The sequence below is a fragment of the Kineococcus haloalkalitolerans genome, assembly GCF_050871905.1.
Lineage (GTDB): Bacteria > Actinomycetota > Actinomycetes > Actinomycetales > Kineococcaceae > Kineococcus.
This window is the reverse complement of the sequence record NZ_JBJLSH010000004.1, coordinates 1-56,710: the sequence shown is the minus strand read 5'-3', so window position 1 is coordinate 56,710 and position 56,710 is coordinate 1. Positions and strand designations below refer to the sequence as shown.

56 protein-coding genes (1 of these 56 cut by a window edge) are annotated in these 56,710 nt (G+C 74.9%); 17 read left to right on the top strand and 39 right to left on the bottom strand.

Annotation, left to right across the window (positions count from 1 at the left end; all coding sequences use genetic code 11):
* Both ACRYMY_RS03240 and ACRYMY_RS03235 read left to right on the top strand, forming a co-directional pair.
* Positions 1–217, top strand: partial view of a DUF624 domain-containing protein gene (locus tag ACRYMY_RS03240; RefSeq protein WP_432545835.1) — the end only. The gene continues 386 nt to the left of window position 1, outside the view; the window shows 217 of its 603 coding nt (coding positions 387–603); the start codon falls outside the window, past its left edge; it ends in the stop codon at positions 215–217.
* A 98-nt stretch (positions 218–315) separates the two neighbouring features.
* Positions 316–1,374, top strand: a complete 1,059-nt coding sequence (locus ACRYMY_RS03235) for a LacI family DNA-binding transcriptional regulator (RefSeq protein ID WP_432545834.1) — start codon at positions 316–318, stop codon at positions 1,372–1,374.
* Here ACRYMY_RS03235 and ACRYMY_RS03230 read toward each other — a convergent pair.
* From ACRYMY_RS03230 to ACRYMY_RS03155, 16 genes are all read right to left on the bottom strand, one after another.
* Entirely contained in the window at positions 1,317–2,882 is a 1,566-nt protein-coding gene (locus ACRYMY_RS03230) for a glycoside hydrolase family 43 protein (RefSeq protein ID WP_432545833.1), read from the bottom strand. The two genes, ACRYMY_RS03235 and ACRYMY_RS03230, sit on opposite strands and share 58 nt — an antisense overlap.
* Before the next feature lie 1,251 nt (positions 2,883–4,133).
* Entirely contained in the window at positions 4,134–4,919 is a 786-nt protein-coding gene (tpiA, locus tag ACRYMY_RS03225) for a triose-phosphate isomerase (RefSeq protein WP_432545832.1), read from the bottom strand.
* Positions 4,920–5,148: 229 nt separating this feature from the next.
* Complete coding sequence (ribB, locus tag ACRYMY_RS03220; RefSeq protein WP_432545831.1) at positions 5,149–5,793, bottom strand: 3,4-dihydroxy-2-butanone-4-phosphate synthase; 645 nt, start codon at positions 5,791–5,793, stop codon at positions 5,149–5,151.
* Positions 5,790–6,800 carry a sugar-binding transcriptional regulator gene (locus ACRYMY_RS03215; RefSeq protein ID WP_432545830.1) on the bottom strand — a complete coding sequence of 337 codons (1,011 nt, stop codon included), beginning with the start codon at positions 6,798–6,800 and terminating at the stop codon, positions 5,790–5,792. Before ACRYMY_RS03215 ends, ribB begins: the two co-directional genes overlap by 4 nt.
* 204 nt (positions 6,801–7,004) lie before the next feature.
* Positions 7,005–7,967: a transketolase family protein gene (locus tag ACRYMY_RS03210; protein WP_432545829.1), complete on the bottom strand. Its 963-nt coding sequence runs from the start codon at positions 7,965–7,967 to the stop codon at positions 7,005–7,007.
* Positions 7,964–8,896, bottom strand: a complete 933-nt coding sequence (locus ACRYMY_RS03205) for a transketolase (protein WP_432545828.1) — start codon at positions 8,894–8,896, stop codon at positions 7,964–7,966. Before ACRYMY_RS03205 ends, ACRYMY_RS03210 begins: the two co-directional genes overlap by 4 nt.
* 93 nt (positions 8,897–8,989) lie before the next feature.
* A complete protein-coding gene (locus ACRYMY_RS03200; RefSeq protein WP_432545827.1) occupies positions 8,990–9,757 on the bottom strand; it encodes an SDR family oxidoreductase in 768 nt (255 codons plus the stop codon).
* A 74-nt stretch (positions 9,758–9,831) separates the two neighbouring features.
* Positions 9,832–11,328 carry a sugar ABC transporter ATP-binding protein gene (locus ACRYMY_RS03195; RefSeq protein ID WP_432545826.1) on the bottom strand — a complete coding sequence of 499 codons (1,497 nt, stop codon included), beginning with the start codon at positions 11,326–11,328 and terminating at the stop codon, positions 9,832–9,834.
* Between the two features lie 99 nt (positions 11,329–11,427).
* On the bottom strand, positions 11,428–12,372 hold the full coding sequence (locus ACRYMY_RS03190) for a substrate-binding domain-containing protein (protein ID WP_432545825.1): 945 nt from the start codon (positions 12,370–12,372) through the stop codon (positions 11,428–11,430).
* Between the two features lie 100 nt (positions 12,373–12,472).
* A complete protein-coding gene (locus ACRYMY_RS03185) occupies positions 12,473–13,396 on the bottom strand; it encodes an ABC transporter permease (protein WP_432545824.1) in 924 nt (307 codons plus the stop codon).
* A gap of 136 nt (positions 13,397–13,532) precedes the next feature.
* Complete coding sequence (locus tag ACRYMY_RS03180; protein ID WP_432545823.1) at positions 13,533–14,345, bottom strand: SDR family NAD(P)-dependent oxidoreductase; 813 nt, start codon at positions 14,343–14,345, stop codon at positions 13,533–13,535.
* A 45-nt stretch (positions 14,346–14,390) separates the two neighbouring features.
* Positions 14,391–15,851 carry an FGGY-family carbohydrate kinase gene (locus ACRYMY_RS03175; RefSeq protein WP_432545822.1) on the bottom strand — a complete coding sequence of 487 codons (1,461 nt, stop codon included), beginning with the start codon at positions 15,849–15,851 and terminating at the stop codon, positions 14,391–14,393.
* Positions 15,852–16,079: 228 nt separating this feature from the next.
* Positions 16,080–17,480: a relaxase/mobilization nuclease domain-containing protein gene (locus ACRYMY_RS03170; protein WP_432545821.1), complete on the bottom strand. Its 1,401-nt coding sequence runs from the start codon at positions 17,478–17,480 to the stop codon at positions 16,080–16,082.
* Positions 17,477–18,370, bottom strand: a complete 894-nt coding sequence (locus tag ACRYMY_RS03165; RefSeq protein WP_432545820.1) for a DUF2637 domain-containing protein — start codon at positions 18,368–18,370, stop codon at positions 17,477–17,479. Before ACRYMY_RS03165 ends, ACRYMY_RS03170 begins: the two co-directional genes overlap by 4 nt.
* Positions 18,367–18,882: a plasmid mobilization protein gene (locus tag ACRYMY_RS03160; RefSeq protein WP_432545819.1), complete on the bottom strand. Its 516-nt coding sequence runs from the start codon at positions 18,880–18,882 to the stop codon at positions 18,367–18,369. Before ACRYMY_RS03160 ends, ACRYMY_RS03165 begins: the two co-directional genes overlap by 4 nt.
* 265 nt (positions 18,883–19,147) lie before the next feature.
* The gene (locus ACRYMY_RS03155; RefSeq protein WP_432545818.1) at positions 19,148–20,164 is read right to left on the bottom strand and encodes a helix-turn-helix domain-containing protein; all 1,017 of its coding nucleotides are present in this window, start codon (positions 20,162–20,164) and stop codon (positions 19,148–19,150) included.
* A 588-nt stretch (positions 20,165–20,752) separates the two neighbouring features.
* Here ACRYMY_RS03155 and ACRYMY_RS03150 point away from each other — a divergent pair.
* The 3 genes from ACRYMY_RS03150 to pdxY all read left to right on the top strand — a co-directional run bounded on the left by ACRYMY_RS03150 (position 20,753) and on the right by pdxY (position 22,482).
* On the top strand, positions 20,753–21,031 hold the full coding sequence (locus tag ACRYMY_RS03150) for a hypothetical protein (protein WP_432545817.1): 279 nt from the start codon (positions 20,753–20,755) through the stop codon (positions 21,029–21,031).
* Complete coding sequence (locus tag ACRYMY_RS03145) at positions 21,028–21,504, top strand: hypothetical protein (protein WP_432545816.1); 477 nt, start codon at positions 21,028–21,030, stop codon at positions 21,502–21,504. The genes ACRYMY_RS03150 and ACRYMY_RS03145 overlap by 4 nt, the downstream gene beginning before the upstream one ends.
* A 126-nt stretch (positions 21,505–21,630) precedes the next feature.
* Complete coding sequence (pdxY, locus tag ACRYMY_RS03140; RefSeq protein ID WP_432545815.1) at positions 21,631–22,482, top strand: pyridoxal kinase PdxY; 852 nt, start codon at positions 21,631–21,633, stop codon at positions 22,480–22,482.
* A gap of 21 nt (positions 22,483–22,503) precedes the next feature.
* On the opposite strand, the gene ACRYMY_RS03135 is transcribed toward pdxY, so the two are convergent.
* Together ACRYMY_RS03135 and ACRYMY_RS03130 are read right to left on the bottom strand one after the other, a co-directional pair.
* Positions 22,504–22,809, bottom strand: a complete 306-nt coding sequence (locus tag ACRYMY_RS03135; RefSeq protein ID WP_432545814.1) for a GNAT family N-acetyltransferase — start codon at positions 22,807–22,809, stop codon at positions 22,504–22,506.
* A gap of 99 nt (positions 22,810–22,908) precedes the next feature.
* Positions 22,909–23,781 carry a PhzF family phenazine biosynthesis protein gene (locus ACRYMY_RS03130; protein WP_432545813.1) on the bottom strand — a complete coding sequence of 291 codons (873 nt, stop codon included), beginning with the start codon at positions 23,779–23,781 and terminating at the stop codon, positions 22,909–22,911.
* Between the two features lie 150 nt (positions 23,782–23,931).
* Between ACRYMY_RS03130 and ACRYMY_RS03125 the strand changes: the two genes are divergently transcribed.
* Positions 23,932–24,168, top strand: coding sequence for a hypothetical protein (locus tag ACRYMY_RS03125; protein WP_432545812.1), 237 nt, complete (start codon positions 23,932–23,934; stop codon positions 24,166–24,168).
* A gap of 22 nt (positions 24,169–24,190) precedes the next feature.
* Here ACRYMY_RS03125 and ACRYMY_RS03120 read toward each other — a convergent pair whose 3' ends face one another.
* Positions 24,191–24,778 (bottom strand): TetR/AcrR family transcriptional regulator, encoded by a 588-nt coding sequence (locus ACRYMY_RS03120; protein WP_432545894.1) that lies wholly within the window; start codon positions 24,776–24,778, stop codon positions 24,191–24,193.
* A 130-nt stretch (positions 24,779–24,908) separates the two neighbouring features.
* Here ACRYMY_RS03120 and ACRYMY_RS03115 point away from each other — a divergent pair, with 130 nt between their 5' ends.
* Positions 24,909–26,945: an amidase gene (locus ACRYMY_RS03115; RefSeq protein ID WP_432545811.1), complete on the top strand. Its 2,037-nt coding sequence runs from the start codon at positions 24,909–24,911 to the stop codon at positions 26,943–26,945.
* Between the two features lie 15 nt (positions 26,946–26,960).
* Here the strand turns inward: ACRYMY_RS03115 and ACRYMY_RS03110 are convergent, their stop codons facing one another.
* The 4 genes from ACRYMY_RS03110 to ACRYMY_RS03095 are packed head-to-tail and all read right to left on the bottom strand — an operon-like array spanning position 26,961 to position 30,476.
* Positions 26,961–27,359, bottom strand: a complete 399-nt coding sequence (locus ACRYMY_RS03110) for a universal stress protein (RefSeq protein WP_432545810.1) — start codon at positions 27,357–27,359, stop codon at positions 26,961–26,963.
* Entirely contained in the window at positions 27,356–28,912 is a 1,557-nt protein-coding gene (locus ACRYMY_RS03105) for a tripartite tricarboxylate transporter permease (protein ID WP_432545809.1), read from the bottom strand. Before ACRYMY_RS03105 ends, ACRYMY_RS03110 begins: the two co-directional genes overlap by 4 nt.
* Positions 28,912–29,439 carry a tripartite tricarboxylate transporter TctB family protein gene (locus ACRYMY_RS03100; RefSeq protein WP_432545808.1) on the bottom strand — a complete coding sequence of 176 codons (528 nt, stop codon included), beginning with the start codon at positions 29,437–29,439 and terminating at the stop codon, positions 28,912–28,914. Before ACRYMY_RS03100 ends, ACRYMY_RS03105 begins: the two co-directional genes overlap by 1 nt.
* On the bottom strand, positions 29,436–30,476 hold the full coding sequence (locus ACRYMY_RS03095) for a Bug family tripartite tricarboxylate transporter substrate binding protein (protein ID WP_432545807.1): 1,041 nt from the start codon (positions 30,474–30,476) through the stop codon (positions 29,436–29,438). Before ACRYMY_RS03095 ends, ACRYMY_RS03100 begins: the two co-directional genes overlap by 4 nt.
* Before the next feature lie 189 nt (positions 30,477–30,665).
* On the opposite strand from ACRYMY_RS03095, the gene ACRYMY_RS03090 reads away from it, so the two are divergent.
* From ACRYMY_RS03090 to ACRYMY_RS03080, 3 genes are all read left to right on the top strand, one after another.
* A complete protein-coding gene (locus ACRYMY_RS03090) occupies positions 30,666–32,321 on the top strand; it encodes a sensor histidine kinase (RefSeq protein WP_432545806.1) in 1,656 nt (551 codons plus the stop codon).
* Entirely contained in the window at positions 32,314–33,000 is a 687-nt protein-coding gene (locus tag ACRYMY_RS03085) for a response regulator (RefSeq protein ID WP_432545805.1), read from the top strand. The genes ACRYMY_RS03090 and ACRYMY_RS03085 overlap by 8 nt, the downstream gene beginning before the upstream one ends.
* A gap of 64 nt (positions 33,001–33,064) precedes the next feature.
* Complete coding sequence (locus ACRYMY_RS03080) at positions 33,065–33,376, top strand: hypothetical protein (RefSeq protein ID WP_432545804.1); 312 nt, start codon at positions 33,065–33,067, stop codon at positions 33,374–33,376.
* A gap of 30 nt (positions 33,377–33,406) precedes the next feature.
* On the opposite strand, the gene ACRYMY_RS03075 is transcribed toward ACRYMY_RS03080, so the two are convergent.
* Both ACRYMY_RS03075 and ACRYMY_RS03070 read right to left on the bottom strand, forming a co-directional pair.
* The gene (locus ACRYMY_RS03075; protein ID WP_432545803.1) at positions 33,407–33,877 is read right to left on the bottom strand and encodes an OsmC family protein; all 471 of its coding nucleotides are present in this window, start codon (positions 33,875–33,877) and stop codon (positions 33,407–33,409) included.
* Positions 33,878–33,962: 85 nt separating this feature from the next.
* Positions 33,963–36,125 (bottom strand): glycoside hydrolase family 3 protein, encoded by a 2,163-nt coding sequence (locus tag ACRYMY_RS03070; RefSeq protein ID WP_432545802.1) that lies wholly within the window; start codon positions 36,123–36,125, stop codon positions 33,963–33,965.
* A 93-nt stretch (positions 36,126–36,218) separates the two neighbouring features.
* Between ACRYMY_RS03070 and ACRYMY_RS03065 the strand changes: the two genes are divergently transcribed.
* Complete coding sequence (locus ACRYMY_RS03065; RefSeq protein WP_432545801.1) at positions 36,219–36,860, top strand: TetR/AcrR family transcriptional regulator; 642 nt, start codon at positions 36,219–36,221, stop codon at positions 36,858–36,860.
* 9 nt (positions 36,861–36,869) lie between these two features.
* Positions 36,870–37,661, top strand: a complete 792-nt coding sequence (locus ACRYMY_RS03060; protein WP_432545800.1) for an SDR family NAD(P)-dependent oxidoreductase — start codon at positions 36,870–36,872, stop codon at positions 37,659–37,661.
* 30 nt (positions 37,662–37,691) lie between these two features.
* Here the strand turns inward: ACRYMY_RS03060 and ACRYMY_RS03055 are convergent, their stop codons facing one another.
* Together ACRYMY_RS03055 and ACRYMY_RS03050 are read right to left on the bottom strand one after the other, a co-directional pair.
* Positions 37,692–38,213, bottom strand: coding sequence for a GtrA family protein (locus ACRYMY_RS03055; RefSeq protein WP_432545799.1), 522 nt, complete (start codon positions 38,211–38,213; stop codon positions 37,692–37,694).
* Positions 38,214–38,370: 157 nt separating this feature from the next.
* Positions 38,371–39,177, bottom strand: a complete 807-nt coding sequence (locus ACRYMY_RS03050; protein ID WP_432545798.1) for an SDR family NAD(P)-dependent oxidoreductase — start codon at positions 39,175–39,177, stop codon at positions 38,371–38,373.
* Positions 39,178–39,274: 97 nt separating this feature from the next.
* On the opposite strand from ACRYMY_RS03050, the gene ACRYMY_RS03045 reads away from it, so the two are divergent.
* Together ACRYMY_RS03045 and ACRYMY_RS03040 are read left to right on the top strand one after the other, a co-directional pair.
* Entirely contained in the window at positions 39,275–39,877 is a 603-nt protein-coding gene (locus ACRYMY_RS03045) for a TetR/AcrR family transcriptional regulator (RefSeq protein WP_432545797.1), read from the top strand.
* Positions 39,878–39,958: 81 nt separating this feature from the next.
* On the top strand, positions 39,959–40,300 hold the full coding sequence (locus ACRYMY_RS03040) for an L-rhamnose mutarotase (RefSeq protein ID WP_432545796.1): 342 nt from the start codon (positions 39,959–39,961) through the stop codon (positions 40,298–40,300).
* Positions 40,301–40,318: 18 nt separating this feature from the next.
* Here the strand turns inward: ACRYMY_RS03040 and ACRYMY_RS03035 are convergent, their stop codons facing one another.
* From ACRYMY_RS03035 to ACRYMY_RS02995, 9 genes are all read right to left on the bottom strand, one after another.
* Positions 40,319–41,659 (bottom strand): alpha-L-fucosidase, encoded by a 1,341-nt coding sequence (locus ACRYMY_RS03035; protein WP_432545795.1) that lies wholly within the window; start codon positions 41,657–41,659, stop codon positions 40,319–40,321.
* A gap of 52 nt (positions 41,660–41,711) precedes the next feature.
* Positions 41,712–42,608 (bottom strand): amidohydrolase family protein, encoded by an 897-nt coding sequence (locus ACRYMY_RS03030; RefSeq protein ID WP_432545794.1) that lies wholly within the window; start codon positions 42,606–42,608, stop codon positions 41,712–41,714.
* The gene (locus tag ACRYMY_RS03025) at positions 42,605–43,036 is read right to left on the bottom strand and encodes an RbsD/FucU domain-containing protein (RefSeq protein ID WP_432545793.1); all 432 of its coding nucleotides are present in this window, start codon (positions 43,034–43,036) and stop codon (positions 42,605–42,607) included. The genes ACRYMY_RS03030 and ACRYMY_RS03025 overlap by 4 nt, the downstream gene beginning before the upstream one ends.
* 5 nt (positions 43,037–43,041) lie before the next feature.
* Positions 43,042–44,091 (bottom strand): aldo/keto reductase, encoded by a 1,050-nt coding sequence (locus tag ACRYMY_RS03020; protein WP_432545792.1) that lies wholly within the window; start codon positions 44,089–44,091, stop codon positions 43,042–43,044.
* Position 44,092: 1 nt separating this feature from the next.
* Complete coding sequence (locus ACRYMY_RS03015; RefSeq protein ID WP_432545791.1) at positions 44,093–46,132, bottom strand: alpha-L-fucosidase; 2,040 nt, start codon at positions 46,130–46,132, stop codon at positions 44,093–44,095.
* Between the two features lie 62 nt (positions 46,133–46,194).
* Complete coding sequence (locus tag ACRYMY_RS03010; RefSeq protein ID WP_432545790.1) at positions 46,195–47,100, bottom strand: carbohydrate ABC transporter permease; 906 nt, start codon at positions 47,098–47,100, stop codon at positions 46,195–46,197.
* The gene (locus tag ACRYMY_RS03005) at positions 47,090–48,004 is read right to left on the bottom strand and encodes a carbohydrate ABC transporter permease (protein WP_432545789.1); all 915 of its coding nucleotides are present in this window, start codon (positions 48,002–48,004) and stop codon (positions 47,090–47,092) included. The genes ACRYMY_RS03010 and ACRYMY_RS03005 overlap by 11 nt, the downstream gene beginning before the upstream one ends.
* An 81-nt stretch (positions 48,005–48,085) precedes the next feature.
* Entirely contained in the window at positions 48,086–49,381 is a 1,296-nt protein-coding gene (locus ACRYMY_RS03000) for an ABC transporter substrate-binding protein (RefSeq protein WP_432545788.1), read from the bottom strand.
* 150 nt (positions 49,382–49,531) lie between these two features.
* The gene (locus tag ACRYMY_RS02995; protein WP_432545787.1) at positions 49,532–50,542 is read right to left on the bottom strand and encodes a LacI family DNA-binding transcriptional regulator; all 1,011 of its coding nucleotides are present in this window, start codon (positions 50,540–50,542) and stop codon (positions 49,532–49,534) included.
* A 136-nt stretch (positions 50,543–50,678) separates the two neighbouring features.
* Between ACRYMY_RS02995 and ACRYMY_RS02990 the strand changes: the two genes are divergently transcribed.
* Together ACRYMY_RS02990 and ACRYMY_RS02985 are read left to right on the top strand one after the other, a co-directional pair.
* Positions 50,679–51,389, top strand: a complete 711-nt coding sequence (locus ACRYMY_RS02990; protein ID WP_432545786.1) for a GAF domain-containing protein — start codon at positions 50,679–50,681, stop codon at positions 51,387–51,389.
* Complete coding sequence (locus ACRYMY_RS02985; RefSeq protein ID WP_432545785.1) at positions 51,386–51,814, top strand: diguanylate cyclase domain-containing protein; 429 nt, start codon at positions 51,386–51,388, stop codon at positions 51,812–51,814. Before ACRYMY_RS02990 ends, ACRYMY_RS02985 begins: the two co-directional genes overlap by 4 nt.
* Here ACRYMY_RS02985 and ACRYMY_RS02980 read toward each other — a convergent pair.
* Entirely contained in the window at positions 51,811–52,956 is a 1,146-nt protein-coding gene (locus tag ACRYMY_RS02980; RefSeq protein WP_432545784.1) for an MFS transporter, read from the bottom strand. The genes ACRYMY_RS02985 and ACRYMY_RS02980 overlap by 4 nt on opposite strands.
* Positions 52,957–53,240: 284 nt before the next feature.
* Here ACRYMY_RS02980 and ACRYMY_RS02975 point away from each other — a divergent pair, with 284 nt between their 5' ends.
* Positions 53,241–54,494 carry an MFS transporter gene (locus tag ACRYMY_RS02975; protein WP_432545783.1) on the top strand — a complete coding sequence of 418 codons (1,254 nt, stop codon included), beginning with the start codon at positions 53,241–53,243 and terminating at the stop codon, positions 54,492–54,494.
* Here ACRYMY_RS02975 and ACRYMY_RS02970 read toward each other — a convergent pair.
* Complete coding sequence (locus tag ACRYMY_RS02970) at positions 54,460–55,389, bottom strand: DUF808 domain-containing protein (protein ID WP_432545782.1); 930 nt, start codon at positions 55,387–55,389, stop codon at positions 54,460–54,462. The genes ACRYMY_RS02975 and ACRYMY_RS02970 overlap by 35 nt on opposite strands.
* Positions 55,390–55,444: 55 nt before the next feature.
* The gene (locus ACRYMY_RS02965) at positions 55,445–56,641 is read right to left on the bottom strand and encodes an FAD-dependent oxidoreductase (RefSeq protein WP_432545781.1); all 1,197 of its coding nucleotides are present in this window, start codon (positions 56,639–56,641) and stop codon (positions 55,445–55,447) included.
* Between the last annotated feature and the right edge of the window lie 69 nt (positions 56,642–56,710).

The following is a 56,710-nucleotide window of genomic DNA, read 5'->3' as shown; positions in this document are numbered from 1 at the left end:
CGCCGGCCATGGGGTGAGGCGGACCGTGCGCAACGCCCTGCTGCTGCCCGGAGCCGAGCCCTTGCGCACCGGCGGGCTCCTCCTCGTCCCGGCGACGCTGGTGAGCACGGTCGTGGTCCTCCCCCCGGCCCTAGTGCTGCTGGGCACCGTCGGCTTCTCGGTCTCCGCCTACGTCGTCGCGCTCGTCGTCCGGTCCGCGTTCGACCGGCACACCTGACGGTGGGTGTGGACCGGGGGCCGGTGGTGCCGCCGCCGCGCGGTGGGAGGATGCGCTGGCCGACGACGTCCGCGCGGCCGAGGGGAGGGGGGGCACGGGTGGGCAGACCGCCGAGCATGGTCGACGTCGCGCGCGAGGCCGGCGTCGCGCACGTGACGGTCAGCCGCGTGCTCAACGCCCCGGACTCGGTGCGTCCGGAGACCCGTCAGCGCGTGCTCGCGGCGATCGACCGCCTCGGGTACCGACGCAACGACGTCGCCCGCGCCCTGAAGAGCGGGCAGACGATGACCCTCGGGGTGGTGCTCGCCGGGGCGGAGCTGTTCGAACTGGCACGCATGCTCTTCGGGCTGGAGACGACCGCTTCCGGAGCCGGGTACGGCATCTCGCTCGCCCGCTGGCAGGGGACCGAGCAGGGCGCTCTGGCCGACGTGATCGGCAGGCTCACCGACCGCGGCGCCGACGGGGTGGTGGCCTTCGCCGACCGGCCCGTAGCAGCGGAAGCCCTCGACGAGGTGCACGTCGGCGTCCCCCTGTCGGTGGTCATGTCGGGTCGGTTGAGCAACCCCGCCGTCAGCACCGTCGAGATCGACCAGGACCTGGGTGCGCGCCTGGCGACGCGCCACTTGCTCTCACTGGGGCACCGGCACATCGCCCACCTGGCCGGCAGCTCCGCGACCTTCGACGCCGCCGCCCGGCTCGAGGGGTGGCGTGCGGAGGTGCTGGCCGCCGGCCTGGACGCCACGGGGGTGCTGCACGGTGACCTCAGCGCGCGGTCGGGGTACGAGCTGGGCCTGCGGCTCGCGCGCACTCGCCCGCGGCCCACGGCGGTCTTCGCGGCCAACGACGCGATGGCCACCGGACTGTTGGCCGCGTGCGCCGAGGTGGGTCTGCGCGTGCCGCAGGACCTGTCGGTGGTGGGGTTCGACGACCTGAGCGCCTCCGCCTACCTGGTCCCGGCCTTGACGACGGTGCGTCAGGACCACTTCGAGCTGGGTCGCCGGGCGGCGGACGTCGTCCTGGGCCTGATGGCCGGCGAGCCGGCCCGCCACCACAGCATCGCGCCGGACCTGGTGGAGCGGCGGAGCACCTGCCCGCCGCTTCACCCCGAGACCCGGGACGACGCGCAGGCGCACTCCTCCTCCCCCACCGCGTCGTAGGACACGCGCCCGAAGGCAACGGGCCGCTCGGTGGCCGCGCCCTGGGCGTGCAGCGCGAGCAGCACCCCGAGAAAGCCTCCGACGCGCTCGGTCGCCAGCTCGTGGTGCGCCACGCTGCCGAGCTCGCTCCGGGCGCCGTCCTCGAGCTGCACGCTCGCGGTGTAGCTGCGCTCGTCACCGCGCAGCTCGAGCAGGGCTCTGTCACCCCTGCTGAGGGGCCCGTGAGCGCGGTGGGCGAGGACGCGACGCCCGGCCGGGGACTGCAGCACGAGCTCGAAGCCGACAGCGCCGTCTTCGGTGACCACGTCCAGCGCCAGGAAGGCGCGCTCATGCTGGTGGGCGACGATGCCGCAGCGGGCTGCACGCGGAAGAGACCCCAGCTCCAGTTCTGCGCTGAAGGAGAACCGGTGGGCGTCCTGGTGGCGCCCGACGAGAGCCGGCGTGCCGCGTCCGGTCAGGGGGTCCGGGCGAGGTGCGAGGACGTGCGTCCGGCCGGCTGCGGTGCTGTGCACCGCGTGCTCGACCGGTCCCCGCAACGAGACCCAGCGGTCCGCGGGCTTCCGGTGCGGCTCCGCCAGCAGATCGAGGCGCTCGGGCAGCCGCCCGTGCCCGGGTGCGAAGACGGGACCACCCGCGTCCCACCGGACGGGAACGAGGAAGACTTCGCGCCCCATGACGTGCGAGCCGTCGACCGGTCGGGTTCCCAGCACGACGGCCCAGCTGGTGCCGTCCACGGCGTCGACGACGTCGGCGTGACCCACGTTCTGCACACCGCTCTCGGTCCCGAGGTGCCGGTGTGTGAGGAGCGGGCTGCGCGGGTCGGTGCGCCACGGACCGGTGACGTGGTCGGCGACGGCGGCGGTCACGGCGTGGTGGCGCTCGGTGCCACCCTCAGCTGCGATGAGGTGGTAGCGCCCGTCACGCTCGAAGACGTGCGGCGCCTCCACCCACGCGCCGTGCACGGCTCCGTGCCAGAGCACGTGCTCCGGGCCGACGACCTCCAGGGGGTCCAGCTTCAGCTCGCGCATCCACAGTTCGCCCGGGCCGCTGGCCGCCGGATCGGTCGCGTCGCGACAGGCTGTCAGCCAGCACCGGTCGCCGTCGAAGAACAGTGAGGGGTCGATCCCAGGTGCGTCGACGGCCACCGGGTCAGACCAGGGTCCCTCCGGCGCCTGGGCCGTGCACACGAACGTGCCGGCGCCGCGCCGATCACGAGCGGTGCTGAAGACGACGTAGAAGGTGCCGCGGTGGTGGCGCACCGTCGGGGCCCACACGCCGTCGGACAGGTCGAGGTCGTCCAGGGCCAAGGCATCGAGGGCAGCACGGCTGCTGAGGACGTGACCGGCCAGCTCCCAGTGCACCAGGTCGGTGCTGCGGTGCACCGGCAAGCCGGGCCACAGCGCGAACGACGACGTGACCATCACGTACTCCTCGCCCGCCCGGCACACCGACGGATCCGGGTGGCAGCCCGGCAGGACGGGGACGGGCCCGCTCGGCCGTGCGGTCACCGGTGAGGGCCGGGTACCCGGTGACAGGACCGGGGACGCGGGAACGTCGTGGACCTCGGAGGGTGTGGTGAGCAGAGCAGCTGCGGGTGGCAGCACGGTGGTCCTTCCCGTCGTGATCGCCTCGGTCAACGCCGGGAGGCTGGCTGGCGCGAGCACCGGACATGTGATGGCAACGTTTCCATGAAGAGGCTGCGTTCGTCCAGCACCGTCGTCGATGTGGGTGGCAGCCCTTCGCCCCGCAGGTGCGAGCTCTGCGCGACGCGGTGCCCCGTGACGGCGCTCCGGACGGAGCGCACGGCGCGTTCGCGTCCTCGTCGCTCAGGGTGCCGGTGCACCACCCACCCGTGGCAGACCGGCACCCGGCCGTCCTGGCGGTCGGTCAGCGGCCGGCTGAACAGCCGAGTGACCGCCTCGACGGCGCGCCGCGCTGGAGCGGGCGTGGACGAGGAGGTCCGGGGCATGCGCCGGAGCGATGACCGCGGTGGTCCCGACCTGGCTGAACGCCCCGTCCGTTCGAAGGCGCTGCTCCGCCGTGCTCACCGGGTGCTCCTCCGCCGCAGCCTCAGCTCACGCGCCAGGTCTCACCGGGACTCTCGGTGGCGCCGCACGGCCATCGCCCCGTCGAGCGCGAGATGCCCAGGACAGCGTCGGAGGTGACGTGCACGACGTTGGCCCAGTGGCGGTTGGCTTCGAGGACGATCGGCCTCCACAGCCTGCGCTCCCGCCGTCACTGTGACGTGACGCCGGGGGCGACGGGTCGCGCAGCGCGCCCGAAGGCACGCGCGAGGGCGACCGCGGTCGCCCCCTCCAGCGCCCAGGCGGCGGTGTGGCGGGTGTCCAGGTCGAGGAGGACGCCGATTCCTCTGGACCTGCGGATCCGGGTGGTTGGCGCGGACCACGGATGCGCAGCACAGGGCAGCACAGACCCGGTGCCGAGCACCACGGCGGGCGGGTCGGCTTCGACCCGATCGCACAAGCGCTGCTCGGCCGCGGCGAAGAGGCCGTACCCGGTGCTGACACCACGACGTCCAGCGTGCTGAACTCGTCGGTCGCCGCCTCGACCGGGCGAAGGCGGCGCCACGGTCGGTGACGCCCGACGGCAGGACGTTCGCGGCGGACTGCTCGCCCAGGCTGCGCCCAGCGCCGTTGCTGGACCGGGCCCGTCTCACGGTTTCGCGTCGCCCTCAGCAGCAGGGCAGCGTCGCTGCGAGGCCGGTGAACCGTTGCCCCGCCGCCGGTCCGCGCTGAGCGTCAGGACGGGTGCTCGCGGTAGCGCACGATCGCGGCGAAGTCCCCCGCGTCGGTGCTCGCACCCCCGACCAGGGCACCGTCCACGTCCGGCTGGGCCATGATCGAGGCGATGTTGGCGGGCTTGACGCTGCCGCCGTACAGGACCCGCACCGCCGCGGCGGTCTCGGCGTCGAACTGCCCGGCGACCGCGGCGCGCAGCGCCTCGCAGACCTCCTGCGCGTCCTCGGGGGTGGCGACCTCACCGGTGCCGATGGCCCACACCGGCTCGTACGCCAGGACCAGCCCGGCCACCTGCGCGGCCTGCAAGCCCTCCAGCGCCGCGGTCACCTGCCCGACGGTGTGCCCGACGTGCTCGCCGGCCCGGCGGACCTCCAGCGGCTCGCCCACGCACACGATCGGCACGAGCCCGTGCTCGAGGGCCTTGGCGGTCTTGGCGCGCACCAGCGCGTCGTCCTCGCCGTGGTCCTGGCGGCGCTCGGAGTGCCCGACCGCCACGTAGCGCACGCCCAGCTTGGTGAGCATGGCCGCGGACACCTCGCCGGTGTGGGCGCCGGACTCGTGCGCGGAGACGTCCTGCGCGCCCAGCGCGATGGGCAGCTTGTCGCCCTCGATGAGCGTCTGCACGGTGCGCAGGCTGGTGAAGGGCGGCAGCACGGCGACCTCGACGGCCGCGTGGTCGTGCTTGGCGTCCTTCAGCGTCCAGTCCAGCTTCTGCACCAGCAGGGTGCCCTGCTGGTGGTCCAGGACCATCTTCCAGTTCCCGGCGATCAGCGGGGTGCGGGTCATCGACGTCTCCATCCTTCAGGAGTTGAGGTTCTTCAGGGGCACGAGGACGTGAGGGAGCGAGTTTCCGGCCGGTGGCAGCACCGGGGTGCTGGAGATCTGGAGCGCGGGCGACCAGGGGCCCGGCCGTCGGGGACCTCGGACAAGCTGGCGCGGCGGTGACGACGAGCCCCTGGAGCCCGTGGGACACGTCGTCGCGCACCGGTCGCGACTCACGCAGCGTCAGGCGGTTCTAGCGGACTGCAGCAGCGAGCTCGTCGATGCTCAGGAGCGGCATGTCGTGCTCGTGGGCGAAAGCGTGCAGAGCCTCGCCGCGCAGCATGGTCCCGTCGGCGGCGGCGATCTCACAGATGACACCAGCTGCGGGCAGACCCGCCAGAGCGGTCAAGGTGGCGGCGGCCTCGGTGTGCCCGCGCCGAGCCAGGACTCCACCGGGATGGGCGCGCAGGGGGAACAGGTGCCCCGGCATGACCAGGTCGTGCGGGTGGGTCCCTGGTGCGGCGAGCATTCGAGCGGTCAGGGCCCGGTCGGCTGCGGAGATGCCTGTGCTGATGCCCTCGCGGGCATCCACGGAGACGGTGAAGGCGGTGCGGTGCGCCTCGGTGTTGTGCCGGACCATGAGCGGGACGTCCAAGCGGTCCAGCAGGTCACCCTCCATCGCCACGCAGATCAGACCGCGGCAGTGCGTCATGAGGAAGGCGACCTGCTCCGAGGTGATCGACGCGGCGGCGAAGACGACGTCCCCCTCGTCCTCGCGGTCGTGGTCGTCGACCACGACGACACCACGTCCGGCCGCCAGGGCCTCGACGGCGGTCTCGGTGGCCGCACGCGCCCGCTCCAGCCACACCTGCGTCCCGCTGCCCTCTCCCCGGTTCACGACTTCCCGTCCTCGCTGGCGGCCAGGAGGTGCTCGGCCGTCGCCACGTCGGTGATCAGGACGTTGACCCAGCCGCCGGCGACAGCGGCCTGCAGCGCGGCGTGCTTGCGCGCACCGCCGGCGACGGCGATCCGGCGGGGCACGCTGCGCAGCTGGTCGGCTGAGATGCCGATGATGCGGTCGTCGACGTCGGAGGTCACGTGCTTGCCCTCGGCGTCGAAGAAGCGGTGGCAGATGTCCCCGACCGCTCCAGCCCGCCGCAGCAGCTCCTGCTCCGCCTCCGGCAGCGCGTTGCCGGACTCCCGCAACAGAGGTGATGGCTCCAGGGAGCCGATGCCGACCAGCACCATGCTCAAGCGGGGCCACAGCTGCATGACCGACTCCAGGGTCGGGTCGCGTACGAGGGAGTCGCGGGCGGCGGCCGAGCCCAGCAAGCCGGGCGCGGACAGGAACACGGGATCCGCTCCGGTGTCCTGGGCGAAAGCGGCCATGAGCCGGTTGGCTTGCACCTGCACGCGGGGATCTCCGATGCCACCGACCAGCTGCACGACGGTCTGCACCAAGCGGACGCGCGCGGGCCGCATGGCTTCGACCGCGGCCAGCAGGGTGGCCGACCAGGAGGAGATGCCGACGACCTCGCTGCCGCCGAGGGTGTTCTCCAGGTAGACGGCCGCCGCCGCACCCAGAGCAGGTGTCATCGTCTCGTCGGAGCCCGCGGCGTCGACCACCACGGCTTCGTCGAGCCCGAAGCGACGCTCGAGCGCCTCCTCGAGGTCGGTGTGCACTCCGCCGGGCAGCGCGACGATGGTGCGCACGATGCCGACCTCACCGGCGCGCTTGAGCAGGCGGGAGACCCGCGCCTGGGACACGCGCAGCTCTTCGGCGATCTGCGCCTGACGCATGCCCCGCTCGTGGTACATGCGAGCGATCTTCGCCATGAGCCGCAACTGGTCGTCGGCGTGGGCGAGGTGAGGCGCCGCCGCCGGCGTGGTCCCTTCGCGCTTCATGCACCGGATCCCTTCGAACGGGTGAGCGACCGTGCACGCTGGTCGCGCCCACTCCCGCATGGACATGCGTGAGTGGATGAGCAGTCAGCCGACGGTACCGCGGTGGCCGGCTCCGCCGACGCCCGCTGGACCGCTCGGACCTCGCCGCCTCCAGGCGGGCCGGCACCGGGGCGTCCCCCGCTACCGGCCCGCTCCCCGAGCGGATCAGCGTCCGAGCAGCTCGTGCGCGGCGGCGACGACGCCAGCCGCCGAGATCCCGAAGTGGTCCATCAGCCAGCCGGCCGACCCGGTGGGGGCGAACGCGTCCGGAACGCCGATCATCCGCATGGGCACGGGGTGGTGGCGCACGACGACCTCGGCCACGGCCCCGCCCAGCCCGGAGGTGAGGGCCTCCTCGACCGTGATCAGCGCACCGGTGCTGCGGGCGGCGGCGACGAGGGCGTCCACGTCGAGCGGCTTGACCGTAGGCATCGACAGCACCGCGGCGGAGACGCCCTCGTCGGCCAGCTGGTCCGCGCCGGCCAGGGCGCGGGTCACCGCCGTGCCGTTGGCGATGATCGTCACGTCGCTGCCCTCGCGGAGGGTGACCGCCTTGCCAGGGACGAAGGTGTAGTCGGCGACGTTCACGTCCGGCACGCCCATGCGACTGATGCGCAGGAAGACCGGGCCGTCGTGCCCGGCAGCCCAGCGCACCGCCTGAGCGGTCTCGGCCGGGTCGGCCGGAGAGACGACGGTCAGCCCCGGGATGGCGCGCAGCCAGGCGATGTCCTCGATCGAGTGGTGCGTCGGCCCGAGCTCGCCGTAGGCCATGCCCGGGCTCATCCCGCACAGCACGACGTGGTGCTGGGAGTAGGCCGCGTCGACCTTGATCTGCTCCATCGCGCGGGCGGTGAGGAAGCAGGAGGCAGCCGAGACGAACGGGACCTTGCCGCCGTTGGCCAGGCCGGCGGCGACTCCGACCATGTCCTGCTCGGCGATGCCGACGTTGATCAGACGGTCGCCGAACCTCTTGGCGAAGGGGGCCAGCTTGCTGGAGCCGACGGAGTCGTTGACGACCGCCACGATGCGCGGGTCGGCGTCGGCAGCGGCGATCAGGGCCTCGACGTAGGCGTCGCGGCAGTCGTGCAGGGCGGCCGGGGCGGCCGGCGGCGTGGTCGTGGTGCTCACGATGCCTCCAGTTCGGACAGCGCGGTGGCCACCTGCTCCTTCGAGGGCACCTTGTGGTGCCAGGCGACGTCATCGGACATGAAGGAGATCGGGTGGCCCTTGTGGGTGTGGGCGATGATCGCGGTGGGCTTGCCGGAGGGGGCTGGCACCGCGGCGAAGGCGTCGATGAGAGCGCCGTAGTCGTGCCCGTCGACCTCGACGACCTCCATGCCGAAAGCGCTCAGCTTCTCGGGCAGCGGCTCGAGGTCGTTCGTGTCGGCGACCTGCGCCCCCTGCTGCAGGCGGTTGCGGTCGACGACCAGGCACAGGTTGGCCAGCTGGTGGTTACCAGCGGTCATGAGGGCCTCCCAGTTCGAGCCCTCCTGCATCTCCCCGTCGCCGGTGACGACGAACGTGCGGCGGCTCGAGCCGTCGATCTTGCCGGCCAGCGCGGTACCGACGGCGATGGGCAACCCGTGCCCGAGGGGGCCGGTGCTCGCCTCGACAGCTTCGATCTTGGTGCGGGCCGGGTGGCCGTTCAGCTGCGAGAGCGGCTGCATGAAGGTGCCGAGGTCCTCGGCCGGCAAGTGCCCGGCCACCGCGAGCGTGGTGTAGAGCGCAGCCGCGGCGTGCCCCTTGGACAGGATGAACCGATCGCGCTCGGGGTCGTCGAGACGGCCGGCTTCCAGGTCCAGCGCCTGCAGGTACAGGGTCACCAGGATGTCGATGACCGAGTACTCGCCGCCGATGTGGCCCAGGCCGGCGGCGGAGATCATCTCGATGTCGCGGCGGCGCACGCGGCGGGCGGCCTCGGCGAGGTGTGCGACCACCTCCTCGCGGCCGGCGCCGGCCGGCACCCTGCCCATCGCCTGGAACGCGCCGTGGGGCAAGTCCTCGGCGTGGACGTCTGGAACGGTGTCCTCTTCGACGGTCTCGTGGTCGACGGTCATCTCACCCTCCTCAATGTTGCATATCTATTCAGCACTGCTTGATGATGCTCAGTCTAGCTGCCGGAACCCGCAGCGGTCCAGGTCCGCTCGCGCTCACCAGCAGGTGAAACCGCCGTCGACCAGCAGGTCCACGCCCGTGCAGAAGCTGGCCGCGGTGGACAGCAGGAAGACCGTCGGCCCGGCGATCTCCCACGGCTCGGCCATGCGCTGCATCGGCGTTTCGGCGGCGAACTGCTTGACCGCTTCGGCGACCTCGGGGCGCACGTTCATCGGGGTGGCCGTGTAGCCGGGACTGATGCTGTTCACCCGCACCCCGCCGTCGGCCCACTCCATCGCCAACGACTTGCTCAGGTGCTGCACGGCGGCTTTGGCGCTGTTGTAGTGCGCTTGCAGGAGGCCGCGGTTGACGATCGTGCCGGACATCGAGGCGATGTTGACGATCGAACCGCGCCCGTGCCGAAGCATGGCGCGCCCCTGGGCACGAGCGGACAGGAAGACGCCGGTGACGTCGATGTCGTAGACCTTCTGCCACTGCGCGAGCGGCATGTCCACAGCCGGGGCCGCGTTGGCGATGCCGGCGGAGTTCACAGCGAGCGACAACGCCCCCAGCTCCTCCTCCACCCGGGCGACGGCTGCGTCGACCTGCTCCTCATCGGTGACGTCGCAGGTGATGGGCAGCGCCGTACCGCCGCCTCGCTCGATGAGGCGCAGGGTCTCGCTCGTGTTGGCCCCGGCGAGGTCGGCGCACCCGACGGACGCACCGGCTTCGGCGATGGCCACGGCGATGGCACGGCCGATGCCGCTGGCGGCACCGGTCACCAGGGCCACCTCGCCGTCGAGACGGAAGGTGAAGTCGGACAAGGTCTCCTCCTGAGGTTCGTGTCGGCATCCGGGCCGCTCAGCGGCCGGTGCCCTGGTGGCGGTTCGACCCGGGGTCAGACGGTCGCGAGGGCGATCACCCGCGACGGATCGGCCTCCTCGTGCTCGAGGATCCCCTGGGCCTGCCCACGGCTGAGCACCATGACGCGGTGGGACAGACCGAGCACCTCGTCCAGGTCGGAACTCACCACGACGATCGCCACGCCGGCAGCGGACAGCTCGGCGACGATGTCGTAGATGGAGGCGCGCGCACCCACGTCGATGCCACGCGTAGGCTCGTCGAGGATGACCACCGACGGTTGCTTCTGCAGCCACTTGCCGATGACCACCTTCTGCTGGTTCCCACCGGACAGGGCACCGATCCGGTCCCCGGGACGCCCCTTGACCCCGAGGCGGGAGATCACCCCGTCGGCTGCCTGCCGCAGGCGCCGGCGGCCGAGCCAGCCGCCGGTGGTCAGCGCCTTCAGGTGCGGCAGGGCGACGTTGTCGTCGATGCGGTCGGCGACGATGACGCCCTGAGCCTTGCGGTCTTCCGGGACCAGCACGACACCGGCGTCGATGGCGTCACCGATGGAGTGCGGACGGAGCCGGCGGCCCTTGACGTGCACCGTGCCGGCGCTGACCGCGTCGACACCCGCCACGGCACGGACCAGTTCGGTGCGTCCCGCACCGACGATGCCCGCCACGCCGAACACCTCACCCGCACGCACGCTGAAGCTGACGTCCTGGAAGCGCCCCTGGGCCGAGGTGAGACCTTCGACCGCGAGGACGACCTCCTCGCGGGGTGGGAGCAGTTCGGGGAAGAGCCGCTCCACGGACCGGCCGACCATCTCCTGCACGAGCTGGTCCGGGTGCACGTCGCCGCGGTCGTGCTCGGCGACGCGCGCCCCGTCGCGCAGGACGACGATGCGGTCGGCGATCCTGCGGATCTCGGCCAGGCGGTGACTGACGTAGATGAAGGAGACACCCTCCTCCTTCAAGCGCCCGACGCACTCGAAGAGCGCGTCGGTCTCGTTGCCGCCGAGAGCAGCCGTGGGCTCGTCGAGGATGAGAAGCCTGGCGTCCAGGGCCAGCGCCTTGGCGATCTCGACCTGCTGCTGCCCGGCGACGGACAGGTCACGCACGAGAGTGTCCATGCTCTGGGAGAACCCGAGCTGGTCCAGCTTCTCCTTGGCCCGGCGGCGCATCTCACGACGGCTGATGAAACCTCCGGATGCAGACGGCCAGCGGCCGACCAGGACGTTCTCAGCCACGGTCAGCTCCGGCAGCAGACGCATCTCCTGGTGGATCATCCCGATGCCGGCCGCGATGGCGTCGGCCGGAGAGGTCGGCGCGTACGGACGCCCGCGCCAGGTCATCGACCCCGCCGTGGGGGTCGTGGCCCCGGCGATGATGCCGCTGAGAGTCGACTTGCCCGCTCCGTTCTCCCCGAGCAGGGCGACCAGCTCCCCGGGACCCACCCGCAGGTCCACCCCGTCGAGGGCACGGGTGCCCGGGTACTCCTTCACCGCACCGGTGACGACCAGGTCACCGGCGCCGAGATCCGTTGCCATGCGCTCGCTCCATCGTGGTCGGGACGGTCCGTGCAGGTCGATTCGTGCGGGTCGGCCCGCCGGTTCGTCCGGTGGACCGGGTGAGGAGTCCGCGATGGGTCACGGGTGCTCGGCGATGAACTGCTCGACGTTCTCCGGGGTGGTCACCACACCCTCCTGCAGCTGCTCAGCGGGCAGCGTCTCGCCCTCGCTCAGCGCGATCGCCGACTCGACGGCCAGCCGTCCCATCGCCTGGGTCGGCTGGGTGACGGTGGCGGAGATGACGCCGTCACGCACCGCTTCCAGCCCGGCCACGTCACCGTCGAACCCGACGATCGTCATGTCGGTGCGCCCCGCGGCTCGAGCCGCCTGGGCGGCACCCAGCGCGAGAGCGTCGGCGCGGCCGAAGAAGATGTTGATGTCCGGGTTCGCCTGCAGCATGTCCTGCGCGATCTGGAACCCCTCGTCCTGCGCCCAGGCGTCGGAGGACTGGCGCGCGACCTCCTGGATGTCAGAACCGGCGATGCCGGCCTTGAACCCCTCGTCGCGCGCGATCTCGGGGGTCGTGCCGATCTGACCCTGGATGACCCCTAGGGTCCCGGTGCCGCCGGTCTCCTGCACCACCCACTCGCCCAGTGCCTGAGCGGCGGCGACGCTGTCGGTGGCGATGAAGGTGTCGCCGGGAGCGCCGTCGGGGTTGCGGTCGACCGTGACCACGGGGATGTCGGCGGACTGAGCCGCCCGGACGGGCACCGTGGCGGCGGTGGCACCAGCGGGGATGTAGATGATCGCGTCGACCTGCTGAGTGATCATGTCCTGGATCTGGCTGACCTGGCGCTCAGCGTCACCGCCGGCGTCGGCGACGGTGACCTCGATGCCCTGCTCCTGGGCCGCCGCTTCCACCGACTGGCGGATCTGGTTGAAGAAGTCGGCCTGCAGGTTGGCGACGGCCAGACCGATGGTGACCTGCCCGTCGTCGCCCTGGGCGGCATCGCCGCCACTGCAAGCGGTCAGGGTCAGGGCGATCGCCGCGACGGGAGCGATCGCGACACGGGGGATGCGCATGGGTTCTCCTTCGAACTGGGATGGACGTGCGAGGTGGGCGAGGAGGGCCGACGCGGCCGGTGGTTCGAGTCGCGTCACCCGGGGACGGGGCGCGAGCGGATCAGGACCGGCGGCGCAGGACGTCGGCCATCACGGCGACGGCGATGACAGTGCCGATGACGATCTGCTGGATGAAGGGCGAGACGCCCAGCAGGTTGAGGCCGTTGCGGAGCACACCGATGAGCAGAACACCGATGATGGTTCCGGTCACGCGCCCGACCCCGCCGGTCAGGCTGGCACCGCCGATGACGACGGCGGCGATGACGTCCAGCTCGTAGCCCGTGCCCGCGGTGGGCTGGGAGGAGTCGAGCCGCGTGGCCAGCACGATGCCACCGACGCCCGCCAGGGCACCAGCAGCGACGTACACCGAAGCGGTGACGCGCTTGACCTTGATACCGGCCAACCGGGCGACCTCCGCCCCGCCCCCGATGGCGTACAGAGCACGGCCGCTGGCGCGGTAGCGCAGGAAGAGGCCGCCGAGGACGTACAGCGCGATGAGCAGCAGCGTCGTGACGGACAGGAAACCGGCCAGGCGGTCGGAGGAGAGGAGGAAGAACCACTCCGGGTAGCCCACGATCTGCTGGCCGTCGGTGATGAGGTTGGCCAGACCGCGGGCGATGGACAGCATGGCCAGGGTGGCGATGAAGGGCGGCAGCTTGGCGACCGTCACCCCGATGCCGTTGAGTGCACCGGCCGCTGCTCCGACGGCGACAGCGGCGATCATGGAGGCCCACATGGGCCAGCCGCCCTGGTGGGACAACCAGCCGAGGACCATCGTGGAAAGCCCCAGCACCGCGCCGACCGACAGGTCGATGCCCCCGGTGATGATGACGGCGGTGGCGCCCAGGGCGAGAATGCCCAGCACCGTGATCTGGTCGACGATGTTGAGCATGTTGCGGCCGGTGAGGAAGTTCGGCGCGATGAACGAGAGCACCACGACCAGCGCGATCAGGCCGAGCAGCGCCCCGCCGGAGCCGGAGGTCATCGCCTTGAGCTGGCCCCGCCAGCCAGCGTCACCGTCCGCCGCAGCAGGAGCGCGGCCAGTCGGTGTGTTCAACGTTCCGTGACTCATGGGGTCTCCTGGAGTAAGGGGTCGTCCGGGGAGTAGCTTTCGAGAACCGTCAGTTCATGAACATTCCGCCGTCGATGTTCAGCGCCTGACCCGTGATGTAGCCGGCTGCGTCCGAGGCGAGGAAGAGGAGCGCGTTGGCGATGTCCGACTCCTGCGCCGCCCGGCCCATGGGGATGGCATCGATCCACTCGCGCATGAGCTCGCCCGGGGCGTAGTCACCCAAGCGCTTGCCCCACTCGCGGTCGTTGTAGTCCCACATCTCGGTGGCGACGATCCCGGGGCAGTAGGCGTTGACGCGGATGGCGTCCTTCGCCAGTTCCTTGGCCAGCGACTGGGTCAGCCCGAGGACGCCGAACTTGGAGGCGGCGTAACCCGGGGTGTAGATGAATCCCTGTCGCGCCTGTCCGGAGGCAGCGTTCAGGATGACCCCGCCCCCGTTCGCCTTCAGCAGCGGGTACGCCTCACGGGCAGTGAGGAATTGTCCGGTGGTGTTGACCGCCAGCACGCGCTCGAAATCCGCCAGCGAGGTGGAGCGAAGGTCGTCGATGGTGATGACGCCTGCGTTGTTGACCAGCACGTCCAGCCGATCCCACTCTTGGACGAGGTCAGCGAAGAGGGCTCGAACTTCGTCCTCACGGGTGACGTCGGCGGTGACGCTGGTGACGTCCAGCCGTTGGTCGCGCAGCTCGGCAGCGGTGGTGTGCACCGCGTCGGTGACGTCGACCAGACGGACGGTGGCTCCCGCTCGCGCGAACGCCGCGCCGATGGCGCGCCCGATGCCGCGAGCGGCACCGACGACGACGACGCGGCGGCCGCGGTAGTGGCCGGCGAACAGCGCGGAGGCGGTGGTGGGGTCGGTCACGGGGTGTTCCTCCTCGAGCACTGCGGTTCTGCGAGTGACTGCGGGTCAGACAGCGGCACGGGCACGGCGGACGGCGGCGCGCCACTGCCGGTGCACGTGAGGCGTCCCGGGCACCGCCGAAGGGCTGAAGGTGGTGCGCTGGCGCGGCAACTGCTGGACCGCGAGTTCGTCCCACAACCCGGACGCGAGTCCGGCCAAGTGCGCGGCGCCCGTCACGGACAGGGCCGTTGCGTCAGCGCGCAGGACCTGCCGGTCGCTGAGATCCGCTTGCAGTTGCACCAGCCAGTCGTTGCGGGTCGGCCCGCCGTCGGCCAGCACGGTGTGCACCCGCTCGGAGGAGACGGCGTCGGCTCGCTCGAGGACGTCCTCGACCTGCAGTGCGATCGACTCGAACGCGGCACGCGCCAGGTGCTGGCGCCGCGTACCGAGGCCGAAACCGGTGATGACGGAGCGGGCGGTCTCGTCCCACCAGGGTGCGCCCAGACCGGCGAAAGCGGGCACGAGAACGACCTCACCGCTGTCGGGGGTCGAGGCGGCCAGCTCGGCCAGCTCGGCGGTGCTGCAACCGAGCACTCCGGCCAGCCACTGCAAGGTTGCCCCGGTGGAGAGGATGTTGCCCTCGAACGCGCGGACGATCTCGCCGCGGTGCTGCCAGGCGATCGTCTCCACCAGTCCGGTGTCAGGACTGACCGGTCCAGAGCTCAGTCCCATGACGGACGATCCTGTGCCGTAGGTGGCTTTGACCCTTCCCTCTCCTCGCACACCGTGCGCGAACAGCGCCGCGTGCGAGTCGCCGAGCACGGCGCCGATGCGCAGCCCGTCGAGGGCACCGTGGTGCTCGACAGGTGCGGTCGGGAGGTCGGAGGGCACTGGGTCCGGCAGTGAAGCCGGCGGGATGCCGAAGATGTCCATGAGCTCGTCGTCCCACCCACCGGTGCGCACGTTGAGGAGCTGGGTGCGACTGGCGTTGCCCAGCTCGATGCGCCGCTCCCCCGTCAGGCGCTGGACCAGCCAGGCGTCGAGGGTCCCCACGGTGATGTCACCGTTCCTGGCCTGGCTCCGGTCAGGATCGACCTCGTCGAGCAGTCGTGCGAACTTCAGCGCTGAGAACATCGGATCCACCGGCAGTCCCGAGAGCTCGCGGATCCGCGGCCCAGCGAGGGTCTCGAGGTAGCGCGCGTGGTCACGGGTGCGCCGATCCTGCCAACCGAGCACCGGCCCCAGCGGCTTGCCGGTGCGCGTCTCCCACACCAGAGCCGACTCGCGCTGGTTGCTCAGACCGACTGAGACCACCGGGCCGGGCAGGTCGACGACGAGCCGCTCGGCGGCCGTCACGAGGCTCACGAGCAGTTCCTCGGGGTCCTGCTCGACCCATCCCGGCTGCGGCACGTGCTGGGCGACCGGGACGACGTGCGAGGCGATGATGGCACCGGTCTCGTCGACGGCCACGGCCTTGGTGGAGCTCGTGCCCTGGTCCAGCGCGACGACGACACCTGGCTTGGACATCAGTTCCCCTCTCGACTGTCGGGCGACCGTGCGCGGCAGTGCAGAAGTCCGTCCCGGAAGTTCCCGGGTGAGCGGTGAGTGCGACCCCGTCGTCAGCTGCAAATATCTATTCAGGACCGCATCATCCTTCAGGAAGGATGCACGGACGCCGACTCGCGTGTCAAGCGAAACCGCGCCACGCCCTGGTGCAGGGCACCCCGGGCGGGCGAGGCGCGTGCCGGACCGGTGTCAGCGCGGTGGCGCGCCCGGTGCACGCGTCGGCTTGCGGTGGTCGATCGTGTGAGCGAAGGGCGGTGTCGGGACCGACGATCGACGAAGCGGCTCGTGCGGTCCTCCCCCGCGACCGCCCCGACGCACCACAGCGACCAGGAGTTCGCAGGCGCGGACGACAACCACCGCAGCCTCGGGTGCGAGGCTTCGGTCAGACAGCGCGACTACACGAGCTGCTCGCTCCAGAGAAGCGGCCACGAGCCCATCGCTGCGGGTCCGCGGACGTCCACGCCCGCAGGCGCGGTCCCACGCATCGGCCGCCGTGGTCAGAGGGCCGCCACGCACGCCCTCGAGGACGCGCGCTGCGCTCAGCAACACGTCTGCTGCGGCCCGAGCAACAGCTGCGAGCTCGTGCGATGACACAGTGCTCGTGTCGACCCGCGCCTGCGCCACGTCGAGTGAGCGCACTGCGACTCGCCAGGAGGACTCGACCCCTTGCACACCTGCAGCTCTGGTGGCCTGTGACCGTCGTCGTGCGGGCGTGACCCTGCTTGTGCCGTCACTGGCACCGCGCCACGAGACGAGCGGGTTGGACATGCTCAGGTCTCCGGCCAGCCGGCTGCCGCTGAACCAGATCGGCCGGCCGTCGCCGTCGTGATCGCCGGGCCAGGCCACCGCGTAGCCGCTCACCCGGGTCGGGTCCTGGCTGCTGTGACGCAGCTTGACCAGCAGCCCGCGGCTTCGCAGGTCCGCCACGAAGCTCTCGGGGCCGTCGCTGGCCAGCGCTGCCAGGCGCACCTCGCGGCGCAGCGTCTCGCGACTGGACTCGCCTCTACCCAGACGCCTCGCCTTCTCGCTCTCCGCGCGGGTGGGCCGGCGGGTGGCCGTGCCGTCGCGCGCCGGGGTGCGGTGCAGCCCGTAGCGCTCCTCGAGGTCGCGGCACGCCTGGCCCAGCCGACGGTAGTCGTGGGAGGTCCGCGCGCTCTTGCCGTCCTGGCGAGCAAGGGTGACCAGCAGGTGCACGTGGTCCTCCGCGTGGCGCACCGCCACCCACCGGCAGGCGCCGTCATCGCCAGCGGGTGCGAGCCCGACGCGGTCCAGGGCGTGGCGGGCGGCCTCAGCCCACTCCTCGTCGCTGAGCCGGCGGTCGTCCGGGGCGGCGCGCAGCGAGGCGTGCCACACGGTCTTGCTCGGCTGGCGCAGCAGCGCGGCCAGCGGCTGCTCCAGCACGGCGGTCAGTGCGCGGACGTCGTGGCGCCGGCCGTCGTGGGTGGGCTGCCAGCCGGCGAGCGCCTGCGGGTCGTCCCCGTCCCACGTGGCCACCAGGTGCGGATCGGTGTGCTCGTTGGCGCGCCCGGGGCCGAAGAGGTACCGGAGCAACCCGGCGGTGTCGTTGCCGCGGCTGACCTTGCCGATCACGAGGGAGCCTCGGTGAGGATGCGCTCGGCATCAGATCGGACGCGCTGCGCGGTGCGGACAGAGACCTCATGCCCGGCGGCGCGCAGCACGTCGGCCAGAGCGACGGCCGTGGTGCGCGGCCGTCGGCGCAGCTCAGCGACGGCGACGTCGAGCCGCGCACCGTGCGGAGCGCGCCCGGGGCGAAGAGGCGCAGCTGGGACAGTGCCGGCCGGAGCGCGTTCGCGGCACCTCCTGCGGTCGTCCGTGACCTCGTCCTCGACCTCGGCGCCGGTTGCGACCCCGCGCGGAGGCCGGTCGGCCGTTGCAGCCTGCTCGTGCGGCCCGCGGGCAGGAGCGGCGACGGGACCGGCGAGGACACGCGCGCGCCACAGGTGCCACGTCTCGCGCGGGGCGAGCAGCCAGCGCGCCAGCGGCAGCTCCGGTTCGTGGGCCCGTTGCGCGAACTGGTCCGTGGCGGTGCGCCGGGCACCGGCGGCCACGGTCTCGAAGCAGATGACGAACATCGCCGGCGGGACCGCGTGCAGCAGCCGGCCGGACCACGTGGGTGAGGCGGCGCCGTTGGCCAGGACGGTCAGCGCGGAGAGGGTGATGACCAGGGTGCGCAGCAGACGGGCCCGCCGTCCGGCGCGGGCGGCGAGGACGACCTTGAGGCTGAGCACGACGATGCCGACGTCGAAGGAGAGCGGGACGACCGGCGCCAGCCACGGCGGGAAACCGCCGACCACGGCGGCCAGGTCGCGCAGCGTGGTGTAGCTGGCGGTGAAGCCGATGGCGATGAGCACGGCCACGCCCAGCGCCGCGACGCGCTCGACCGCCTGGTCGAAGCGACTCGTCCTCCCACCGGCTCCCACTGCGGGCTCGGTCGACCAGCGCTCGGACACCGCGCTCACCGCGGTCCCTGCTCACCCTCGGCCACGGAGGCTGGGGTGGGTGTCCGTGCATCAGTCCGCAGGTCCGCTGCGATCGCGAGCGCGGTCGTCGCCGCTCGGGCGGACGCCGGCCGTCGGGTGGCCACGGCCAGCTGCGCGGCCACCTCGTCCAGCCGTGCAACCGCTCGGGTGGTCAGCGCGACGGCGTCGGCCAGCCACTCCGGCGGCTGGCCGGTCGCGTTGAGGGCGGCCACAGCCTGGTTGACGTTGACCGCGAAGCGGCGCACCTGGCTGCGGGCGGCCATCACCTCCACCAGCGCGGTGCGCAGCGGCGCCGTCGAGGGCGCCTGTGCACCGCGCGCCGCCGCAATCGCCGCCTCGGCGGCGTAGCCGCTGACCGTCAGCCCCGCCAGTCGCGCCGCGGCCGCCAGCGCGGTGAACTCCTCCTCGCTGCAGCGCAGCTTGACCTGTCGGTTGCGGCCCGGAGAGACGTGCAGTCGATCCCTGCCCGGGGTGCGCACCCGGGCGCTCACGCCGCTCCCCCAGCGCCGCCGACGTCCCTGTGCGCGGCGCCACTGGCACCCGCTCGCGTCGGACCGCGCCCGGTCCCGCTGGCCTCGCGCTCGAGGCCAGCGCCGCACGCACCGGCCGGAGGCCGGGTGCGCGGGCGCATCTGGGGACCAGATGCATATCTTGCTCCCGCCCTTCCTGCACTCAGCCGCGTTGCGGCCCGACAGGTGCCGGCGACGGCTCCCAGGAACTGGGCAGGCGCGGCGCCCACCACGGTCGCCAGCCGGTTCACCCGCCGGCCCGCCCGTCCAGCAGTTCGCACGCCCGGCGCAGCACGGTGGTGCGCGTCACCGGCATACCCTCACCGGCCAGCTGGGTCCGTGCTCTGGCCTGCAGTCCCACGCGCTGCCCACCGAGCTCGGCCAGGCGCCGTTCCATGGCAGCCAGCTCCTCGACGTCCAGCGCGCCGCCACCGGTCTGGCTGTCTGCGCCGGCCACCTGGTCCCACCAGGGGCCGGCCTCGGCCAGGCGCATCGGCGACAGGCTGGCCGGGTCGGCGGCCACGGCCAGCAGCGCGGGGACAGCCAACTCGGCCGGCCAGCCACGGCCACGCACCGCCAGGTGCAGCGCGGCGGCCACGCAGTGCGAGGCCCAGCGGGTGGCCGACAGTCCCAACGAGCGGCGAGCCGCCATGCAGCGGGCGGCCAGCTGACCGACGTCCTCCACGCCGCACCGGCGCAACAGTTCGGCATCCACCTCCTCCACCCGACGACCCGGACCGCTGGATGCCGCAGGCGGTGCGCCAGGAGGAGGGGGTGTGCTCTCGGTAGGAACCTCTGGGTCGTGCCGCACTCCTGCGGCCACCCTGCCCGCGCCCGTGCGGCCAGGGACCGCCGCAGAAGTGCGGTCAGGGGTGGCCGCGTCCGTGCGGCTACCCGTGGCCGCGCCCGCGCGGCCACCACTCGCCCCGGCCGCGGCGATGGCCGGGGTGGCCGCAGGAGTGCGGCTACCTGCTGCGGGCGGCCGCGCGAGCGGTTGCTCCACGGGCAGCGGGCCGGAGGTGCGCACGTGGTAGCGGTTGGACAGGTACTGCTGGCCGCTGCGCCGGTGCTCCACGCGCACGATGCCCGCGGCCACCAGCTCGCGCATGGCCCGGTCGACGGCGTCCACCGAGCGGTGCATGCGCCGGGCCAGCGTGGTGCGCGAAGGCATGCGCTGACCGGAGGTGCCGCCGTAGCGCAGCAGCAGCGAGTACAGCCGGAAGGAGGAGTCCGGGACGGCGGCGTCGATCACCCACTCCGGCACCAAGGCGAAGCGGGGCTCTTCAACGATCAGCGACACGTCATCACCCGCACCGGACGGGCCGTCGGCCGGGGCACTCGCGCGGGGCAGGTCGGTGGGGCGGGACTCGGACGAGGAGGGCGCCTGCTGGTCAGGCGCGGGGATGGGTGGGCGCGTGCTCATGGGTCTCTCCGCAGCATCTCGAGGGCAGCCGCGGGCGGCGCACGTCCCGGCACGAGGCGGACGCGCGCTCACACCGCGCTAACGGATGCGCCGGTACCGCCCGGTCCAGCAGGACCGGGCGGCACCGGCGTGGAAGAGAAGTCACAGGTCACAGGGCCAAAGAGCCTCAGTCGGCACCGTCCGGACGAGAGCCGGGTTGCCTATTAATCCGCGGGTTCAGGGTTCGAGCCCCTGGGGGCCCACCGTCCTGGCCTACGCCGCCGACACGATCCCGCCTCTCCGGCTCGTGAGGCGTCACGTCCACGGCACCACCGACGACCCCGACCTGGCCGGCGGTCCTCGCGGGTGGCGGGGTCCCCGGCGCGCGGCCACACTCGGCTCAGCGCCCGCGGGGACGCAGGGCGACCGATCCGCGACGAAGGGCAGGACGTGACCACCTCCGCCGACACCAGCAGCGCCGCCAGCGCCGACTCCCTCCGCACGACCTCGGGAACCTCCGACGTCACCGGGCAGGACGCCACCAGCTTCTCCGACCTGTTCCGCGAGATGTGGAGCTACCTCACCGGCCGCGGCGCGGCCATCAACTACGAGTTCGTGGACATGCAGGTCGAGGTCCCCCGCGAGACGGGCCCGGAGGCGCCGCGCGCGACGTGGAAGCTGAACGGGGTCCTGCGCATCACGACCGCCGAGGACGCGAGCCGCGGGTGAGCGCTGCCCCACCGCCCGCCGGGTCGCTCCCGGCGGGCCTGCGGGTCAGCGCGGACCTGTCGCTGCAGCTCGACGACCTGGACGTGCGCGTCGAGGCCGACGGGACGCAGCTGCTGGTGCGCACCGCGGACGCCGGGGCGCTCGCCGAGAGGGTCCAGGAGGCGGCTGCCGCGGCGGGGCTGCGCGGCGGTCGCTCCCGCGCGGCGGCGCTGGCCCGCGTCTCCGAGGAGCTGGCCTCCGCGGGCCTGTCGGCCCGCGTGCTCACACCCGAGGGGCCCGTGCTGGACGTCGGCGCGGGTGTCGAGTCGCGCTTCGGTCGCGTGGTGCTCGGGAGTCCACGGGTGCGCCTGCACCGGGCCGGTGCCGTGCGGGCTGCCGGCGCGCGCGGTGCGGCGCTCACCGGCGGCGCCGCGCTGATCCTCCTCACCGCCGTCGTCGCCGCGACGCGGTGGGGGCTGCGGCGCCGGCGCTGACGCTGCCCACCCGCACAGCACGCGCCGCCGCGGGTCCGTGGGTAGGCTCCCCCGGGCCCGCGGCGGCAGCGTGCGGCCGGTCGCGGGCCCGTGCAGCACGTCCCGCGCCGTCGAAGGGCTGAACCCGTGATCGTCCTGTCCGTCCAGTCGGCGGTGGCCCACGGCCACGTCGGGAACTCCGCCGCCGTGTTCCCCCTGCAGCGCATCGGTGTGGAGGTCGTCCCCGTCCACACCGTGAACTTCTCCAACCACACCGGGTACGGCGCGTGGCGGGGTCCCGTCATGGCCGCCGAGGACGTGCGGGACGTCATCACCGGCGTCGAGGAGCGGGGCGTGTTCCCGAAGATCGACGTCGTCCTGTCCGGCTACCAAGGTGGCACCGGCATCGGTGACGTCATCGTCGACGCCGTCCGCCGGGTGAAGGCCGCGAACCCCTCGGCCGTGTACGCGTGCGACCCCGTGATGGGCAACGCGAAGTCGGGCTGCTTCGTCGCCCCGGAGATCCCGCACCTGCTGCGCGACCGCGTGGTTCCCGTCGCGGACATCATCACCCCGAACCAGTTCGAGCTCGGGTTCCTCACCGGGACGGAGCCGACGACGCTGGAGTCCACGCTCGCCTCCGTGGACGCAGCCCGCGCGATGGGCCCGTCCACGGTGCTGGTGACGAGCGTCGAGCGGCCCGAGACGGGCGAGGACGTCCTGGAGATGCTCGCCGTGGACGACGCCGGCGGGTGGATCGTGAGCACCCCGCGGTTGCCGTTCAAGGCGAACGGTTCCGGGGACGTCACCGCGGCGCTGTTCGCGGCGCACTACCGCTCCACCGGCGACGCGAAGACCGCGCTGGAGCGCACCACCTCCAGCGTCTTCGACCTCATCGAGCTGACGTACCGCTCCGGGGAGCGGGAGCTGCAGATCGTCCAGGCGCAGGACGCCTTCGCCGCCCCGCGGATGCAGTTCACCGCCGAGCGCGTGCGCTGACGTCCCCGCCGCGTCACCGCCTCAGTCGGTGACGCGGCTGGGAGGCGCGTTGAACTGCAGGTCCGCGTACTCCGGGTGGCGCTGGATCCAGCCCTTGATGAAGGGGCACAGCGGCATCACCTCCAGCCCGCGGGCCCGTGCGTCGTCCAGCCCCGCCCGCGCGAGGCTGCCTCCCACCCCGCGACCCTCGTAGGCGGGGTCGACCTCGGTGTGGGTGAACACGATCAGGTCACCGGCCAGCGCGTACGCCGCGAAACCCACCCGCGTCCCGTCGTCGTACGCCTCGTAGCGCTTCGCGGCCGGGTCGTGGGTGACGTCCACGCTCATCGGTCGTCCTCTCGGGTCGTCGCGGGTGGGGACGGTCGGCACCGACAGGCTACGAGGACCGGGGTTCCCCGTCCCCGGTGAGCGGCCGGGCCGCGGGGCTCAGGAACCGGGCACGGGCAGTGCCACGGCGGTGCCGGTGACGGCGATCCCCGCAGCCGGGTCAGCCGGGATCGTCACCTCCAGCACGCTGGGACGGCCCATGTCCTGCCCCTGCAGGACGGTGACGGTCGCGGGGACGTCGACGTGCCCGCCCTCGCGCAGGTACCCGCCCAGCGCCGCCGCGGCCGCCCCGGTGGCGGGGTCCTCGACGACACCGCCGGGCGGGAACGGGTTGCGCGCGTGGAAGGTGCGGGCGTCCTGGCGGTGGACGAGGTCGACGGTCGTCCAGCCCCGCTCGGCCATCAGCCGCCCCAGCACCGCCACGTCGTAGTCCAGCGCGGCCAGCCGTTCCCGCGTGCGGGCGGCCAGCACCGGGTGCCACGCCCCGGCGTAGGCGGTGCGCGGCGGCAGGTCCGGGTCGAGGTCGTCGGGCGACCAGCCCAGGACGTCGAGCAACGTCCGCAGGTCGTCCGCGCTCAGCTCGATCGTGCGGGGGACGACGCTGGTCAGCGTCGCCCGCCAGGAGCCGTCGGGTGCCCGCCTGGTGCTCACCCGCACCGGCCCGGCGGCCGTGCGGTAGGTCAGGTCCCCGCCGCCGTGGCGCTCGGCGTGGGCGACGGCCGAGGCGATGGTCGCGTGCCCGCAGAAGCTGACCTCGGCCAGCGGGCTGAAGTAGCGCACGTCCAGCCCGTCCGCGCCGGGGACGAGGAAGGCGGTCTCGGAGTACCCGACGTCCGCGGCGATCGCGAGCATCCGCTCCTCGTCCAGGCCGGTCGCGTCGAGGACGACACCGGCGGGGTTGCCGCCGGCCGGGTCGGCGCTGAACGCCGTGTAGCGCAGGACCTCCGGTCCGCCGGTGGGCGTGGTCGTCATCCGCTCCTCCTGGGGTCGTCGTCCGGACCGCGGCAGGAGTACCACGAGCAGCTCCCGCGCCGCACGGCGTTGCGCAGGACTCGCGCGGGCGGCGGGCGCCCCGCCCGTCCGGCGGTCGCCGCCGCCGTGGGCGGGTGCGACGGTGACCGGGTGCGCCGCCTCCCGGACGACTCCCTCGCCGTGCGCCACCCGCGGCTGGTGGCCGTCCTCGCCGGCTGCTGGCTGCTCCTCGTCGCCCTCGGCGCCGTGCAGCTGGCGCTGGGCACGTTCACCGGGTGGTGGCTCCTGGTGCCGGGGAGCCAGGTCGTCCTGGGACTGGCGCTGAGCGTGGGCTACGGGCTCGCGTGGCGGCGCGCCCGGCGTCAGCGCCGCGAGCAGCGGCCGTGAGCGCGCGCCGGGCCCGCGCCGGTCAGCGCGGCGCGGGCCGCGCGGAGGCGACGAGCATCCGCAGGCCCGTCTCGAACGCGCGCGTGGCGACCGGGTCGTCCGGGTCCTCCCCGGCGAGGGTGGCGTAGGCGGCGGCGAACCGCGGGAACTCCTCCTCCTGACCGGTGGGGTCGAACACGACGGCCGGCCCGGACATGTCGAGGACGCTGCCGAGGACGAACGACTCGAAGGCGGTGAGCAGGGGCAGCACGTCGCGGCTGTCCCACCCGACGGCCTCCGCCGCGACCGCGAAGTCCTCGTACTGGGCCAGCAGCACGGGCGCCGAGGCCCGGGTGCTCATCAGCAGCGGGATCGCCCGGTGGTGCCGCGCGAACGCCGCGCGGTAGGAGCGCGCCCAGGCGGTCAGGCCCTCCTCCCACGCCGTCGTCCGCAGGGGCCGGGAGTCGATGCGGGCGGACACCAGGGCGCGCACGTCCTCGACGAGGGCGGCGCGGTCCGGGACGTGGTTGTAGAGCGAGGCGGGGTTGACGCCGAGGTGGGCGGCGACCCGGCGCATGCTCGCGCCGTCGGGGCCGTGGCGGTCGACCAGCGCGAGCGCCGTGCGGGCGATGAGCGCGCGGTCGAGCAGCGGCTGCTTCGGTCTGGCGATGGGGACCTCCTCCGGACGCCGGGGAGTCTAGGCGCGCCCCCTCCCGCAGGACGGACCGGCGGAACCCTGGCCGGCGATAAACCAACGGTGTATGTTTCCGGTCGTGGACACCGGGGCCCTCACCGTCGTCGAGGCGGACGTCGAGCAGCTGCACGCCGCGCTGGAGGCGGGCGAGGTCACCAGCGTCGAGCTGGTGGCGCGCTACCTGCAGCGGATCGGCCGCTACGACCGCTCCGGCCCGCGCCTGAACTCCGTGCCGGTGCTCGACCCGACCGCCTTCGAGCAGGCGCGCGCCGCGGACCTGCGGCGCGCGCGCGGCGAGCAGCGCGGGGTCCTCGACGGCATCCCGTTCACCGTCAAGGACAGCTACTGCGTGCGGGGCCTGACCGTCGCTGCCGGCTCCCCCGCCTTCGTCGACCTCGTCGCCGGCGCCGACGCGTTCGCGGTGGAGCGGCTGCGCGCGGCCGGCGCGGTGGTCCTGGGCCTGACCACCATGCCGCCGATGGCGGCCGGCGGGATGCAGCGGGGCGTGCACGGGCGCGCGGAGTCCCCCTACAGCGCCTCCTACCTGACCTCCGCGTTCGGCTCGGGGTCCTCGAACGGTTCCGGCACCGCGACCGCCGCCTCGTTCGCGGCGTTCGGGCTCGCGGAGGAGACGTGGTCGTCGGGGCGTGCGCCCGCCTCGAACAACGCCCTCGTCGCGTACACCCCCTCGCGCGGGGTGATCTCGGTGCGCGGCAACTGGCCGCTCGTGCCGACGATGGACGTCGTCGTGCCCCACACGCGATCGGTGCGGGACCTGCTGCACGTGCTGGACGTCGTGGTCGCCGACGACCCCGACACCGGCGGCGACCTCTGGCGCACGCAGCCGTGGGTCGAGCTGCCGGCGCCGTCCGAGGTGCGCCCGCCGTCCTTCGCCGACCTGGAGGGACTGCCGCTGGCGGGGTTGCGGCTGGCTGTCCCCCGCCTGTACGTCGACGCCGACCCCACGAGCGCGCACCCGATCGCCACGCGCGCCAGCGTCGTGGACCTGTGGGCCCACCTGCGCGCCGACCTGGAGGCGGCGGGCGCCGAGGTGGTCGAGACCGCCTTCCCCGTCGTCGAGAACTACGAGAAGCTGCACCGGGGCGCCCGCGACCACGTCGACCGCGGCTTCGTCAGCCGGGAGTTCCTGCACGACGAGGTCGGCGACCTGTCGGTGTGGGCGATGGACGACTTCCTGCGCCGCAACGGCGATCCGGCCCTGCACCGGCTCGCCGACGCCGACCCCGCGCGCGTGTTCCCCGCCCCGCGCGGGGCGCTGCCGGACCGCTACGGCCGCTACCCCTTCGACATCGCCTACGACCTCGCCGACTACGTCGTCCGCGCCCGGGAGGAGGTCCGCCACTGGCGGGACATCGCCAGCCTGCCCGACGGCCTGCGCGGCCTGGAGCGCACGCGGCGGGTCGACTTCGAGGACTGGCTGGCCGCCGAGGGGTTCGACGCGGTCGTCTTCCCCGCGGCCGCCGACGTGGCGCCCGCCGACGCCGACGTCGCGGAGGCGTCGGCCGACGTCGCCTGGCGCAACGGCGTGTGGGTCTCCAACGGCAACCTCGTGCCCCGGCACCTGGGCATCCCGACCGTCACCGTGCCGATGGGCACGATGGCCGACACCGGGATGCCCGTCGGCCTCACCGTCGCCGGTCCCGCGCACAGCGACACCCGGCTCGTGCAGCTCGCCGCGGCCGTCGCCGGCCTGCGCGAGCGCCGCACGGCGCCGCCGCGCACCCCGCCGCTGCCCGACGAGGCGGTCTTCACCCGGCCCCTGCCCGCCGCCGAGGGCGCCCTCGCCGTCACCGTGGACGAGGTGAGCCTCACCGTCGAGGGGGACGAGGCCGTCGTGCGCTTCAGCGCGACCGTCCGGGGCGGGACCCCGCAGGAGCACGTCGCCCACGTCGACGGGGTGCGCGTGCCGACGACCCTGGACGGCGACCGCCTGCGCGGGACCGCGCGGGTGCCCGCCGACGCGCACACCGTCCCCGTCAGCGAGTGGCTGCCGCCCTTCGGCCCGCTCGTGGTCGTGCTCGTGCGCGATGCGGCGGGGGCCGTCGCCGGCGTCTTGGCGACGACCCCCGGTTCACCGCTGTGAGCGGTCCCCGCCGGCTCAGCGCTCCAGCGGTTTGACCGTCACCACCGGGCAGGGCGCGTCGAGGATGATCCGCTGCGCGACGCTGCCCATGATGAGCTTGCCGACCGGGGTGCGGCGGCGGTGGCCGACGACGACGGCCGAGGCCGACAGCTCGTGCAGCGCGTCCACGACGACGTCGGCCGCGTCGCCCTCGCCCATCCGCTGCGCGACCTGCGCGCGCACCGGCCCCGCGGCCAGCCGCTCGCGCACCGCCTCCAGCTGCTGCGGCGAGGCGTACGTCCGGTCGGCCAGCGACGTGCCGGCGGGGGCGTTGAGGACGAACAGGTCCTCCCCCCGCCGGCCGGCCTCGGCGAGGCCGGCGTCCAGGGCGGCCTCGCCCTCGGGGGTGGGGGCGTAGGCGACGACGACGGTCACCGGCGGGCCTCCTCGTGCTCGGGACGCCCCTCGCGGGCGTCGGTGGTGGGGGTGCCCGCAGCGCGCCCGTCGAGGCGCGCGGGCAGGAGGCGGCGCAGCAGCGGGAAGGCCAGGACGAGGGCGACGACGACGTAGACGGCCACCGAGAACGGGTCGGCGACCAGGCCGGTCCAGCTGCCCTGGGAGATGGTCAGGGCGGTGCGCATCCGCTCCTCGGCCAGCGGCCCGATGATGACGCCGATGATGAGCGGGAGCACCGGCAGGCCGAAGCGGCGCATGACGAACCCGAGGACCCCGAAGGCCAGCAGCAGCCACAGGTCGAACGTCTGCAGGTTCGCCGCGAACGCGCCGAGGGTGGCGAAGAACAGGATGCCCGCGTACAGGTACGGGCGCGGGATGCGCAGCAGCTTGGCCCACACGGGTGCCAGCGGCAGGTTCAGCACCAGCAGCAGCGCGTTGCCGACGAACAGGCTCGCGATGAGCGCCCACACCAGGTCCGGTTCGCGCTCGAACAGCAGCGGGCCGGGCTGGAACCCGTAGGAGATGAGCGCGGCGAGCAGCACCGCGGCGGTGGCGTTCGTCGGGATGCCCAGCGCCAGCGTGGGCACGAGCGTCCCGGCGGCCGAGGCGTTGTTCGCGGCCTCGGGGCCGGCGACGCCCTCGATGGCGCCGTGGCCGAACTCCTCGGGGTGCTTGGACAGCTTGCGCTCGGTGACGTACGACAGGAACGTCGGCAGTTCCGCGCCGCCGGCGGGCACGGCACCGAACGGGAACCCGAACGCGGTGCCGCGCAGCCACGGCTTCCACGAGCGCTTCCAGTCCTCCCGGCCCATCCACGGCCGGCCGACGGGGATGACCTCCACCGCGGTGCGGCGCATCCTCGAGGCCACCCACAGCGCCTCGCCGACGGCGAAGATCGCGACGGCGATGACGACGATGTCGATCCCGTCCACCAGCTGCAGGACGCCGAACGTCAGCCGCGCCTGCCCGCTGATGGCGTCCAGGCCGACCAGGCCGATCGCCAGGCCCAGGAACAGGGACGCGAAACCCCGCACCCGCGAGGACCCCAGCACGGCGGTCACCGCGAGCAGCGCCAGGACCATGAGGGCGAAGTAGTCGCCCTCGCTGAGGTTCACCGCCAGGCCCACCATGAGCGGGGCGGCGGCCACCAGGAGGACCGAGCCGATGGTCCCGGCGACGAACGAGCCGATCGCCGCGGTGGACAGCGCCTGCGCCGCCCGCCCCCGCCGCGCCATCTCGTTCCCCTCCAGCGCGGTCACCACCGAGGAGGACTCACCGGGGGTGTTGAGCAGGATGGCCGTGGTGGAACCGCCGTACATGCCGCCGTAGTAGATGCCCGCGAACATGATGAGGGCGCTGGTCGGTTCCAGCGCGTACGTCAGCGGCAGCAGCAGCGCCACGGTCATCGCCGGGCCGATGCCGGGCAGCACGCCGACGGCCGTGCCGAGCACGACGCCCACGGCGGCGAAGGCGAGGTTGGCGAGGCTCAGCGCGTCGCCGAAACCCCCGATCAGCAGGCCGATGTCGCCCATCACAGCACCCCGTCCAGGACGCCGGGCGGCAGCTGGATCCCCAGCACCACCCAGAAGAAGTAGAAGGTGAGCAGGGACAGCACCGCGCCCACGGCGACGGCGCGCAGCAGGCTGCGGCCGCCGAGGACCTTCGCGGTCGCCCCGAAGAACAGCGCCGCGGACACGACCCAGCCCAGGCGCTCCACGAGCAGGACGTTGGCGGTGAACACCAGCGCCAGCAGGCCCAGGCGCGCCCAGTCGGTGCCGGCGCCGAGGTCGACGTCCTCGCCGTCCTCGGCCTCGCCGCGCCCGCCGCGCAGCACGTCCACGGCCAGGACGGCGGCGGTGACGACCAGGCCGGCGGCCACGACGTACGGCACGGGGCGGGGCCCGACGACGCCCTCGTCGACCAGGCCCTGCGACAGCGTCGCGGCGTCGGCGGCGACGAGGACGCCCAGACCGAGCAGCAGTGCGCACACCCCCAGCTGGGACAGGTCGCGCCGGGGCGCGCGGTCGGCGGCGCGCACGGGCGCCGCGGTCGCGCTCACACCAGCCCCAGGCGGGTGAGGACGTCGCGGACCCGGGCGGCCTGCTCGTCGAGGAACGCGGCGAACTCGTCGCCGGTCCTGAACGCGTCGGTCCAGGCGTTGTCGGTGAGGACCTGCCGCCACTGGGGCGAGTCGTGCATGCGGGTGAGGGCGTCCACGAGCCGCGCCACCTCCGTCTCGTCGAGGTCGGGCGGGGCCACCAGGCCGCGCCAGTTGGTGAAGGTGAGGTCGACGTCCTGCTCGCGCAGCGTCGGCACGTCCAGGACGGGCACGCGCTCGTCGCTGGACACGGCCAGCGCGCGCACGCCCCCGGTGGTGATCTGGTCCAGCAGCTCGCCGTACCCGCTGGTGGCGAAGGCGATCTGCCCGCCCAGCAGCGCCGGCAGCAGGTCGCCGCCGCCGTCGTAGACGACGTAGTTCACCTCGGTGGGGTCCACGCCGACGGCCTCGGCCAGCTGCATCGGCAGCAGGAAGTCCGGGCCGCCGGGCGAGGAACCCCCGCCGACGGCGAGCGCGCCCGGGTCGGCGCGCCAGGCGTCGACGAGGTCGACGAGGGTCTGGAACGGGGACGCCGCGGGCACGAGGACGACACCGGCCTCCTCGATGAGCTGCGCGATCGGGGTCGTCTGCTCCAGCGTGACGTCCACGTCGTTGGTGTAGGAGGCGCCGACGACGCCCAGGCCCATCGACATGAGGTACTGCGGGTTCCCGCTCTCGCTGACGCAGCGCGCCAGGCCGACGGTCCCGCCGGCGCCGGAGAGGTTCGTGACCTCCACGCCCTCGGCGGCGCCCACCTCCTCCATGACGCGCACGGCGGAGCGGCCGGTGGTGTCGTACCCGCCGCCCGGGGAGTTCGGCACCAGCAGCTGCAGGCGGGTGAGGGTGCCGCTGGTGGCGGCGGCCTGCCGGGTGACCCCGCAGCCGGCGGTCAGCGCGGGCAGTCCCGCGAGCGCGGCCAGCCCGGCCAGCACGGCCCGCCGCGGCGGTCCCGCCCGGCCGGCGGCCGCCGGCCGCGCGAGGGTCGTGGTGTTCGTCATGGCGTCCCCGTCGACGTCCCGCACCGGCGCCGGTCGGCCCCGGTGGACGGGCGCGGCCGCGGCCGGCCCGTCGGGCAGAATGCTGCGCGGCCCGAGGGACCGGCGTCACCCTTGCGGTGGCACTGGTCGTTGCGGTCGTTGTGGTCGCGCTCACCGCCGAGCGCGGGTTCCGGCACGGGGAGGTGCGGGGTGGGCAGGTCCTTCCGGCGCAGCAGCCTGGCCGGGCAGATCCTGCTCGTGCAGGTGCTGCTGTTCGCGGTGGTGCTCGTGGGGGTGGGCGCGGTGTCGGTGGCCCAGTCGCGCCAGGCGTCCACCGACGCGCAGGAGCGCCGGGTGCGCCAGGTCGCCGAGCACGTGGCCTCCCTGCCGCTGCTGCGCGACCAGCTCGGCGCGGTGGCGCAGGCCCGCGGATCGGCGCTGGCGCTGACGGCCACCGCCGAGCAGCTGCGCACCACCTCCGACGTGGCGGTGGTGCTGGTGGCCGACCCGGGCGGGCGGGTGGTGGCCTCGCCCGCGGACCCGCGGCTGGTGGGTTCCCGGCTGCCCGAGCCGCCGGGCGGCGAGCGGGACGACCCGTCGTGGCTCGGCGAGGTGTCCCTGGGCGAGCGGCGCACCGTCGTCGCGCGCGTCCCGGTCCTCGCCGACGACGGGCCCGGCGCGGGGCCGGCGCCCGGCAGCGTCGTGGGCGCCGTCCTCGTCGGGCAGGAGCGACCGACGTGGGGCGCGGAGCTGCGCACCGCGCTGCCGGACCTGGCCACGTACCTGGGCATGTCGGCGCTGGTGGGCGTGCTGGGGGCGTGGCTGCTGGCGCGGCGGGTCAAGTCGCAGACGCTGGGGCTGGAACCGGGTGAGATCGCCTCCCTGGCCACCCACCGCGAGGCGGTGCTGCGCGGCATCCGCGAGGGCGTCGTCGCGCTGGACGTCGACGGGGTCGTCACGGTCGCCAACGACGCCGCGCGCGAGCTGCTGGACCTGCCCGCGGACGTGGTCGGCCGGCGCGTGGACGGGCTGGGGCTGCCGGGCGAGGTGGTGGACCAGCTGACCCGGGGCCCGGCGCCGCTGGACCGCCCCGTCGTCAGCGGCGAGCGGCTGCTCGTGCTGAACCGGACCCTGCTGCGCCGGGCGGGCGCCGCCGAACCGGTGGGCTCGGTGACGACCATGCGCGACCGCACGGAACTGGTGGCGCTGCAGCACGAGCTGGGTGCCAGCCGCACCACCACACAGGCGCTGCGGGCGCAGACCCACGAGTTCGCCAACCGCCTGCACACGATCTCCGGGCTGGTGCAGCTGGGCCGGTACGAGGAGGTCGTCGGTTTCATCGACCGGGTCAGCCGCGGGCACGCCGAGCTGGGCGGCGCGATCGCCGCGCGGGTGGGCGACCCGGCGCTGGCGGCGCTGCTGGTGGCGGGCACCAGCGTGGCCGACGAGCGGGACGTGGACCTCGTCCTGGCGCCGGGCACGCACCTGCCCGCGGTGAGCGAGGACCTGTCCGACGACCTGGTGACGGTCGTGGGCAACCTCGTCGACAACGCGGTGGACGCGGCGGCCGGGGCGGGCGGCGGGACGGTGGAGGTCGAGGTGCGCGACGACGGGGCGGGCGGTGCGGTGGTGGTGGTGCGCGACGACGGGCCGGGCGTGGACCCGGACCTGCTGCCGGAGCTGGTGCGGCGCGGGACGACGACGAAGGAGTCCTCCCACCCCGGTGGCCGGGGCGTCGGGCTGGCGCTGGTGCAGCTGGTGTGCCACCGCCGCGGCGGATCCCTGACCCTGGACCGCGGGCAGGACGGCGGGGCAGCCTTCACCGCCGCGCTGCCGGCGCGCGAGCGGGCCGGTACCCGTGGCTGAGCTGCGGGTGCTCGTCGTCGACGACGACCCGATGGTCGCCTCGGTGCACGGGGGTTTCGTGGCCGCCGTGCCGGGGTGCCGGGTGGTGGGGACCGCGGGCACGGGCGCGCAGGCGCTGGAGCTGGTCGCCCGGCTGCGCCCGGACGTGGTGCTGCTGGACCTGTACCTGCCGGACGTGCCGGGGCTGGAGGTGCTGGCCCGGCTGCGCGGCGGGGGCGCCGACGTGGACGTGGTGGTCATCAGCGCCGCGCGCGAGGCGGCCACGGTGCGCCAGGCGCTGCGCGGCGGGGTGGCCGGGTACCTCATCAAACCGTTCGGGGCCGCGCAGCTGCGCGAGCGCCTGGAGCACGTGCGGGCCGCGCGCGGTGCCCTGGCCCCGGGGGTGCTGGAGCAGGCGGACGTGGACCGCGCCCTCGGGGTGCGCGCCGGCGCGCCGCGACCGGGACCGGCCGGCGGGCGGCTGCCCAAGGGGCTGAGCGCGGAGACCGCCGCGCTCGTGGCGGGCGCTCTGGCGGAGGCGGACGACCCGTCGTCGGCCAGCGAGTTCGCCGAGCGGCTGGGCCTGTCGCGGGTGGCCGTGCGCCGGTACCTGGAGCACTTCGTGGAGGAGGGCGCCGCCCGGGTGCGGCTGCGCTACGGCACGGGGCGCCCGGAGCGGCTTTACGAGCGGGTGCGCTGAGCGGTCCCAGATGACCCCCCGGAGGGGGTCAGCGGAGAGCGTCCTCGTGAGTCACAGTGCCCCCATGGCGTTCGACGACGCGGACACCGCGCTGCCCGCTGAGAGCGCTCGCACGGCTCGTCTGGTCGAGGACCTGCGGGCCGTCTGGGGCGACGAGCTCCCGCCCGGGCGCGACCCCGTCGCCACGGTCGTCACCGACGCGGTGGTCTTCGACGACGCCAACGGCCGGGCCCGCGGCGTCGTCGTCCAGGGCGACCAGCTCGGCCTCGACGTCCTGGCGGTGCTGCTGGAGAGCGACGGCTCGCGCACCGACCGCCTGGCCCTGCTGCCCGCCGCCCTGCGCGAGCGCCTGTTCGGGCGGCGCGGCGCCGCCTGACGCGGTGCCGCGCCGCCCGGTCGCGTCCGCTCAGGCCGCCTCGAGCGGGACCGCCCGCCACTCGCTGACGAACTCCAGCCCGCTGCGCTTGACCATCTGCGTCACCGGGCAGCGCCGCGCGGTCTCGGCGCTGAGGCGCTCGAACTGCTCGGGAGTGGCGTCGGTCTGCACCTGCACGTCGATGCTCACCCGGTCGAAGTTCGCGTTGCCCTCCGCGCCGCGGGAGATGACCGAGGGGTCCAGGTCGCCCTGCACGCGGAACGTCCACCGGCCCAGCTGCACACCGAGGTCCCCCGCCACGAGGCTGCCGGTGACCTGGTGGCAGGAGGTGAGCGCGCCCAGGACGTAGCTCAGCGGGCTGGGCGCCGCGTCCTGCCCGCCGAAGGACGGGTAGGTGTCGGCGTGGAACACGTGCTGGCGGTCACCGAGCACGGTGACCTCCTGCGCCACGCCGGTGCCGGCGGCCTCCACCACGAACGGGACGGTCTTCTTCTCTGCCACGCGGGCCTCCGGTGTCCTGGGCGCGCTCTCGTGCACGCCTCGCGGGGAGGCTAGGTGCTGGTGCCTCCCCGCGCGCGTGGACCGCTCAACCGCCCAGCGGCAGGACGTGCGCGGCCCGGTCGTGGGCGTGCGCGCCGACCTCCACGACGACGTCGGCCGCGGCCGGTTCCACGAGGCGCCGCGCGTCGGCGTCCCACGCGCCCAGCGCCCGCAGCGAGACGGGCACCTCCACCTCGACGGCGGAGGCGGCGGGCACGGCGACGGGCGCGAACCCCACGAGCAGGGTCTCCCCCGCCCGGGCGCCGTCGGTGCGCCGGCCGTAGACCTGCACGACGTGCCGGCCGTCGCGCGAACCGGTGTTGCGCACCGTCGCCCGCACGCGCGGGGTCCCGTCCGCACCCGTGCCAGCGGTGACGTCCTCCAGGGCGAACGTCGTGTACGACAGCCCGAAGCCGTGCGGGAAGGCGGCTTCGACGCCGAGGCGGTCGAGCAGGCGCTGCCCGTGCCAGCGGTCGTAGGTGACCGCGTGCGCGTCCTTGTCGAACGGCGGCAGGTGCCCCTCGCTGGTGGGCACCGAGTACGGCAGGCGCCCGGTGGGTTCCGCGGCACCGGTGAGGACGTCGGCCAGGGCGTGCCCGCCCTCCATGCCCGCGTACCACATGAGCAGGAGCGCGGGGACGTCGTGGCGCCAGGACTCGGTGACGACGGCACCGGCGGCGACGACCGCGACGACGGTGCGCGGGTTCGCGGCGGCCACCGCCCGCACGAGGTCCTCGTCCACGGGACGCAGCCGCAGCGACGTGCGGTCGCCGCCGAAACCGGCCGTCATCACGGCGTCCTGCGGGGCGTCGGCGTCCGCACCGCCGGGGCGCGGCGGGAACAGCGCCGTCAGCGTCGGGTCGGCCATGGTGTCGCCGCCGACGTACTCGCCCTCGTCCTTCTCGTCGAAACCCGCGACGACGACCGCGACGTCCGCGGCGCGCGCGGCCTCGGCCGCGGCGGCCGGGTCGTCGTCGGTGACGAGCAGGACCTCGGCGTCGGGGAACGCCGCTCGGATCCCGTCCAGCGGGGTGGCCACGCTCGGCGGGCGCACGTTCGACGAGCCGAGGTCGCCGGTGTTCGGGGCCGTCACCAGCCGGCCGACGAGCGCGATGCGCCGCACCGCCGCCGGGTCCAGCGGCAGGACGGGCGTCCCGTCGACGGGCTCGTTCTGCAGCAGCGTCATCGCGCGGGCGGCGACCTCGCGGGCCAGCGCGCGGTGCCCGGCGCCGGCCACCACCTCCGGGCCGGGGTCGGGTTCGCTGCGGACGGCGTACGAGCGCAGCTGCGCGGCCAGCAGGCGGACCCCCGCGCGCTCGACGGCGGCCCAGGACGTCTCGCCGGCCGCGATCTGGTCGCGCAGGTGCAGCGCGCGCTGCTGCACGAACGGCTCCTCCAGGTCCAGCCCGGCCTCCAGGCTGGCGGCGGCGTCGCGCAGGCCCCAGATGAAGTCGCTGACGGTGACGCCGTCCCAGCCCCACTGCTCGCGCAGCACCTCGGTGAGCAGGTAGCGGTTCTGCCCGGCCCACTCGCCGTTGACGGAGTTGTAGGCGCTCATCACCGCGGCCACGCCCTCCTCGGCGGCGCGCCGGAAGTGCGGCAGGTACACCTCGTGCAGGGTCGCCTCGTCGATCGTCACGTCGACGTGGAACCGGGCGTTCTCCATGGAGTTCAGGGCGTAGTGCTTCACGCACGCCATCGCGTGCCGCTGCACGCCGCGGGTCAGGGCGGCGCCGAACTCCCCGAGGTGGTGCGGGTCGTCGCCGTAGGTCTCCTGCACGCGCCCCCACGCGGGGTGGCGGGGCAGGTTCACGCACACCCCGCCGAAGAAGTTCCCGCCCTGCGCGCGCAGCTCGCGGCCGATCGCGTCGCCGACGCGCTCCTCCAGCTCGACGTCCCAGGTGGCGCCGCGCGCCATGGAGACGGGGAACGCGGTTCCGTGCCCTGACACGCACCCGCGCGGGCCGTCGACGAACCGGGTGCCGGGGACGCCGAGGCGCGGCACGGCGCCGTGCGGCAGGGGGCTGGTGTTGTAGCCGCCGTCGAGCATCTCCTCGATGCCCTCCCAGAACGGCGTGTCGCCGTCCAGGAGCCACAGCCGCTCGTCCTCGGTCATCAGGGCGTGCAGCGCGCGCGCCCGCTCGACCGGGTCCGCGCCCGCGCGCACGGCCTCGACCGCCTCGCCGAAGGCGTCCGTCCGCTCCTCCACCGACCCCACCCCGTCCCGTCCCGTCGCTCCTACTGACGACCTCGTCAGTAACTGGCGCGGACAGTAGCGCACGGCGGGTGGTAGGAACGGCCCGTGCCCGCCGACCCGTCCCGCCCGCGCGTGCGGATGAGCGCGGACCAGCGGCGCCGCCAGGTCCTGGAGGCGGCCACGGCGCTCATCGCCGAGCACGGCTACCGCGGCCTGGCCGTGCAGGACGTGGCCGACGCCTGCGGCCTGACCCTCGGCGGGCTGCTGCACCACTTCGGCTCCAAGAGCGGGCTGCTGACCGCCGTCCTGGCGCACCGCGACGAGCAGGACCAGCGGTCCCTGGCCGAGCACCTCGGCGCGGCCGCGCACCCGGAACCCCCGGCCGACGCCGACGCGCGCGACGACCTGCCCGAGCCGACCCTGGCGCAGCTGTGCGAGGCGATCGTGCGCCGCAACGCCGGGCAGCGGGAGATCGTGCGCCTGTACGCGGTGCTGGAGGTGGAGTCCCTGGCGCCCGAGCACCCGGCGCACCGGTTCTTCGCCGAGCGCCAGCGCCGCACCCTGGACCACCTGACGCGGCTGGCGCCGCCCGGCCCGGACGGGCGGGACCTGGCCCGGCACGTGCTGGCCCTCATGGACGGCCTGCAGGTGCAGTGGCTGCGCGACCCCGACGTGGACCTGGTGACCGCCTGGCGTCGCACCGCGCAGCAGGTGCCGCACCTGGCAGGAGGGCGGGACGGCGGGTAGACAGGCGCCGTGCGCATCGACCTGACCGGCCGGACCGCCCTGGTGACCGGCTCCTCGCAGGGCATCGGACTGGCCGTGGCCCGCGGCCTGGCGTCCGCCGGCGCCGCCGTCGTCCTCTGCGCCCGCTCCGAGGACCGGCTGCGCGCGGCGGCCGAGGGGATCGACGGCGAGGTGGGGGGCGGGGTCCGCTGGGTGGCCGCCGACATCACCACCGCCGACGGGACGGCGCGGCTGGTGCAGGAGGTGCCCGAGGTCGACGTCCTCGTCAACAACCTCGGGATCTTCGGCGCCGCCGACCCCTTCGCGATCGACGACGACGAGTGGCGCCGCTACTTCGAGACGAACGTCCTGACCGCAGTGCGCCTGACCCGCCACTACCTGCCCGGCATGGCCGAGCGCGGGTGGGGGCGGGTGCAGTACGTCTCCAGCGACTCCGCCGTCGTCACCCCCGCCGAGATGATCCACTACGGCGTCACCAAGACCGCCCTGCTCGGCGTGCACCGGGGTTTCGCCAAGGCCGTCGCCGGCACCGGCGTCACCGTCAACAGCGTGCTGGCGGGGCCCACGCACACCGGCGGGGTGGAGGAGTTCGTGCGTCAGCTGGTGCCCGGCGACCTGCCCTGGGAGGAGGCGCAGCGGCGGTTCGTGCGCGAGCACCGGCCGCAGTCGCTGCTGCAGCGGCTCATCGAGCCCGAGGAGATCGCCAACATGTGCTGCTACCTGGCCTCGCCGCTGGCCTCGGCGACGACCGGTGCCGCGGTGCGCGTCGACGGCGGGTACGTCGACGCGATCGTGCCCTGAGCGGCCCCTGAGCGGCCCTGAGCGGCGCCGTCAGGACCGCGCGGTCGCCGGCGCGCGCAGCACCCGGCGCAGGACGAGGAAGTTCACCAGCCCGACCGTCCCGGTCACGCCGTAGACGACCACGAGGCCGCTGGCGCCGCTCGCGCCCGGCACGAGGTGGTGCCACAGCGTCAGCGCCGTCGTGCTCAGCACCAACCCGGTCAGGGCCGCGGCTCCCCCGACCCCGTGGCCCTTGAACCAGGCGGTGCTCGCGCCGCCGCGGAAGGTGAACCGGCGGTGCAGCTCGTTGGTCACCGCGGTGGACAGCACGACGGCCACGACGTTGACCGCGGCCACCGGCACCGGGACGAACCGGACCAGCAGCAGGAACACCAGCGCGTGGGTGGCGTTGCCCGTCAGGCCCGCGCCGACGAACCGCAGCGGGGTCCCCAGCCGCGCGGCGCGCCCGCGCAGGACCGGCGGGACGGTCAGGGCGCGGGGCCGCGGCAGCGCCACCCTGGCCGACGTCGTCCACGGGGCGGTGGTCGCGGCGGCGCGCGTGGCGGTGGTCACGGCAGCAGCCTGGCCCGGCGCGGGTGCGCACCGCGTCCGGCGGCGGGACGGTCCGCGCCCGCTGCCGTGGCCGTACCCGGCGCGGCGCCGGGTCCTCCCCAGGTCGTAGGCGGGGGTCGCCCGGCGGTCGCCGCGGGCGGGCGGCTCAGCCGGCGGCTCAGCGACCGGTGGGGGCGCCGACCCGGTCGGCGATGCGCGGGCCGGCCAGGCGCAGGAACGGCCCGCGCGGCACGAGCCTGCTCGCCGCGGCGACGACCTCGTTGGCGCGGCCGTCGACGACGACGGGGCGGTCGGCGTCCAGCGCGTCGAGGAAGGTGGCGACGACCTGCTCGACGCTGCGCCGGCGCACCCCCGCCCCGGCGCTCTCGCCGGAGACGTCGAAGAACCCGGTGTCGGTCGCGGTCGGGCACAGCGCGGTGACCAGGACCCCGGTGCCGCGCGTCTCGGCCCACAGCGCCTGCGACAGCGACAGGACGAACGCCTTGGTGGCGGCGTAGACGGCGAAGCCGGGCAGGGGCGCGAAGGAGGCCATGCTGGCGACGTTCACCACGGCGCCGCGGCCCCGTCCGACCATGCCCGGCAGGAACCGGGCGGTGAGCTCGGTGAGGGCCGTGCAGTTCACGGTGACCATCGCGGCGAGCCGCGCGGGGTCGTCGGCCTGCGCCAGCCGGCCGGTCAGCCCGAACCCGGCGTTGTTGACGAGCACGTCGACGGCCCTGCCGCCCCACGCCTCCACGGCCTCCTGGACGCGGGCGGCGGCGCCGGGCTCGGACAGGTCGGCCGGGACGGCGAGCGCCTCGACGCCGTGCCGGGCGCGCAGCTCGGCGGCCAGCGCCTCGAGCCGGTCGGCGCGGCGGGCGACGAGCACCACGTGGGCGCCGCGGGCGGCCAGGGCGCGGGCGACGCCCTCACCGATGCCGCCGGATGCTCCGGTGACCAGGGCGGTGGAACCGGTGACGTCCACGGGATCTCCTGTCGATCGGTCTGACTCACAATGTCGTAGTGGCAGACTGTGTCACCACGACTCGCGATGTCAAGATGTCCTGTGCTGAGATGACGGCGTGGACCGACCCACCCCCCGCGAGCGGCGCCAGGCCGCGGCCCGGCGCGCGCTGGCCGAGCAGGCCCTGCGGCTGTTCGCCGAGCAGGGGTACGAGGCCACGACGGTCGCCGAGATCGCCGACGCCGCCGACATGTCCCCCCGCACGTTCTTCCGCCACGTGCGCGACAAGGACGAGGCGGTGTTCGCCGCCGACGAGGACCTGTTCACCGAGGTGGTCGACGCGGCCGCCCTGGCCGGTCCCGGCGTCCCGCCGCTGGCGCGGCTGCTGCACGGGGTGCGGGCGCTGGCCGGGTCGACCGGCCAGGACGGGGCCGCCAAGTGCGCCCGCGAGCGGGTCCTGGCGGAGAACCCGGTGCTGCGGGCGCGCGAGCTGGCCCAGCAGCTGCGCTGGCAGCAGCGGGCGGAGGAGTTCCTGCGCGAGCAGGGCGTCCCCGCCGGCGACGCCGCCCTGGCCGCCGGGCTCGTGCTGACGCTGTGGCGCGAGGCGTACCGGCGCTGGATCGCCGACGGCGGCGATCCGGGGGCGCTCGCGGGGTTCCTGGACGAGGTCACCGCCGAACTCCCCGGGCACGTGCGGGCGCTGGGCGCCGGCCGGGGCTGACCGGCCGCGGTCCCGCTCCGGCCACCGGTCCCCGGCGTACGCTCGCGGCAGCTCCGGCACCGGCTCCGAGAGGACGACGACGTGGTCGAGAAGGCCCTGCACACCCGCCTGCACGCCGATGCCGTGGAGGCGTACGACGCCCTGCACGCGGCGGTCCCCGACGACCTGCTGCGGGCGCTGGCCGAGGCGGGCGTGCGCGACTGGCGGATCTGGCGCAGCGGCCGGGACGTGTTCCACCTCGTCGACGTGGACGACTACGCCGCCATGCGCGAGCACCTGCGCGAGCACCCGGCGAACGTGGCCTGGCAGGCGCGTGTCACGCCCCTGCAGTCGACGCCGGACGACTACTCCGGCGACGGGGACGGCCTGCCCCCGGTGTGGAGCTTCGCCGCCCAGCGGGACGGGCGGGCCGGGCCCGGTTGACCCGCCCGCCCGACCCGCTCAGGCGAGGTCGACGGCCACCACCTGCGGGCCGGCCACCCGGCGCGGCGGCACCTGGACCTCCAGACCGCCGTCGGCGGCCCGCGCGGCGACCGCCGTGCCGTCCAGCAGGCGCGCGCCGGCGGGGTCCAGGGAACCGGCGCGCACCGGCAGCAGCACCCGTCCCTCCGCCTCCACCACGGCGTGCGCGGTGCGCCCGCGCAGGGTCCAGCGCACCCAGGGCTCCTCGGACGCCCCGCCGTCGGCGAAGACCTCCGCGCCGTGCACCGCGTCGGCGTGGAGCTCCATCCAGTCGCCGACCTGCTCCAGGCAGCGCCGCTGCAGCTCGGGGACCCGGCCCGCGGCGTCCGGGCCCACGTTGAGCAGGAGGTTGCCCCCGCGCGAGACGACGTCGAGCAGGTGGCGCACCGCTGCGGGCCCGTCCAGGTGGTGCTCGGGACCCTCGGCCCGGTTGTGGCCGAACGACAGCCCGATGCCGCGGCAGTTCTCCCACGCCCCGCCCGTCTCCACCGACCGGCCCTGCTGGTACTCGCTGGTGCGGAAGTCCCAGTGCGTCAGGCCCCAGCGGTCGTTGACGACGCCGTCGGGCGCGGCTGCGTAGAAGCGGTCCAGCAGGTGGGCGAAGCTGCGCGGCCCCGCGGGCTTGCCGGCGTCGGGCCACTCGATGTCGCCCCACAGCACGTCGGGGGCGTAGCGGTCGACCAGGTCGGCGACGTGGGCGGAGGCGTACTCGGTGTACGCCTCGTCGACGGGCCGCACCGCGGAGAAGTCCATGCCCGTGATGGGCGGGAAGTCGGTGAACCACCAGTCCAGGCCGCCGGAGTAGTAGGTGCCGAACCGCAGGCCCGCCGCGCGCGTGGCGGCGGCGAACTCGCCGACCAGGTCGCGGCGCGGGCCGCGGCGCACCGTGTTGCGGTCCCCGGTGCCCGGCGCGTCCCACAGGGCGATCCCGTCGTGGTGCTTGGTGGTGGGCACCACGTACCGCGCGCCGGCGCGGCGGAACAGGTCGACCAGCGCGGTGGCGTCGAACTCCTCGGCGCTCCAGCGGTCGAGGAAGTCGTCGTAGGGCGCTCCGCCGTGCACGTCGCGGTGGTGCTGCTGGGCGGGGCTGCCGTCGATGCGGATGGTGTTGGCGTACCACTCGGCGTACGGGTTGTGGGCGAACCACGTCCGCTCGTCGACGGTGCCCAGCTCACCGGTCGGCTCGGCCCAGGCCGGCACCGAGTACGCCCCCCAGTGCACGAAGATCCCGAACTTCGCGTCGCGGTACCACTGCGGCACCTCGCGCTCGAACCTGCGGTACGGCTCCGGGCGCTGCGGGGCGCCGTCGAACATCGCCACGGGGGTGTCTCCTCTGTCGGGGTCGGGCGGGGTCGGGCGGGGTCGGGCGGGGTCAGGTGGGCGTGGGGGCGGGGGCGGCGAGCCCGTAGACGGTGGCAGCGCCGCCGCCGAGCACGGCGGCGCGCTCACCGGGAGCCAGCCCGGCCAGCAGCGCGCGGGTGCGGGTGACGACGTCGGCGTAGCCGGCGGCCAGGGTGCTCACCGGCCAGTCGGTGCCGAACAGCAGGCGCCCGGGTCCGAACACCGCCAGCAGGTGCTCGACGGTGGGCCGCAGCACGTCGTCGGACGTCCCCGCCGGGACGAGGGTGAACAGCCCGGACAGCTTGCAGCGCACCTGCGGCCGCTGCGCCAGGCGGGTGACGGCGGCGGCCCACGCCGCCCAGCCGTCCCCGCCGACCGGAGGTTTCGCCCCGTGGTCGAGCACGAACGAGGCGCCGGGGGCCGCGGCGTCCACGGCGTCGACGAGGGCGCTCGCGGCGTCGAGCTGGTCGGCGCGCACGAGGAGGTCGTGCACCAGACCGGCCCGCGCGGCCGCCACCGCTCCGCGCAGGACCTCGGGGCGCTCCAGCCAGGCCGTCCCCGGTTCGTCCTCCGCCTGGTGCCGCACCCCGGCCAGCAGCGCGCCGCCGGGCGCCCGCCGCAGCTCCGCGACCCGGGCCGGCACGTCGCCGGCCAGGTCCACCCAGCCGACGACCGCGGCGACGAGGCCGTCGCTCCCGTCGGCCACCCGCAGGAACTCCCGCGTCTCCTCGTGGGCGGAGACGGTCTGCACGAGGACCGTGCGCTCCACCCCGGCTGCGCTCGTCGCGGCACGCAGGTCGTCGAGGTCGAACGGGCGGCGCAGCGGTTCCCGGCCGGGCACCTCCATCCACGGGTAGCGGCGGCGGGCCGGGTCCCACAGGTGGTGGTGGGCGTCGACGACGGGGTCTTCGGGCGGCGCGGCGCTCACCCCGGCCCGCCCGCGCGCACCCCCACCGTGAGGACCAGGTTGGCGCACAGCCGCTGGTCCGCGGTGGCGACCACCACGGCGACGTCCTCACCGCGGGTCTCGTCGTAGAACTTCCACCGGTCCGCCTGCACGAGCACGGGGACGCCCGGCCCCAGGAGCCGGTCGTAGTCGGCGTGGGCGTCGACGACCGCGCCGTCGGGGGTGCCCATGTAGGTGGCCGCCTCGACGGGCACCGCCTCCAGCAGCGGTTCGAGCACGTCGGGCACGCTGACCAGCCCGGTCCGCAGGTTCAGGTGCACGACCTCGACGTCGGGACGCACGGCGGTGCGCAGCGGGAAGTTGCCGTCCGCCAGGACGATCCGGTCGCCGTGCCCGGCGCGCGCCAGCGCGGCCAGCAGCGGCGGGTGCAGCAGGCGGTAGTTCAGCACGACCCTCAGCCCTCCTCGTCGCGGCCGGGGATCGTCCCGTCCTCGTCCCACAGGTCGCGCCAGGAGCGCGAGCCCGGCCACAGGAACACCTGCCCCTTGATGAGCCGGTTGCCGCGCTCGGCCGAGCGCAGCGCCTCCACCTCCGCGGGCGTCAGCGGGTCCTCGGTCACCGCGCGCAGGTTCGCCGTGTACTGCGCCGGCTTGACCGCGAACGGGATGGGGACCTGCCCGCGGGCGACCGCCCACTTCAGGCACACCAGCGCCGGGTGGACGCCGTGCGCGGCGGCGATCTCGCGCACCACCGGCAGCTCGGTGTCGGCGACGTCGTCGGGGGTGCGGTCGCGCTCGGGCCGCGACGGCGAGCCCAGCGGGGAGTACCCCACCGGCAGGACGTCGTGCTCGACGCAGAAGGAGAACAGCTCCTCCTGCTGGAACGTCGGGTGCAGCTCCATCTCGTTCAGCGCCGGGCGCACGCGCGCGTCGGCCAGCAGCAGCCGCAGCTTGGGGACGGTGGTGTTCGAGGTGCCCAGGTGCCGCACCAGGCCGGCGTCGACGAGCCCCTCCAGCGCCCGCCACAGCGCCAGGTACGCGTCGTGGTCGTAGGGGCGGGCGTGCGGGTCGCGGGCGTCCGTCTCGGCCATCGGCGGGTGGTGGTTGGGGAAGGGCCAGTGCACGAACACGGCGTCCAGGTGCTCCAGCCGCAGGTCGCGCAGCGAGCGGTGGACCGAGGCGACCGCGGCGTCCGGGTCGTGGGCGTCGTTCCACACCTTCGACATGACGAACACGTCCTCGCGGGGCAGCCCGGCCTCGAACGCCCCGGCCAGCGCGGCGCCGACCTGCGCCTCGTTGCCGTACACCGAGGCGCAGTCCACCAGCCGGTACCCGGCGCGCAGGGCACCGGCGACGGCCGCGGCCACCTCGTCGGGCCCGTAGCGGTCGGAGCCGAAGGTGCCCACGCCGATGGCGGGGATCCGCGCGCCGCCGGCGAGGACGCGCTGCGGGACCAGCGCGGGGTCGACGGCGTCCGCCGGCACGTCGGGCAGGGTGTCGGTCACGTCAGGCTCCTCGGGGGTTCGGGGTCGGGGGGTGCTCGAGGACGAGCAGGGCGTGCCCGTCGAGGACGGTGACGCGCACGTGGGCGGCGCCGTCCTCCACGCGCACCTCCAGCGGGGTCCCCACCGGCTGCAGGACGGCGGTGGACGGCGGCCGCGGGCAGCGCACGACGACGTCGACGTCGACGAGCGGGAACGGGTCCTCGACGAGGTCGAGCCCCTCGCCGCCCAGCCCCGCGCCCACCCGCGTCGGCAGGTAGCTGAGCAGGCTGACGACGGTCCGCTCCTCGCCGCGGTGGGCCACCACCTCCAGGTGCAGCGGACCCGTCGCGGTGACCACGGGCCGCGGCAGGAGCTCGCGCAGCAGGGCGCCGAGGACGGTGCGGTGGGCCTCCAGCCCGAACCGGCCGTAGGAGCTCAGCAGCGGCTGGGCGACGGCGACGACCCGGCCGCGGCGGGTGACCGACGGGGAGTCCGTCACCCCCGCGGCGGAGTCCGGCGGCGTGTAGGAGTGCCCGCTGGAGCGCCGCCAGTCGCGGTCGAAGAAGGGCGCGACGGTGCCGACGAGGACCTCGGTGCCCGGCAGGGGGCGCACCCGCAGGCCCCGCTCGTACACGACGGCGTCGAGGCCGAGGTCGGGGACGGCGGGGTGGACGCTGCGCAGGAAGGTGGTGGCGTGCTCCGCCTCGCCCAGCACCTCCAGGCCCGCCTCCGGGACGCTGACCGCCCCGTCGGGACCGCGCAGGCCCTCCCCCACCAGCAGGAGCCCGCCGCCGCGGGCCGCGTGCGCGGACAGCGCCCGCGACAGCGCCGCGTCGACGCGGGTCGTCTCGGGGACGACGACGACCTCGTAGGCGGACAGGTCCGCGGTGGGCGGGACCACGTCGAACTGCTGGCGCAGCTGCTGCAGGACGCGGACCGCCCCGATCCCCGCCGCCCCGGGGGCGTCGCCGAGGTCGGGGTCGACGACGAGGGCGACCTGCGCCACCGGCGACGTGCCCGCCAGGTGCTCCTCGCACGCCGCGACGCGGGCGTAGGAGCGGCCGACGCGCTCGTAGACGGCGGCGTCGGGGACACCGCGCGGGTGCAGGAGGTCGCCCACGCCGTTGGTGAGGCCGTAGCTGAGGATCTGCCGGGTCTCGTAGTCGAGGGCGGCCTGGGGCTTCAGCCCCGCGTTGTCGCCCCAGCTGCGGTGGAACCGGCCGGTGTGGCTGAGGGTCGGCAGCCCCAGCGGGCGCACGAACCGGGCCACGTACGGCAGGTAGGCGTACCCCCACCCGCCGGTGGGCAGCGACTCGACCTCGACGTGCCGCAGCATCCGCGCCTCGGCGTGCAGGTTCGTCTTGGGCCGGGAGTTGAACCACACCCCGGAGGCGACGTCGGGCGCCAGGTGCGGGGCGGCCAGGTCGCGGAAGCGGGCCATGTACCGCAGGGCGACCTGCCGGGCGTGGGCGTCGCGGCCCTGCTGGGTCGTCGGGTCCAGGCCCGCCGCCAGGGCGGCCTCGTTCGCCGCGCGGGTGCTGCTGGGCTGGTCCCAGCACATGTCGAGGAACAGCCCGTCGACCTGCCCGAGGTGCTCCAGCACCTCGGCGACCTGCCCGGCCAGGTGGTCCTGGTAGCCGGTGGACATGTCGAGCACGTGCCAGCCGGCGGTGTAGGCGTCGCCCTGCTCGTGGCTGCCCTCCCGGCGGCGCACCAGCGTCATCTCCGGGGTCTGCGCCACCCACTCGGGGTGCTCGCGGGCGGCGTGCTCGTCGACCTGGACGCTGAGGTAGACGGGCGCGCGGATCCCGACGGCGTGCAGCGCGTCGACCTGCTCGCGCAGCAGGTCCAGGCCGGGGACGAGCCCCGGGTGCCGCTCGGGGCGGTCGGTGTCGAAGTAGAGCATCCCGTGGTGGCACTTGGCGAAGACCGTGACGCTGTCGACGTGGGCGTCGAGGAAGGTCCGCGCGAAGGCGCGCGGGTCGAAGTCGGCGCCCACGTCGGGGACGTCGGGACCGGTGTGGAAGTCGAGGTGGACCGTGCGGCGGGGGAAGAAGGTCATCGGTGCGGCCCTCCGGACCGGGCGTGCTGCTGCGTGGGGGCGGTGCGCGGGTGCGTCGGCGGTCAGCGGCCGCCCAGCCCGGACATCGCGATGCCCCGCACGAGGTGGCGCTGCAGCAGCAGGACGACGACGACCGTGGGCACCATGGAGATCGTCGCGGCCGCCATCAGCAGGTGCCACTGGTTGCCCTGCTGACCCAGGAACAGGTTGAGGCCGAGGGGGACGGTGGCCATCTGCTGGCTGTTCGTGATGATCAGCGGCCACAGGAAGCTGTTCCAGTAGTTGATGAAGGTGAAGACGGCCAGGACGGCCACCGCGGGGCGGGCGATCGGCAGGATCACCTGCACCAGGACCCGCAGCCGGTTGGCCCCGTCCACCAGCGCCGCCTCCTCCAGCTCCCGGGGGATGCCGCGGAAGAACTGCCGCAGCAGGAAGGTGCCGAAGGCGGAGAACGCCCACGGCAGGACGAGCGCCTGGTAGGTGTTGGTCCACCCGAACTCCTGCATGAGGATGAACATCGGGACGACCATGACCTCCTGCGGCACCATGAGGGTCACCAGGTACAGCAGGAAGAAGAACTCGCGCCCGCGGAACTCCAGCCGGGCGAAGGCGTACGCCGCCAGCACCGAGGTGACGCACGTGACGACCGTCCCCGCCACGGAGACGATGATCCCGTTGACCATGAAGCGGCCGAACGGCACGTAGCCCCACGCGGTGGCGAAGTTGTCGAAGCGCAGGCTGCTGCCGACCAGGCGCGGCTCGCCGAACACCTCCGCGGCCGGCTTCAGGGCCGTGGCGACCATCCAGACGAAGGGGACGAGGAAGAGCAGCAGGACCAGCGTCAGCAGCACCTGGGAGACGACCGCGGGGCGGGCCGGGTCGTTCGGCGCGTACCGGCGCCGGCCGCGCCGGCGCCCGCCGCGCCGCGGCGCCCGGGCCGTCCGGGACCGCACGGCCTCAGTGGTCATAGTGGACCCACCTCCGCTGGCCCAGGAACTGCAGGCCGGTGACGAGGACGATGAGCAGCAGCAGCACCGTGGCGATCGCCGAGGCGGTGCCGAGCTGGAAGAACTGGAAGCCGGACTGGTACATCAGCATGACGGTCGTCTGGGTCGCGTTGCCCGGTCCGCCGCCGGTGAGGATGTACGGCTGGGCGAACACCTGGAACGACGTGATGAGCGTCATCACCGCGGCGAAGAACATCGACGGGGACAGCATCGGCACGGTGATGCTCCAGAACCGGCGCAGCGTGCCCGCACCGTCGATGGCGGCCGCCTCGTACAGGTTGCGGTCGATGGCCTCCAGCCCGGCGGCGAAGACGAGCATGTTGTAGCCGAAGCCCTGCCACACGGACATCAGCACGACGCACACCATGGCCGAGAACGGCCCGCCGAGCGGGTTCTGCGCGCCCAGGCCGAACCAGGACTGCGCCACGGTGTCGTACAGCCCGCCGGGTTGCAGCAGGAGGCGCCAGACCAGCGCGTTGGCCACCATCGGCGTCACGGCCGGCAGGAAGAACAGCACCCGGTACAGCCCGCGGCCCCGGATGCGCGGGCCCATCCACAGTGCCAGCCCCAGCGAGACGACGAAGTTCAGCGGCACGTACAGCACCACGAAGACCGTGGTGTTCAGCATCGCCCGCCAGAACGCCGGGTCGGACGTGAACAGCGTCCGGAAGTTGTCCAGCCCGGTGAACGTGCGCTCGCCGAGCAGCGGCCAGACGAAGAAGGCCAGGCCGATGGACCCCACGATCGGGATGAGCGTGAAGACCGCGAAGCCCGCGGCGCTGGGAGCCAGGAACCCCCACGCCGTCAGGGACCGGCGGCGGCCGACGGCCGCGGTCGCCGTCGCGCTGCGGACGTCCCGTCTCACCGGGGGGAGGGTGACGGCCACGGCACCTCCCCCCGCCCGACGGGCGCGCGGTGCGGCGGCACCGCGCCGGTGCGGACCACCTCAGGACCCGCCGACCTGCGACTGGATCTGCTGCAGGAAGGACTCGGCGTCCTGCTGCCCGTTGAAGGCCGGGATGCCGTACTGCTGGAAGAGCTGGCCCAGCTGGTTCATCTGCGGGTTGGTGCGCAGGTAGGTGGAGTTCTCGATGGCGTACTCCAGCGCCGGCTGCGCGTCGGCCAGCTCGCCCTGGTACCAGGAGGCGGCCTGCTCGGTGCGGGCCGGGTAGGCGCGCCCGATCTCCCCGAGGTGCTGCAGCGCCTCGGGCCCGGTCAGCACCGACAGCGCCCGCACCGCCTCCTCCGGTGCCGAGCAGCTCGACGAGACGCCGTAGCCGGAGCCGGCCAGGTGCGAGGCGGACCCGTCGGGGCCCGCCGGCATCGGAGCCACCCCGGGCGTGAAGGCGGCGTTCTGGACGATGTTGCCGTACTGCCAGGGCCCGTCGACGACCATGGCGGTGGTCCCGGCCATGTACTGGTTGAGCGACTCCAGGCCGTCGTTCGTCGCCGGCAGGGCCGGGCTCAGGCCCTGCTCCCGCATCGCCTGCAACGTCTCGAAGACTCCGATCATCTCGGGGGTGTCGAGGTTCAGCTCGCCGTCGTCGCCGATGGCCTGCTGCCCCGTCAGCGTGAGGGACCACGCCGTGAACGCGTCGTAGGAGGGGAAGAAGCCGTAGGCGTTGATCCCGCTGGCCTGCAGCGCCTCGGCGGCGGCGGTGAAGTCCTCCACCGTCCAGCCGGGTTCGGGCAGGGGCACACCGGCCGCCTCGAAGGCGTCGGCGTTGAAGAACACCACGAGGGGGCCGAGGTCGTAGGGCACCGCGACCTGCGTGCCGTCCACCTGCAGCGAGGCGGCCATCTCCTGGTTGAAGTCCGCCATGTCGATGCCGGCCGCCTGCAGCTCGTCCTCCGGCAGCGGCCGCAGCAGGTCCGCGATCAGCGGCACGCGGGGGCCCTGGACCCCCAGGAGGCAGGCGACGTCCCCGCCGCTGGCCTGCGCGGTCAGCTTGGTCCAGTAGTCGGCGAAGGAGCTGGTCTGCAGCTCCAGGCGGATGTCGGGGTGCTGCTCGGTGACCATCTCGGACAGGCGGTTCAGGGCGTCGGTCTCGATCTGGGAGTTGGCCCACATCTGCCAGGTCAGCGTGGTGACGTCGCCGTCGGTGGTGGCGCCACCGCCGGCCTCGGAGTCGCCGCCGCCGCAGGCGGACAGGGCCAGGACGAGGGCGGCCGCGGCCACGGCGGACCGGGCGCGGCGCTGGGGGCGGGGCCGCCTCGCGGGGCGGGCGTGCAGATCGGCCATGATCCGTCCTTCGTCGTCGAAGTTCTGCGCCGACGGTGCGAGCCCGCCGCGCAGGGCGTGGCGGAACGGTACGCGAAACGATTCGCGTGGACAAGGGGCGCGACCGCCGGCTCCCTCCCCCGGCGGCCGGCGAGCGCCCCGGCGCCGCCCTCAGCCCCGCGGCGGCCCGACGGAGCCGCCCGGCACGAAGCGCCCCGCCAGCACCCGCCGGCGCGGGGCGGGCCCCTCCCCGTCGCCGGCCAGCCGCTCGCGCATCAGCTCGGCGGCCTCCCGCGCGATCCCCCGCACGGGCTGCACGTACACGGACGTGCGCGGCCGGGCGACCTGCGCGACGACCTCGCCGTCGAAACCGACGAGGGAGACGTCCCCGGGCACGTCGACGCCCGCCTCGTTGAGCGCGACGACCGCCCCGAGGGTGAGCTCGTAGTTCGTGGCGTACACCGCCGTGGGCCGCCGCTCGCGCGCGAGGAGGGCGTGCACCGCCTCGCGGCCGGTGCGCACCGTCAGCGGGCCGCGGACCACGTGCTCGCGGGCCACGGGCAGCCCCGCGGCGCGCATGGCCCGGCGGAACCCGGTCAGCCGCTCGCGCATCGTCCACACGTCCGGGGTGCCGGTCACCACGGCGATCTCGCGGTGCCCGTGCTCGACGAGGTGGCGCACGACCTGCGCGGAGGCCCCGGTGTTGTCGAGGACCACGGCGTCGCAGTCCAGCCCGCTCACCAGCCGGTCCACGAGCACCACCGGCAGCCCGCGCGCGGCCGCAGCGCGCAGCGGCTCGCCGTCGTGCCGGCCGGGCACGGCGATGACGCCGTCCACCCGCCGGTCCACCAGCAGGTCCACCGCACCGGCGGCCCCCGCGGCGGAGGTGTGGCTGGAGACGACCACGACGCTGACGCCGACGTCCTTGAGGACCGCCTCGACCCCCGCGATGACCTCCAGGTGGAAGTCGTTGTCCAGCGCCGGCAGCAGCACGCCCACCGTCCCCGAGCGCCGGGTGCGCAGGCTGCGCGCCACCTCGTTGACGCGGAACCCCAGGTCGGCGGCGGCCTCCTCGATCGCCGCCCGGTTGGCCGCCAGCACGTTGCCGCCGTTGAAGTGCTTGGAGATCGTGGCCAGCGACAGGCCGGTCATCCGCTGGATGTCCTTGTACGTGGGCGGCACGCGGTGGTCCTCGGGGGTTCTGCGGGGCTGGCCGCCCCGGGCGGGAGGGCTCCCAGTGTGGCAGGGGACCGCCCGCGGGGCCGCCGACCGGAGGGGCCGCCTTGCCGGTCCCGCCGGGCAGGACGAGCATGGCCGGGTGCCGCCCGGCGCGACGTCGCCCCGGGGGCCGCTGGCCGAGGCGGAGCGCCTGTCAGCGGTCCGCGACGCGGTGCGCGCCGCCCGGGAGGGCGAGAGCCTGGACCGGCTGGTGCGCGCGGCCGCCCGGGCCCTGCGGGTGCCGGTGGCGATGGTCTCGTTCATCGAGGAGGACCGGGAGGTCGTCCAGGCGGCGGTGGGCCTGCCGGAGCCGTGGGCCTCGCAGCGCTGGACGCCGCTGTCGCACTCCCTGTGCGCGCAGGTGGTCGCCCAGGAGGGACCCGTGGTGCTCTTCGACGCGCGCGTCGACCCGGCCCACCGCGAGCACGCCGCCGTCGTGGAGATGGGCGCCGGCGCCTACGCCGGCTACCCCCTCCACCAGGGCGAGCACGTCCTCGGCGCGTTCTGCGCCGCCGACGTCGCGCCCCGGCAGTGGACGGAGGACGACCTCCTGCTGCTGGAGGACTTCGCCGCCACCGTGTCCACGGAGCTGTCGCTGCGGGTGGCCGTGCAGGAGCTGGAGGCGACCCGCGCCCGGGTGCGCGGGCTGGAGCGGCAGCTGGGCGCGCGCTCGCGCCCCCCCCCCGGGACCCGGGGCCCCCCCCCGCGCCGCCAGCCGGGCGCGGGGGCCGCCCGGGGCGCCCGCGCCCGCCCCCCCCGCCGCCCCCCCCCCCCCCCCCCCCCCCCCCCCCCCCCCCCCCCGACCCGGTGACCGGGGCCGCCGACCGGCGCGTCCTGCTGGAGCGGCTGGCCGAGGAGGACGCCAGGCTGCAGCGCCGCCCCGGCGAGCTGGCGCTGGTGCTGCTGGCGCTGGACGACCCCGCGCGGATCACCGGCGTGGCCGGGCGACGGGCCGAGGACGCCGTCCTGGCCGAGGTCGCCGCGCGCCTGCAGGTGCAGCTGCGGCGCACCGACCTGCTCGCCCGCAGCGGTGACCACGAGTTCGCCGTGGTCCTGCCCGGTGCGGGCGCGGCGGCGGCCGCCGAGCTGGCGCAGCGGCTGCGCGCCGCGGTCGCGGCCGGGCCCGTCGCCGGGTGGGACGTCACCGTCACGACCGCCAGCGCCGTCCACGACCCCGCCCGCGGCGCCGACGGGCTGCTCGCCGACGCGGTGGCCGACCTGCGGGCGCGGCGCTAGCGGCGCGCCGGCCGCGCCGCCACGAGCGCGACGGCCACCCCCGCCAGCACCAGGACGCCGTAGCCGGACGCGATCTGCACCACCGTGGCGACGTCCGTGAGGCGGCCGGCGACGAGGCTGGGGACGGCGGCGCTGGAGTAGTTCAGCAGGAACACCGTGGACAGCAGCCCGGCCCGGTCGGCGGGCGCGGTGCGCGCCAGCAGGGTGCGCATCCCCCCGGTCTGCGCGGCGCCCTGGGCGACCCCGGTGAGCAGGCTGACCACGAGGAACGGCACGACGGCCCCCGCGGCGAGCGCCGCGAGGATCCCCACCACGCCCGCGGCGTACAGGGCGGCACCGACCCGCACGGCGCGGTCGGCGCGCAGCCGCGCCGTCAGCGGGCCGCCCAGCGCGCTGAGGACGGTGAAGGAGGCGAAGACGGCCGCGGCCGTCAGCGCCGCGTCCGAGCCCAGCTCGTCGCGGGCGATCGTCGGCCCGAACGCCTGGTAGAAGCCGCCGAGGGACCAGGTGGCCACGACGACCGCGGCCACCGCCACGAGGGGGCGGCGCGCGCCGGGGGGCACGTGCACGCGCGGGCGCAGCGAGGCGGCCGCCCCGCGCAGGCGCACCGCGCGCCGCCCCGCCCGCTCGACCGTCTCCGGGCCCGCGGCCACCCCCGCGGCGACGGCGACCAGCGCGACCGCGACGACCGCGTACAGCAGGTGGCGCGGGGCGGGCCCGTGGTCCACGAGGGCGCCGCAGGCCAGCGCGCCCAGCGGGATCCCGAGCATGGGCGCCGCGCTGGTGACCACGGCCGCCAGCCAGCGCGGCCGCTCCGGCGCGGTGTCGACGACGAGGGCGCCCAGCGCGCTGGAGGCCAGCCCGGTGGCCAGGCCCTGCAGCAGCCGCCCGGCCGCCAGCGGCGCGAGCCCGTCGACCACCTGCAGGACACCGAGACCGGCCGCCGAGGTCAGCAGCGCGGCCACCCCGAGGGGGCGGCGCCCCAGGTGGTCGGACAGCCGGCCCAGCACCAGCAGGGACAGCGCGGCGGCCGCCAGGTACAGGGCGGTCGCCACGGTCAGGTCGGCGGTCGTCAGCCCGTCCTGCGCCCGGTAGGTGTTGTAGAGCGGGATCGGCGTGCCGGCGGAGACGAACACCAGCACGAGCGCGGTGGAGGCGACGGCGAACCCGGCGGGCCCGGCGGACCCGGTGGAGCGGCGTGCGGACGTGGTGCCTCCTCGACGGGGTGGGCGCCGGCGGCGCGCCGGCGCCCCCACCCTGGCACCGCGGCGACCGGGCGCTGCGGAAAGGCCGGACCGCACCGCTCCGGGGGTGCCACGATCACCGCGTGCTCCCACCCCTGCCGCGGCGGGCCGTCCGGGCGACGTCCCGGCCACCCGGCCCGACCGCGCGTCCGCCCGGACCAGCGGACCCCGAGCAGCGCCGGGTGCTGCGGGTGCTGGTGCTGGCGCAGGTCCTCTCGGGCGCGGGCCTGGCGGCCGGCATCACCGTCGGCGCGCTCCTGGCCCAGGACCTGCTCGGCTCCACCCGCCTGGCCGGGCTGCCCGCCGCCCTGTTCACCGCCGGCTCGGCCGCCGCGGCGCTGCTCGTCGGCCGGCTCTCGGAGCGCCGCGGCCGCCGGCCCGGGCTCGCGCTGGGGTACCTCGTGGGCGCAGTGGGCAGCGGCGGGGTGGTGCTGGCGGCCGCGCTCGGGGACGTGGCGCTGCTGTTCGGCGCGCTGCTGGTGTACGGCGCGGGCAGCGCGACCAACCTGCAGGCCCGCTACGCCGGGGCGGACCTGGCCCCGCCGGCCCGGCGCGGTCGGGCGGTCAGCACCGTCCTCGTCGCCACCACGCTGGGCGCCGTCGTGGGGCCGCTCCTCGTCGGGCCCACGGGGACCGTCGCCGAGCGCTGGGGGGTCCCCGCGCTGGCCGGGCCGTTCCTGCTGGCCGGGCTCGCCTACGCCGCGGCCGGGCTCGTGCTGGCGACCCTCCTGCGCCCGGACCCGCTGCTGCTGGCCCGGGCGCGCGCGGAGCGCGAGCCCGGTGGTCGCGGACCGGGCGCGACGGACCCGGGCACCGCGCCCGGGTGGCCGCCGGGCGTGCGGCGGGCCGTGCTGGGGGCGGCCGCGGTCATGGTCGTCACGCAGCTGGTGATGGCCGCCGTGATGACCATGACCCCCGTGCACATGCGCGCCCACCACCACTCCGTGTCCGCGACCGGCCTGGTCATCGCTGTCCACGTGGGTGCGATGTACCTGCCGTCCCCGTTGTCGGGCTGGCTGGTCGACCGGTTCGGCGCCCCGCGGGTGGCCGGTGCGGGCGCGGTCACGCTCCTGCTGGCGGGGCTGGTCGCCGCCACCGCCCCGGGCGGTTCGGTGCCGGCGCTCACCCTGGCGCTGGCGCTGCTGGGACTGGGCTGGAGCTTCGGCCTCGTCTCGGGCACCGCGGTGCTCTCCGGCGCCGTCCCGCTGGAGGTCCGCGCCCGCACCCAGGGCGCGGTCGACCTGTCGATCGCGCTGGCCGGCGCCGCCGGCGGGATGGGGTCCGGGTTCGTCGTGGCGGGCGCCGGGTTCCCGCTGCTCTCCCTCGGGTGCGGCCTGCTGGCGCTGCTGGTCCTGCCGGCCGTCGCCCTCGCCGCCCGCGGCCCGGGAGCGGTGAGCACCCTCAGTGCTGCGCCGCGCGCCGGCGGTGGATCGTGACGGAGGCCAGGGCGACCAGGACGGCGCCCACCAGCAGGCCCAGCACGGCGCTGGCGAGCGTGTCGACCACCCACCGGGCCAGGCCCCCGACGGCGCCGGCGGCCGCGTCGGCGGCGTCCTCGAGGTGGTGGACCGCCCCGTACAGCCCGTGCCAGCCCAGCTCGTCCGTGCCCACCAGCAGGATGTGCCCGCCGACCCAGAGCATCGCCGCGACACCGACGACCGTCAGCACGGTCAGCAGCTTCGGCATCGCCGCGACCAGACCGCGGCCGAGGCGGGCGACGCCCGGGGAGGGCCGCTTGGCCAGCGCCAGCCCGGCGTCGTCCATCTTCACGATGAGGCCGACGGCGCCGTAGACGAGCACGGTGATCGCGACGCCGACCACGACGAGGATCGCCAGGCGGGAGAAGAACGGCTGGTCGACGACCTCGTTCAGCGAGATCACCATGATCTCGGCGGACAGGATGAGGTCGGTGCGGATCGCGCCGCGCACGAGGGTGTCCTCGTCCTTCAGGACGCCGTCCTCGCCGTGGCCGTGGCCGCTGACCTTGGCCCACAGCTTCTCCGCGCCCTCGTAGCACAGGTAGGCACCGCCGAGCATGAGCAGCGGTGTGAGCAGGAACTCCGCGAACTGGCTGAGCACCAGGATCACCGGGAGGATGATCAGCAGCTTGTTGCGCAGGGAGCCGACCGCGATGCGCTTGACGATCGGCAGCTCCCGGTCGGCGGTCAGGCCGCGCACGTACTGCGGGGTGACGGCGGCGTCGTCGACGACGACGCCCGCCGCCTTGGCGCCGGCGCGCGCCGCGGCGACGCCGATGTCGTCCACGGAGGCCGCGGCCGCCCGCGCGATCACGGCCACGTCGTCCAGCAGGGCTACCAGTCCACCGGGCACCGGAGGGTCCTCTCGCTCGAGCCCCGGCCCGTACCGGAGCGGCTCAGCGTCCCACCTACCCGTTCCCGGCGCCTCCACCGCGCGCGCCGCCCGCCGTCCGGCCCGACTCCCGGCCCACCCCGAAGCGCGCCGGGGGCTCGCCGTCCCCGGTGGCGAGGTCCGCGGCCAGCTCCCCCAGCAGGGGCGCGAACTTCGCTCCGTGCCCGGAGCAGGCGGACACGACGGTGAGGCCGTCGGCGCCGTCGAGGACGAACACCTCGCCGGGGGTGGTGGTGTACAGGCAGGTGGTCTCCGCGTACGGCTCGGGCACCAGCCCGGGCAGCCGCCGGCGCACGTGCGCCGCGACGCGGGCGCGGTTCGCGGCGTCGACCACGCCGGTGCGCGCGGCCGCGGAGCCGATCGGGCGCCCGGCGTGGTGCTCGGCGACCTTCAGGCCGCGGTGCTGCGCGTCGCGCCCGCCGGGCAGCGCGTACACCGTCGAGCCCGGTTCCCCGTGGACGACGGTGGGCCAGGTGTCGTGCGGGTGCTCGTCGCGGCAGGGGAAGTGGAACGCGCTCTCCTGCGTGACCTCCAGCGGCGGGAACGCCGCCAGGAACCCCGGCGGCAGCGGCAGGCCGCCCAGCAGGTCGGGCAGCCAGCCGCCGGCGCAGACGACGACGCGCTCGGCGTCGACGACGTCACCGCCGCCCGAGCGCGCGGTGAACCCCGTGCCGTTGCGCCGCAGGCGTTCCAGCGGCCAGCCGGTGAGCACCCGGGCGCCGGCCGCGCGGGCCAGGCCGAGCATCGCGCGCACGGCGCCCTCGGCGTCCAGGACGGCGCCGCCGGGGTGGAACAGCACCTCGCCGTCGGCGGCGACCTGCGGCCAGCGCGCGCGGGCCGCGGCGGCGCTCAGCAGCTCGTGCTCCACCCCGGCGGCCGCCATCACGCGCGCCAGGGCCCGGGGATCGCGGCCGGGGCCGTGGTCGAGGGCGCCGGTGGTCCGCAGCAGCGCCGTGCCGGACCGGCGTTCCAGCTCGCGGAAGCCCGCGGCCGCGCGCACGACCATCTCGACGTCGGCGCGCTCGGCGTAGGCGTAGCGCAGGACGCGCGCCGAGCCGTGGGAGGAGCCGTCCGGCGCGGCGGGCACGGCGCGCTCCACGACGGTGACCTCGCACCCGCGCTCGGCCAGCCGCCAGGCCGTCGCGGCCCCCGCCAGCCCCGCGCCGACCACCAGGTACCGCGACGCGTCCCCGCGCCCTCCCGCTCCCGCCACCCCCCGACCCTCCCACCCCCGCGTCCGGCTCCTGGCGCGCTCACCACCCCTCCCGGCGGCGGGAGGGGT

Bases quoted from the DNA above. Each gene is read 5' to 3' on its own strand.
- ACRYMY_RS03010 (WP_432545790.1), bottom strand. From the start codon at position 47,100: ATGACCACTGAGGCCGTGCGGTCCCGGACGGCCCGGGCGCCGCGGCGC.
- ACRYMY_RS03185 (WP_432545824.1), bottom strand. From the start codon at position 13,396: ATGACCTCCGGCTCCGGCGGGGCGCTGCTCGGCCTGATCGCGCTGGTC.
- ACRYMY_RS03080 (WP_432545804.1), top strand. From the start codon at position 33,065: ATGGCGTTCGACGACGCGGACACCGCGCTGCCCGCTGAGAGCGCTCGC.
- ACRYMY_RS03105 (WP_432545809.1), bottom strand. From the start codon at position 28,912: ATGGGCGACATCGGCCTGCTGATCGGGGGTTTCGGCGACGCGCTGAGC.
- ACRYMY_RS03175 (WP_432545822.1), bottom strand. From the start codon at position 15,851: ATGTCCAAGCCAGGTGTCGTCGTCGCGCTGGACCAGGGCACGAGCTCC.
- ACRYMY_RS03000 (WP_432545788.1), bottom strand. From the start codon at position 49,381: ATGGCCGATCTGCACGCCCGCCCCGCGAGGCGGCCCCGCCCCCAGCGC.
- ACRYMY_RS03015 (WP_432545791.1), bottom strand. From the start codon at position 46,132: ATGACCTTCTTCCCCCGCCGCACGGTCCACCTCGACTTCCACACCGGT.
- ACRYMY_RS03115 (WP_432545811.1), top strand. From the start codon at position 24,909: ATGTTTCCGGTCGTGGACACCGGGGCCCTCACCGTCGTCGAGGCGGAC.
- ACRYMY_RS03190 (WP_432545825.1), bottom strand. From the start codon at position 12,372: ATGCGCATCCCCCGTGTCGCGATCGCTCCCGTCGCGGCGATCGCCCTG.
- ACRYMY_RS03130 (WP_432545813.1), bottom strand. From the start codon at position 23,781: ATGACGACCACGCCCACCGGCGGACCGGAGGTCCTGCGCTACACGGCG.
- tpiA (WP_432545832.1), bottom strand. From the start codon at position 4,919: ATGACCCGCACCCCGCTGATCGCCGGGAACTGGAAGATGGTCCTGGAC.
- ACRYMY_RS03205 (WP_432545828.1), bottom strand. From the start codon at position 8,896: ATGACCGTCGACCACGAGACCGTCGAAGAGGACACCGTTCCAGACGTC.
- ACRYMY_RS03215 (WP_432545830.1), bottom strand. From the start codon at position 6,800: ATGAAGCGCGAAGGGACCACGCCGGCGGCGGCGCCTCACCTCGCCCAC.
- ACRYMY_RS03135 (WP_432545814.1), bottom strand. From the start codon at position 22,809: ATGAGCGTGGACGTCACCCACGACCCGGCCGCGAAGCGCTACGAGGCG.
- ACRYMY_RS03095 (WP_432545807.1), bottom strand. From the start codon at position 30,476: ATGACGAACACCACGACCCTCGCGCGGCCGGCGGCCGCCGGCCGGGCG.
- ACRYMY_RS03195 (WP_432545826.1), bottom strand. From the start codon at position 11,328: ATGGCAACGGATCTCGGCGCCGGTGACCTGGTCGTCACCGGTGCGGTG.